This is a genomic window from Lentzea albida (genome assembly GCF_900111005.1).
Lineage (GTDB): Bacteria > Actinomycetota > Actinomycetes > Mycobacteriales > Pseudonocardiaceae > Lentzea > Lentzea albida.
Genome location: NZ_FOFV01000014.1, coordinates 167,149 through 221,216, shown reverse-complemented (window position 1 = coordinate 221,216; position 54,068 = coordinate 167,149). Strand labels below are relative to the sequence as shown.

Below are 54,068 nucleotides of genomic sequence, written 5' to 3'. Positions count from 1 at the left end.
CGATGTCCTCGCCGTGCACCAGCACTTCGACGCAGCCCATGCCGGCGAAGTGCGCGGGACCGGCCACGCCGGTGGGGTGGTAGGCGCGCGCGGACGGCTCCGTCGTCCGCACCACCGAGGCGAGGATCCTGCCGCCGGCCACCGCGAACTCGAGCACCTCGGCCGGGCTCGCCTTCTCGTCCGCGACGGCCAGGAACCGCACGTAGCGGCCGGCGGGCCGGGCGACGAGCTGGGCCGCGTAGGACAGCAGGCAGTCGCCGAGGTGTTCGGCGGTCTGGCGGGCGTTCCACTCCCCCGTGCCGGGCCGGGTCGTCCAGTCGCGGGTGGTCGCGGGGGCGAGCGCGTCGGCCAGGCAGGAGACGGCGACTTCGAGGTCGTCAGCGGTCACCGGCATCGCGGCAGGATAGTGCTCACCGGCACGGCCGCAGGACATCAGCCAGCCACACCACCACAAGCCGCGCTCGCGCAGGGGTACCCCCGAGCTGGGAACCCCTGCGTCACAACGTACTCGGGACCACCGACAAGATCGGCCGGCTCACGCCCAGAGGTGCCCGTCCAGCTTCGCCGCGGCCTCGTCCAGCGTCCCGGCGTACGCCCCGGTGGACAGGTACTTCCACCCGGCGTCGCAGACGATGAACACGATGTCCGCGGACTTCCCCGCCACCGACGCCTTCTGCGCCACGGCCAGCGCCGCGTGCAGGATCGCGCCCGTCGAGATGCCCGCGAAGATGCCCTCGGTCTCCAGCAGCTGCCGGGTGCGGCGCAACGCGTCGTACGAGCCGACCGAGTAGCGGCCGGTCAGCACCGACTCGTCGTACAGCTCCGGCACGAAGCCCTCGTCGAGGTTCCGCAGGCCGTAGACCAGCTCGCCGTAGCGGGGTTCGGCGGCGATGATCTGCACGTCCGGCTTCGCCTCGCGCAGGTACCGGCCGACGCCCACCAGCGTGCCCGTCGTGCCCAGACCGGCCACGAAGTGCGTGATCTCAGGCAGATCGGCGAGGATCTCCGGACCGGTGCCGCGGAAGTGCGCCTCGGCGTTCGCCGGGTTCCCGTACTGGTACAGCATGATCCAGTCCGGGTTCTGCTTGGCGAGCTCCTTGGCGGTGGCGACGGCCTGGTTCGACCCGCCGGCGGCAGGCGAGAACACGATCCGCGCGCCGTACGCCTGCAGCAGCTGCTTGCGTTCGGTCGAGGTGTTCTCGGGCATCACGCAGACCAGGCCGTAGCCCTTGAGCTTCGCGGCCATGGCGAGCGAGATGCCGGTGTTGCCGGACGTCGGCTCCAGGATCGTCGCGCCGGGACGCAGCACGCCGTCCCGCTCCGCCGCCTCGATCATGGCCAGCGCGGGCCGGTCCTTGATCGAGCCGGTCGGGTTGCGGTCCTCGAGCTTCGCCCAGATGCGCACGTCCTCGGACGGCGACAGGCGTGGCAGGCCGACCAGCGGCGTGCCGCCGAGCGCGTCCAGGAGCGAGTCGTAGCGGGCCATGGGGAGGATCAGCCTCCGGCGACGGCCGGGAGGATGGTGACGTTGTCGCCGTCCTTCACCTCGGCCGCGAGGCCGCCGGAGAAGCGCACGTCCTCGTCGTTGACGTAGACGTTGACGAAGCGGTGCAGCGAGCCCTCCTTGACCAGGCGGGCCTTGAGGCCGCCGTGGTTGTTCTCCAGGTCGTCGATGACCTCGGCGAGCGTCGTACCGCTGGCGGACACCGACTTCTCGCCCCCGGTGTGGGTGCGCAGGATGGTCGGGATCGACACGGTGACTGCCATGGTGGTTCTACCTCCGGGAAACAGGGGCAACTCAGGATTCGGTGATCTTGACCGGTTCCTCGGTCACGACACCGTCGACGATGCGGTACGACCGCAGCTCGTGCTCGATCGGGTCACGCGTGGAGACCAGCACGTAGTGCGCCTCCGGCTCGCCCGCGAACGAGATGTCGGTGCGGGACGGGTACGCCTCCGTCGCGGTGTGCGAGTGGTAGATGACCACCGGCACCTCGTCGTTCGCGTCCATCTCGCGCCACACCTTGAGCTGCTCGGCCGCGTCGAACCGGTAGAACGTCGGTGACCGCTCCGCGTTCTCCATCTCGATGAAGCGCTCGGGGCGGTCGGAGCCGTACGGCCCTGCGATCACCCCGCACGCCTCGTCGGGATGGTCGCGGCGCGCGTGGGCCACCATCGCGTCCACCAGGTCACGGCGAATCACCAGCACGCTCTCATCCTACGGGCTGGCCGGAGTTGTCTCGGAATGCGAGATACCTGTGTCACACGACCTGTTCGCGCAGGTCAGCGGCGTCGACTCAGGACCACCACGGCGTAGAGCGCGAGCAACGCCACCCCGCGCCGCCGCTGCGCCTGGTCGAGTCCCCGCCACGCGGCCAGCTCCGCCCAGGCGGCGAGCGGCGTGGCGGCGACGCCCAGCTTCATCAGCACCTTGCCCACTCCCGGCGGCACCAGGAACGCGAGCGCGAACAACCCGGCGGGCGCGACCACGGCCAGTTCCCTGCCGGGGATCTCGCGGGCCGCACCGGGCGGCGCGAGCTCGGTGACGACACCTGCTGCTTGATCGATGACATCGGCCATGCGAGGTGGTTACCCAGGCTCAGAGGTCGCGGAACGCCGTCACACCGTGGAGCGAGGTCGCCTCGCGCGCACCGGACACCACGGCCTCCGCGAACACCTCGGCGGCGGCGGTGCACAGCGCGTCCAACGCGAACGCACGCGGCTCTGCCAGCGGCACAGCACCCGTGGCCAGCGCGAACACCGTGTCGCCGTCGAACATCGAGTGCGCGGGCCGCACGGCGCGGGCCAGGCCGTCCTGCGCGGCCATCGCGAGCCGCTGGCACTCCGCCTTGGACAGGTCCGCGTCGACCGCGACGACCCCGATCGTGGTGTTCAGGCCCTCGGGCTTGCGTTCGGGCAACGCCACGGGGGACGTCCCGAGCGAGGGCAGCCACGGCAGTCCGGAAGCGCGGTCGACGACCTCGCCAGCAGCGTTGACCACGGCCAGCGCGCCGATCCGGTGGGCTCCGACCGTCGACGAGGCCGCGCCGACGCCGCCCTTCAGCGATCCGACCCGCGCACCGGCACCGGCGCCGACACAGCCCAGGTCGAACGACTCGGCGGCGTTCTCGCAGGCCGCGTGGCCGAACGAGGCGTCCGGCCGGTTGCCCCACTCCGACATCGGCAGGTCGAAGATCACCGCGCCGGGCACGATCGGCACGACGTGGTGCGGCTCGGCGCCCACGCGGAAGCCGATCGAGCGCGCGGAGAGCCAGCTCATGACGCCGTCCGCGGCCGCGAGCCCGTACGCGGACCCGCCGGACAGGCACACCGCGTGCACCTGCTGGACCAGGTTCGCCGGGGCCAGCAGGTCGGTCTCCCGCGTGCCGGGCGCGCCACCACGTCCGTCCACGGCGCCGACGGCACCGGAAGGCACGAGCACGACGGTCGTGCCCGTCGCCCAGCCGTCCTCGATGCGGTGGTGGTGACCGACGAGAACGCCGGGGATCACGGCATCATCGCTTCGACCAGGGTGTCCTGCACCCAGGTCAGCCAGTGGTAGACGCCGAGGTGCGGCGATCTCGGGTCCTCCGGCGGCAGCTCGTCCGGCATGTCCTCGGTGACGTCGAGAGCGGTCCCGAGGGCCAGCCGCACGTCGTTGAGCGACGCCATCCAGGCCTCGGCCTGCGCGATGGTCAGCCGCAGCTCACCGCCGTCGGGCGAGCACGTCTGCAGCACGGTCTCGGCCGCCGCCGTCTTGTGGTCCAGAAGTTCCGGCTCGTGCAGCGAGCGCAACGCCGCGGCCGAGTTGACCTCGTCCGGGTCGGGCGCGTCGTCGTCGAGGCGGTGGAAGTCGGGCAGGAGCCTGCCCAGGATCGGGTCGTCGGGAGCCTCCGACGGGCCCGTCCTGATGCCGGTCAGCTCCGCGAGCTCGTCCTGGGGCGCTTCCTCGGCGCGTGCCAGCAGCATGTCCTGGATCTGGCTGACCAGACCGCGCACGACCGCGGCCTCCTGCCTGTCCAGCCTGCCGACGACGACGTCACCGTCGCGCATCCACCTCTTCACGAGGCCCGCTGCATGGTCGCCCAGAGCCCTGCCGCGTGGAGCTTCGCCACGTCGGCCTCCACCTTGTCCTTCGTCCCCGATGTCACGATCGCCTTGCCCTTGTGGTGCACGTCGAGCATCAGCTTGGTCGCATGGTCCCTGCTGAAGCCGAACAGCTTCTGGAACACGTACGTCACGTAGGACATGAGGTTTACCGGGTCGTTCCAGACCACGGTCTGCCAGGGTCGGTCCTCGGCGGCGACTTCCTCACCGACGGCCTCCGGCTGCGTCCGTTCCTGTTCGACGGGCGTGGTCATACCGCCAATGGTGTCATGTTCGCCGCAGTGACGGAGACCGCGTGCGGGTAAACCGGATGCGACCTTAGGGTTGGTGACCATGAACTCGACGGCCTTGCTGACCGACCACTACGAGCTCACGATGCTCGCGGCCGCGCTCCGTGACGGCACCGGTGACCGTCCGTGCGTGTTCGAGGTCTTCGCGCGCCGGCTCCCGGACGGGCGCCGCTACGGCGTGGTCGGCGGCGTGAACCGGCTGCTGGACGCGATCGGCGACTTCCGCTTCGGCGAGGAGGAGATCGAGCAGCTGCGCCGGAACTCGGTGGTCGACGACTCCACTTTGGAATGGCTCGCGAACTACCGTTTCTCCGGCGAGATCGACGGCTACCCCGAGGGCGAGCTCTACTTCCCCGGATCGCCGGTGCTCACGGTCCGGGCGTCGTTCGCCGAGGGGGTCGTGCTGGAGACGCTCGCCCTCTCGATCCTCAACCACGACAGCGCGATCGCGTCCGCCGCCGCCCGCATGGTGACCGCCGCCAACGGCCGTCACATGATCGAGATGGGCTCGCGCCGCACGCACGAGGAGTCCGCTGTGGCGTGTGCCCGCGCGGCCTACCTGGCGGGCTTCCACGCGACGTCCAACCTGGAGGCCGGGCGCCGCCACGGCATCCCGACGGCCGGCACGTGCGCGCACGCGTTCACGTTGCTGCACGACACCGAGGAAGAGGCGTTCCGCAGCCAGGTCGAGGCCCTGGGCGTCGGCACGACGTTGCTGGTCGACACCTACGACATCACCGAGGGCATCAAGACCGCGGTCGCGGTCGCCGGTCCCGAACTGGGCGCGATCCGCATCGACTCGGGCGACCTGGGCGTGATGGCCCGGCAGGCCCGTGACCTGCTGGACTCGCTGGGCGCGAAGAACACCCGGATCGTCGTGTCGAGCGACCTCGACGAGTACGCCATCGCCGCCCTGCGCGCCGAGCCCGTGGACGCGTACGGCGTCGGCACCTCGGTCGTGACCGGTTCCGGCGCGCCGACCGCGGGCATGGTCTACAAGCTGGTCGAGGTCGACGGCAGGCACGTCGAGAAGCGCAGCACGTCGAAGCAGTCGCGCGGCGGCTGGAAGAAGGCGTTGCGGCGCCACAAGGACACGGGCACGGCCATCGAGGAGGTCGTGTTCCAGGCCCCGGCGGAACCCGACCTCGGCCCGCACGACAGGCTGGTGCAGATCCCGCTGGTGCGCGCAGGCGAGCTCACCGACGAGGTGCCCACGCTGGAGCAGAGCCGCGAACGCCTGCGCGCGGCGCTGGTGAGCGTGCCGTGGGAGGGCCTCAAGCTCTCGCGCGGCGAGCCCGCGATCCCGACGATCTACCTGGAGAGCTGACATGACGAAGGCACTGATCGTCGTCGACGTGCAGAACGACTTCTGCGAAGGCGGTTCACTGGCGGTGGCGGGCGGCGCGGCCGTCGCGGCGGCCATCTCGCAGCACATCGCGACCTCGGCGTACGACCACGTCGTGGCGACGCGGGACTACCACGTCGACCCCGGCCCGCACTTCTCGCTGACGCCGGACTTCATCGACTCGTGGCCGGTGCACTGCGTCGCGGGCTCGCCGGGGGCGTCGTTCCACCCGGAGCTCGACGTCTCGGGCATCGAGCAGGTCTTCTCGAAGGGCCGGTTCGCCGCCGCCTACTCGGGCTTCGAGGCGGAGAACGACCTCGCGGGCTGGCTGACGGACAAGGGCGTGACCGAGGTCGACGTGGTCGGCATCGCGATCGACCACTGCGTGCGCGCCACCGCTCTCGACGCGCACCGCAACGGCTTCCGCACGACGGTGCTCGTCGACCTGACCGCGGCCGTCGCCCAGACGACCCGCGACGCGGCAGTCGAAGAACTGCTCGCCGCGGGCGTCCGCGTGTCCTAGTGCGGCACTAAGGCGTCGGTGAACAGGCCACCGTGCCGACGGTGACGCTTCCCGTGTAGCCGGACGACGGTTCGAAGGTGATCTTCAGCAGCGTCAGCGCGATGCTGCCGTCGTTCGGCACCGGGAGCACCGAGTCGTTGAACTTGGCCCTGGCGAGCACGGTTCCGCTGCCCGACTTGATGTCGTGCACGTAGCCGGGCGTGAGGTCCTGCGGCAGCCCGGTCCACCCCGAGATCTTCTCGAGCGACCAGCCCGCGGTCGTCTTCTTGTCGTCGGCGTCGCAGGTGACCGTCCACTTGCCGATCTTCAGGCGCGGCCCGCCCGCCGCGACCAGCGCGGACAGCTCGAAGGCCGTGCCCGTGGCCACCGACTTCGTCTTCGTGAGCAGCTCGGCCGGGTTCACCACCTCGGTCGTGCAGGTCGAGCCGGTCTCGCCGATCTTGAGACCGGTCCTGCTCACGGCCGGGCTGGAGCCGGTGACCGTGCCCGCCTGGTCCGGGTTGACGTCGCACACCGCGAGCGGCGCGACCTTGTACGCCTGCCCCGCCTTCGCGAAGTCGGCGGACCCCGCCGACGCGGTGCCGGGCGGGTTGGCCGCGAGCGCGGGGCCCGCGGTCGCGAACGTCAACGCGACCACGGCGCCTGCGATCGCACTCTTGCGCATTTTTCGCATTGCCTCGATTCCCACCGTCCGATAATGGTTGGGGCACGAGTCGCTGATAACGCCCCAGGACCTCATGTCACCCATTCGTGTAGGCAATTACCTGGTTGAGTGACGATGATTCTTGGTCAGCGGGATCCCACGCCGACCAGCGTGGCGTACGGCTCCCGGCGCGGCAGGGCCGTGGGCAGACCCGCGAGCCTTTCCAGGGCGGAACACACCCTCACGGCGGCACGCCCGTCGCCGAACGGGTTGCGCCCCAGGGGAAGCCGCAGCCGGGAGCCGAGCACCCAGCCCGCCTCGGCGAGGATGCGGGTGGTGTCGGTGCCGACGAGCCAGGCGCACCCGGCGTCGACGGCGAGCATGCGTTCGGTCGTCTCGCGCAGCACCAGCACCGGCACGCCGAACGAGGGCGCCTCCTCCTGGATGCCGCCGGAGTCGGTCAGCACGAGGGCGGCGCGCTTGAGCACGCGCACGAGGTCCGGGTAGTCGAGCGGGTCGGTGATGACGACGCGCTCGTGGCCGCCGAGGTGCGACACGACCTGTTCGCGCACACCGGGGTTCGGGTGCGCGGGGATCAGCACGTGCAGGTCGGGGTGGCGGTCGGCGATGGCGCGCACGGCGTTGAGCACGCGCATGAGCGGGCGGCCCCACGACTCGCGCCGGTGCACGGTGACGAGCATCAGCCGGCCGCCGGTGACGTCCAGGCTGCGTTCCAGGGCCACGAGGTCGGGGCTGGACGCGGGCAGGCCGGCGGACGCGACGCGCTGCACGGCGTCCACGACGGTGTTGCCGGTGACGACGATGTGGCTGTCCGGCAGGCATTCCGAGTTGAGCGCGTTCGCGGCGTCGTCGGTCGGCGCGAGGTGCAGCGACGTGATGCGGGAGATCATCTGCCGGTTCCCCTCCTCGGGGAACGGGCCGTACAGGTCACCGGTGCGCAGACCGGCTTCCAGGTGTGCCACGGGGATTCCGCGCCAGTAGGAGGCGAGCGCCGCGGCCAGGGTCGTCGTGGTGTCACCCTGCACGAGGGTGACCGCGGGATCGCGCTCCTCCAGCACGGCGTCGAACTCGGGCAGCAGCCGGGAGACCAGTTCGGCCTGCGTACCGGTGCTGCGGGGCACGTCCAGCCGCACGTCCGGCACCAGGTCGAACGCGCCGAGCGCCTGCTCGACCATGCCGGAGTGCTGTCCGCTGTGGACGATCGTGGGGTGGAGGCCGGGGTGCCCCCGCAGTGCGATGGCGACCGGGGCGATCTTCAGTGCTTCCGGCCGCGTACCTGCGACCAGCAAAACCTCTTTGCTCACCGTTGTCCTCTCTCGGGGAGACCGGGAGGTCCGCCTGGGGCCGGGGGCAACCCCAGGCGGACCGGTTCAGCCGGCTCGATTCGGTCTGGTCTGGACGGGGACGGCCGCGCGGCGCTTCTGCCTCGTCAGGTGCAGGACCACCGCACCCGCGACGAGCAGGACGATTCCCGCGACGATCCACCACGTCACGTCCGCGCCGGTGACCGCGAGGGCACCCACTCCAGTGCCGACACCCACGCCGGTACCAGGGACCTTGTACATCCGCCGTTCTCCTAGGTCAGGCCGCGTTGAGCGACGCGCGGCGGCGCAGCGCCACGAAGGCGACCGGAGCGGCGACGACACCGAGCAGGCCGAGGCCGATCCACAGGCCCGCACCCGACGCCATCGGGATGGGCAGGCCGGCGGGACCGCACGTGGCCGACGAGATGATCACGTCGCCGGTGCCGATCGAGCCGAGCACGCCCTGCAGCAGCTTGATGTGAATCGCGTTCACCGTCAGGCTGCCGTCCTTGTTCTTCAGCTGCTCGTTGAAGATCACCTCGGCGATCTTGATCCCCGCGAGCTGCACGTCGAGCTTGGTGTTCGCAGCGGGATCGGCGTTGACCTGGCCGAGCTTGCCGAGGTTCACGCCCGCGAGCTTGGCCTTGCCCACCAGACCCTTCTGGGTCGCGGTGCACTCCGCCTCCACCAGCTCGGCGGAGATCTTCCCGGTGACCTTGGAGAGCAGGTCGAGCCGGACGTCCGCGGTGCTCGCCCGCGAGTACACACCGCCGGAGTTCTCGTCCCGCGACGCGGAGGCGTTGATGACACCGGTCTTCAGGATCCCGGTGAGGTCGACGCCTGCGAACGTGTTCTGCGTCGGGCCGTTCGCATCGGCCGCGGCGAAAGGCGCCGCGCTGACCGCGGGGCTGCCGAGCAGCGTCACGTCGAGCTTCGCACCGTAGGCCGAGGCGTCCCCCGGAGCGGCCGAAGCAGGGGCGGCACCGACCAGGAGTGCGGCAATCGCGACGACTCCAGCCAGTCCCGTCATTCGGACACGCATGAAACTCCTTCCCTTGATTCCTCCGGCCCCCAGGACGTGCCGATACCAATCTGGTTTCACGCTTTCCGGGGGCAATTACCGGCATCGGCTTTCTTTCGAGGGAACTGAGGGTTACTGCCCGTATCGGGCGACGCGACCACTCGTCTCGACCAATCGACGCCACTCATCGTGGGTTTTTTGATCAATTTCCGGTTACGGTGTCACCCGATCCGGGGGTGAGGGATGACGTTGCGTCTACCGATGGAACGTCAAGTAGCCCGTCTGGGCGCTCCCTCATCGGTGGAAAGGATCTTCGGGTGTCGCTTGCCCTGCGCCGCACCTCATTCCCGAGCCGGGTGACCGTGGTGGTCCTGCTGGCCGTCGCCGCGGGACTCGTCTTCGCACACCGCCTGTACCGCACGGCCGAGATCTCCCTGTCCGGCGCGGTCCTGACCGTGTTCAGCTCGTACGGCGTCGACGTCGTCGCCGAACGCCAGACCGTCTACTTCGGACTCGGCTCGGACACCCCGCTGGGCCTCCGCATGACGCCGGAGTGCACCTCGGCGTTCCTGGTGCTGCCGCTGATCGTGGTCGGCGCGGTGATGATCGCGCTGCGCCCGCGCATCCAGAACCGCGTGCTGGTCGCCCTGGCGGTCGCCGGGCTCGCCGTCGTGGTCGTCAACCAGTTCCGCGTGCTGACGCTGGTGGGCCTGGTGAACTGGCTGGGCGTCGACACCGGGTACTACTGGGGTCACACGCTGCTCGGCTCGATGGTGAGCGTGTTCGGTGGCGCGGCCGCGCTGGTCGCGTTCGTCTGGCTGGCCACGCGGAAGTGAGCCTCGACCTCGTCCTCGGGTTCACGCAGGCGCTCGCCCTGACGATGAGCGTGGCCTTCGTGACGTACGTGTTCGTGATCGTGGTCCCCTACCTGAAGCGCAAGCCCGCGCCCGTCGGGGAGCCCTCGTCGTTCGAATGGCACTTCTTCGTGCCGTGCCGCGACGAGGAGGCCGTCATCGGCGGCACGATCAGGTACCTGCGCGAGACGTTCCCCATCGCGCACGTGTGGGTCATCGACGACGACTCGGACGACCGCACCGCCGGCGTCGTGCGCACGTTGAAGCGCAACGGCGGCATCCGCGATCCGCAGATCCACCTCGTGCAGCGCCAACGGCCCTATGCCCGCACCGGCAAGGGCAACGCGCTGAACGACGCCTACCGCACGTTGAAGATGTGGATGGGCCGCCGGGCCGACGCCGACCGCGCCATCGTCGTCGTGGTCGACGCGGACGGCCGTCCCGCCGCGAACTGCCTGGAGGTCTGCGCGGCCACGCACCTCTTCGGCAACCCGCGGATCGGCGCCGTGCAGGTGGACGTGCGGATGATCAACGCCGGGGAGCGGCAGCCGGGCGTGACGCGGTGGCGGCGCGCGTTCGGTGCCGGCCTCGTGCGGATGCAGGACCTGGAGTTCCGCACGGCCATCGCGGCGATCCAGATGTCGCGCGGTGCGACGGGCACGATCTCCATGGGCGGCAACGGGCAGTTCACGCGTCTGTCCGCTTTGGACTCGATCGCGGGACCGACCGGATCGCCCTGGCGCGGCTCGTTGCTGGAGGACTTCGAGCTCGGCGTGCACCTGCTGACGGCGGGCTGGCACACGGGTTTCTCGTTGGACACGCACGTGAACCAGGAGGCGCTGTACTCGTTGCGCCGGTTCCTCGCGCAACGCACCCGTTGGGGGCAGGGAACCATGCAGTGCATGCGTTATCTGCGGCGCATCTGGGACTCCGACCACCTGACCACCCTCGGTGCGGCCGAGATGATGTACTACCTCGCCCAGCCGTGGATGCAGTTGCTCGGCACGCTCATCTACCCGATCCCGATGGCGATGATGGCCTACCGGTTCGTGGTGTCGCCTTCGGAAGTCGTCACGTGGTTCTTCGAGGGCGCGTGGATCCTCTTCACCGTGTACGGAGCGTTCGGGCTGTTGCCGTTCGTCCTGTGGGGGCCGGTGTACCGCGCGCGTTGCGTGGACGTCGGGTTCTGGAAGTCCATCGGGTACGGGTTCGGCTACGCGCTGTACATCTACACCTTCTACATCACGTCGTGGCGCGCGCTGATCCGTTTGGTGCGCGGGCACAACGGCTGGACGAAGACACGTCGCAACGAGGACCGGGTGGCGGGCAAGGTGGCTCTCGACGTGTGACGAGCGCGTGTGTGACCGGTCACTTTGTAGAGATCGAACAAAGACGTTCTCGAGTCTCCCTGGTTAACCTCGGTTCACTCGATTCCGCCTGGGAGGGAACGTGACTCTCGCACTCGCGCCTCGTCGCACCGTGCTCGCCGACTTCGTGCCGGGCGCACTGGCCCGCGACCTGACCCTGGTCGTCGCCGGTGCCGCCTTCACCGGCCTCGCCGCCCAGGTGGCGCTGCCGATCCCCGGCAGCCCGGTACCGCTGACCGGCCAGACGTTCGCCGCGCTGCTGGTCGGCGCGTCCCTGGGCTGGCAGCGCGGGGCGACCTCGATGCTGCTGTACCTGATCGCGGGCGTCGCGGGCGTGCCGTGGTTCCAGGGCGGGTCGTCGGGCGTCCCGGTGTCGCTCGGCTACGTCGTGGGCTTCGTGTTCGCCGGTGCCCTGGTCGGCTACCTGGCCGGACGCGGTGGCGACCGGACGCCGTTGCGGACGATCGGCACGATGGCGCTGGGCAACCTGGCCATCTACTCGGTCGGCGTGCCGTGGCTGATGGCCGCGGCGGGCCTGTCGTTCGGCAAGGCCCTGGCCGTCGGCGTGCTGCCGTTCCTGATCGGGGACGCGCTGAAGATCGCGCTGGCCGCGGGCCTGCTGCCGGGGGCCTGGGCGCTCGTCCGCCGCCGGTAGCTTGGACCAGGTGATCACGCCTGGGGAGTACTTGTCGTTCTTGGATGCGCGCCTGCCGGGCCTTGTGGCAGGCGCGCACGTTTATGGCTCCCGTGTTCTGGACGACGTGGTGCCCGACTCGGACCTCGACGTCGTGATCGAGCTGTCGTCCGCCGCCGAGGTGCCCGCGTTCGAGGGCGCCGACGTCGCCGTGGTCCTGGTGGGCTCGCTGGAGAAGCCGGTCTTCGACGTGACGCCGCTGGCCGGGGAGATCACCCCCGTGCTGTGGCAACAGCTGCGGACCGTCGGCCAGACCGTGCGCGGCGCACGGCCCACATGCCCCGGAACGGCCGCGGACGTCGAGGACTACTGCCGCACGAACCTCGTCAGCTACTGGAAGCTGGACTTCGACCGCTTGCGCGAGGTGCTCCCGTCCCTGGACCCGGCGGCGCCGATCCCGCGCGAGTCGCTGCTGTGGGTGGGCCTCGGCCCGGCGAGGCTGTGGCACACGATCCGCACGGGCGAGATCGTCAGCAAGTCCCGCGCCGGCGAACTGGCGGCGGCGAGGTGGCCCGACCTGCCGGTCCTGGACCTGGTCGCCTCCCGCCGGGGCGCGGACGTGCCGCTGACCGTCGCGCACGCCCAGGCCTCGCTCGAGCTGTTCGACCGGATCATGGCCGACGTAACGGCGTGAGGTCCGCGGCCGAGAAATCCGCGTGACGACGCATACCCACGAAGAGCTGGGCTGCCTCGCGGGCGGCCCGGCCCGCGCGGCGGAGGTCGCCCTGGCCCGCCTGATCCAGGCGGGCCTGGTGCGGGTCTCGCGCGAGGGCGTGCTGAGCGCCGTCCACGTGCCGGGCCAGGGCCCCGCCACCCCGTTGGAGGCGCAGATCCTGCGGGCCGTGCGCCACGGAAGGCTCCTGAACGACGTCGTCTACGGCGCGTACCGCTCACCCGAAGCGGAAGGCCTGCGCACCCACCTGGTGAACCGCCGCCTGCTGCGCCGCCGCCGCTCGTGGCGCCCGCGCCTGTACCCGTGGCTGTTCCTGGCAGCGCCGGTGCTGTTCGTCGCCGGAGTGCTGAGCGCCGTGGCACCACAGCTCCTGGTGGACTTCCTCGACTTCGGCCCGCCCTTCACCGAGTTCCCGTTCTGGTACTTCTTCGCGGGGGCGGTGGTGGCGATCGTCTGGGCCTCCGTGCTGCGCGCCCGCGACCCGGGCCGACTGCGCACGCGGGCCGGGTACCTGCTGGTGAAGCGTGCCCAGCGGCGGGTGACCTCGAAGGACCCGGTGGGTGCCGTCGCGGCACGGGGACTGCGCGGGCGGGCCGGCGGACTCGCGATCGCGGGGATGTTCGGGTTGTCCGCGCTCGCGCTCGGGATGCTGCCGGGGCGCGAGGCGACGTCCAGCAGCAGTTGCGGGGGCGGGTGCTCGTCGGACAGCGGCTGCGGGTCGAGCGACAGCGGTGGCAGCGGATGCGGCGGAGGAGGGTGCGGCGGTGGTTGCGGTGGAGGCGGCGACTGAGCCGCGGCCTCGCCGCCTCGGTCCGGTCGTCGCCGCCCGAGGCCCGAAACCCCGCAGCCCCGGGCCCCGCGGACCTCTCACGCGCCGCCCACCTGCCGCACCCACGAGCCCTCCGCCGCCTTCCTCCCGCCGCACCTGACCCGCGGCCGCCAACCCAGCCCCCGCAGCACCCCAACCACCACGACCCCAGCGGGTCTGACGGGACTGTCGGACCTGGCGGGTACGGTCTGTCCCGTGCCTGAAGTTCCCCCCACCCTGAGCCTGCTCGAAACCGCCGTCCACGCCGTCGGCGGCGCGGAGCGCCCTGGTCAGGTGGAGATGGCCGAGGCCGTCGACCACTCGATCCGCACGGGCGAGCACCTCGCGGTGCAGGCGGGCACCGGCACCGGCAAGTCGCTGGCGTACCTGGTGCCGTCCATCCGGCACGCGGTGGCCGAGGACGAGACGGTGGTGGTGAGCACGGCCACGATCGCGCTGCAGCGGCAGCTGGTCGACCGGGACCTGCCGCGGCTGTCGAAGGCCCTGAAGAAGGAGCTCGGGCGGGAGCCCACGTTCGCGATCCTCAAGGGCCGCAGGAACTACCTGTGCATGCACCGCGTGCACAACGGCGCGCCCGACGAGCCCGAGGACGACGCGCTGTTCGACCCGTTCGCCGTGTCCAAGCTCGGGCGCGAGGTGAAGCGGCTGCACGAGTGGTCGTCGGACACCGAGACCGGTGACCGTGACGAGCTGGTGCCGGGTGTGAGCGAGCAGGCGTGGCGGCAGGTCAGCGTCACGGCCCGCGAGTGCCTCGGCGTGAGCAAGTGCCCGATCGGGTCCGACTGCTTCGCGGAACGGGCTCGGGCCGAGGCCGGCAAGGCCGATGTGGTGGTCACGAACCACGCGATGCTCGCCATCGACGCGTTGGAGGGCTACCAGGTCCTGCCCGACCACGACGTGGTGGTGATCGACGAGGCGCACGACCTCGTCGACCGCGTCACGTCGGTGGCGACGGAGGAGCTGAGCGGCGCGAGCGTCTCCATGGCGGCGCGCCGGTGCGGCAGGCTGATCGACCAGGACATCGCCGACCGGCTGGCCGAGGCGAGCGACGGGCTCGCGATGATCCTCGAGGACATGCCGCCGGGCCGTCTCGACGCACTGCCGCGCGCTCTCGCGGGTGCGCTGGCCGCCACGCGCGACGCGGCGCACAACTGCGTGTCCGCGATGGGGCCCGAACGCAAGGAGGACCCGGACGGGGCGACGGCGCGCAAGCTCGCTCTCGCCCTGCTCGAAGAGGTCCACGACTGCGCGGTGCGGGTGCTGGAGGCGTTCGACGAGGAACACGACGTCGTGTGGATCTCCGGCGACTTCAACCAGAAGGCCCCGTCCATCCGGGTCGCGCCGCTCGGGGTGGGCGGGCTGCTCCGGGAACGGCTGTTCGCCAAGCGCACCACCGTGCTCACGTCCGCGACGCTCACGCTCGGCGGCGCCTTCGACGCGATGGCGCGCCAGTGGGGCCTGCCGCCGTCGGAGAAGGTCCGCAAGATCGAGGGCGCGGCGACCGAGAAGGACCTCGACGGTCCGAAGTGGACGGGCCTCGACGTCGGCTCGCCGTTCCAGCACGGCACGAGCGGAATCCTCTACGTGGCAAGACATCTGCCGCAGCCGGGGCGTGACGGCCTGCCCCAGGAGTACCTCGACGAGATCGAGGGTCTGGTGAACGCGGCGGGTGGTCGCGCGCTCGGGCTCTTCTCCTCGATGCGCGCAGCGAAGCAGGCCACGGAAGCGTTGCGGGACAAGCTCGACCACCCGATCCTGTGCCAGGGCGACGACGCGACGGGCCTGCTGGTCAAGAAGTTCGCCGAGGACGAGCGCTCGTGCCTGTTCGGCACCCTGTCGCTGTGGCAGGGCGTCGACGTGCCCGGCCCCAGCCTCCAGCTCGTGATCATGGACAGGATCCCGTTCCCCCGCCCGGACGACCCGCTGGCGTCGGCCCGGCAGAAGGCGGTGAGTTCCCGCGGCGGCAACGGTTTCCTCACCGTCGCCGCCACGCACGCCGCCCTGCTGATGGCCCAGGGCGCCGGCCGCCTGCTGCGGTCGATGTCGGACAAGGGCGTGGTGGCCGTCCTCGACCCGCGCATCGCCACCGCCCGTTACGGCGGTTTCATCAGGGCCTCGCTGCCCCCGTTCTGGACGACCTACGACCCCGAGGTCGTCCGCGCCGCCCTCAAGCGCCTGGACGCGGCCCAGACGAAGTGATCCGCTCGACCAGTTCGTCGCGGTAGGCCTGGACGTCCGGCAGCTCGGGCTCGTCACCGGACGCCTTCTTCAGCGCGCCTTCGAGGATCTTCAACGCCTGCCGCTCGTCCCCGCGCGCGTCGGCCTGCCGGGCGGCGTTCTCCATCGCGCGGGCCAGCGGGGTGCGCGCTTCGGGTTCCTGGGCCGCTTTGTTGATCCGGATCCAGTTGCCGGCCGGATCCACGACGGCGAACCCGGTGTACCGGTCGTTGCGCACCCGCGGCCGGGTCATCCGCGGGATGCCGGAGATCAGCACCTTCCCGTGCACCGCGCGCATCCCCGCCGCGAACGCCTCGAACAACGGCCCGGTGTCCTCGACGATGACGACGCACGTGCTGTGCGACTGCTCCGGGACGTGTCCCTCCATCCCGTAGAAGTGCAGGTTCAGGTCCTCACGCCGCAACGCGACGTACGGGTTCGGCTTCATCTGCCGGTAGGTGACCGAGAAGCCGAGCATCTCGTAGAAGGACGCCATTTCATCGATGTCGGCACACGGCAGAAGCGGGATAGTCAGTTCGTTGGCCATTGGCCGAAGCTAAGCCCGGTCCCGCCGAAACGACACCGAGCTATTTGCTCAAGCGAACAGCAGCACGACTCCACCCAGCAGCATCAACGCGGACACGACGGCGATCGCCACCACCCGCCCGCGCGACGTCCCGGCGTGCTTCAACGCGATTCCCAACGGTCCGACCACGACAGCTCCTCTCGACGGCATGACAACAGCGGCACGCACAGCCCCGAACGCCACCCGCAACGGCGACAGGCCGAGCTCACGCGCCCCGACCACATCCGCTTCCCACTGCTCGCGCCAACGCTCGTCCGGCGCCATGAGCCGCACCAACAACAACGCCGCTCTCACGTCGCCGTCCGAGGAACGAACCGAGGCGCCGGAGCAACCCGCGCCACGACCTTGCGCGCCTCTGCCGCCCCTTCGGCGGTCAGCCGGTACATCCGCCGGCGCGGCCCGCGCCGCTGCGCGTCGTCGTCCCACTCGGACGTCACCCACCCGGCCCGTTCCAGCCGGTCGAGCAACGGGTAGACGCTGCCCGACGGCCTGCCGGTGAGCTTGATGATCTCCAGACCCCAGCGCGGCTCGTCCGCGCCGAGCAGGACGGAGAGCACGTCGACGGTGGCCTTGCCGATGCGCTGCAGTGGCTCCACACCGCTAAGACTACCTATGTAGATTAAGCCGTTCAAGCAGCTCTTCGCGGAACTCCAGAGCCGACGCCCGCTCCTCCTCCGAGGCGTGCACCTCGCGCACCAACGCGCCTTCGAGGATCTTCAACGCCTGCCGCTCGGCCCCGTGCGACCCGGCCAGCGTCACCGCGCTGGTCAACGCCCTGGACAGCCCGTTCGTCCGCACGGACTCCCGCACCGCCGGCACCACCCGGATCCAGTTGCCGCCGGGGTCGACGAACAGGAACCCGTCGCGGCGCGGCCTGGTCATCCGCGGAATCCCCGTGAGCAGCACCTGCCCGTAGACGGCGCGCATGCCGGCGGCGAACGCCTCGTACAGCTCACGCGGGTCCTCGACCTGGATCAGGCACGAGCTGTACGACTGGTCCGCCTGGTAACCGGGGATGCCGAAGAAGTGGAGGTTGACCTCCTCCCGCCGCACCGACAGGTACGCGTTCGGCCGGTACTGCCGGTACGTGACCGTGAACCCGAGCATCACGTAGAACTCGGCCACCTCGTCGATGGAGGCGCACGGCAGCAGCGGGATCGTCACCTCGTTGGCCACCCGGCCACGCTAGCGCCGCAGGTCAGCCGTCGACCAGCAATCCGCGTAACGGTCCTTGCAATCTTCCGGCACGGCGGGACACACCGGGCAGCGACGTCACGCGGGCCGGGCGTTCCAGGGCCGGGCGCCACAGGGTGTCCACGACCTCGTGCACGGGACCGGAGACGTCACCACCGAGACCCTCCAGGTGCTCCGCCCAGAGCTTCAGCCGCGTCTCGCGCACGACCGAGGCGTCGTCGGTGACCACGTTGACCTCGGTGTCGTTGAACAGCGAGTGCTCGTTCAGGTTCGCCGAGCCGACCGACATCCACTTGTCGTCCACAATGGACAACTTGGCGTGGATGTAGACCGGGGCGTCCCCGTGCGAGACCAGGGTCGCGGCCAGAACGCGCTTGTCCGGGTCGGCGTCGAGCAGGCGGCCCAGCTGCCCGCGCGTGGTGTCGGCGCCGTTGCTGGGCTTCTGCGGCAACAACAGCACCATCCGGAAGTCCGGCGACGGCGGGTTGTGCAGCTTCTCCAAGAGCACCTCGGTGATCTCCGGCGACCACAGGAACTGGTTCTCCACGTACACGAACGACTCCGCCGCCCGCAGCGCCCGCAGGTACGAGTCGAGCAGGCTGAAGTCGCCGTGCGGTGCGAAGTCGTAGGTCTTCTCCGGGATCGTGCGGACCAGCTGCACCGACGAGGACCCGGCCTCCGGCGGCACCTCGGGTGAGGGCAGGGTCTCGCCCGCGATCTCGAGCCAGCGCGCCGCGAAGTGCGCGGCCACCTCCGCGACGACGGGCCCGCCGAGACGGGCGATGTGGTCGTGCCACCCGAGGTCGCGCGGCGGGTGCTCCGGCGAGTCGTGGCGGTCGCCCTCCACGGCGGTCATGTCGAGCCCGCCGACGAACGCCACGTCGTCGACGATCACGATCTTCTCGTGGTGGCAGTGCAGGGTCCGTTCCCGCGCGTCGAGCTCACAGCGGATCGCGCCGCTCTCCTGGAACTCCTTCTGCGCGGCGAGGGCCCGCTTCCGCGTCGGTTCGAAGAACGGCACGGGCGGACCGGCCCACAGCAGCACGCGCACCGGAATCCGCTCGGCCGCGGCCGACAGCAGCTCGCGCAACTGCGGCGCGCCCGGTTCGCGGGTCAGCCGGAAGTCGGGCGAGGCGTGCCAGTTGGCGATGTGCACGTACTTCTGCGCGCCCTCGATCGCCTTGGCGATGACGGGGAACGCGTTGGCGCCGTCGACCAGCACCTCGATGGAGTTGCCGTGCTGCACCGGCCGGCGCGGGGTGAACCACCCCGCGCCGTCGCCTTCGAGCACGTCGCCCCACCCCAGCCGCCGCAACCTGCGCGTGTGATGGGAGCACAGCATGTTCTCCAGCCCGTCGCCGAGCCGGGCGTCGAGAACGTCGAGTAAGCCCACGAGACGCGGATTTACCCGGTTCGCGCGCTTCTAAACCGCGAGCACCGTCGTCGTGCCCGGCTCGACCTCCGTGAAACCGGCGTCCCGCACCGCCACGACGTCCGCGCTGTGGACGAGCGAGTCCCATTCGGCGGCGGACGGGGTCCGCACGGCACAGCGGTAGTCGAGCGCCGCCCACGCCTTCAGCTCCGTTTCGGAGAGCCTGGGCGCGAGCAGCATCGACGCGTGCCCCACCTGGGCCGCGAGCTTGCCGGCCGACATCTCCACCCGCGGGTTCACGTACAGCAGCCGTGCGCCCTCGGGCACCTCGCCCGGTTCGTCGACGGGCAGGTCGGAGCCGGAGATCTGCAGCTTGGCGACCTCCCGCGGTGTCTCGGTGACCAGCACCGGCAGCAGCGAGCGGACCGACGCACCGTTCACGGTGATCGTCACGCCCGGCAGGGCCTGCACGGCCTCCCACTGCGCGCCGCGGGCGCGCCGCGCCACCTTGCGGATCCGCCCGGCCACCCAGGCCCGCACGGGTTCGTGCCACTCGCCCCCGACGTCGGCGCGCGGGTCGAGGCACACCGCGACCGCCGAAGCGGCCGCGGCCTCCAGCAGCGCCGTCCGCGACGGCGGGTCGACGCGTTCGATGCGCAGCACCATCGGCATCGCGCGGACTTCGGTCTCCTCGGCGTAGTTCCGGGAGGCGATCAGGTCGAGGATCATCACAGCCGGGTCAGCTCCAGGCCGTCGGCCGCGTCGGCGGCCTCCACCTCCGCGCGCGTGACGCCGAGGATGAACAGCACCGCGTCGAGGAACGGGTGCGACAGCGCCGTGTCGGCCACCTCGCGCAGCGCGGGCTTGGCGTTGAACGCGATGCCGAGGCCCGCCGCGTTGAGCATGTCGATGTCGTTCGCGCCGTCACCGACCGCCACGCACTGCGCCAGCGAGACGCCGACCTCGTCGGCGAACCGGCGCAGAGCCACCGCCTTGCCCGGCCGGTCGACGATGTCGCCGACGACCTTGCCGGTCAGCTTGCCGTCCACGACCTCCAGCGTGTTCGCGGCGCAGAAGTCGAGGTGGAGCTCGTCGGCGAGGCCCGTGATGACCTTCGTGAACCCGCCGGACACCACGCCGCAGAAGAAGCCGAGCCGCTTGAGCGTGCGGATGGTCGTGCGCGCGCCGGGCGTGAGCTCGAGCGACGCCCCGACCTCGTCCAGCACCTTCTCGTCGAGGCCCTCCAGCAGCGCGACCCGGCGCCGCAGCGACTCGGCGAAGTCGAGCTCCCCGCGCATCGCGGCCTCGGTGATCTCGCGCACCTGCTCCTCACACCCGACGTGCGCGGCGAGCATCTCGATCACCTCGCCCTGGATCAGCGTGGAGTCGACGTCGAACACGACCAGGCGCTTGGCGCGACGGGTCAGCCCGGCCCGTTCCACGGCGATGTCGAGCCCCACCCGCACCGACACCTCGGCGAGCGCGGACCGCAGCGCGCCGTCGTTCTCCATCGTGTCGTCCGCGACCGAAACGCGCAGCTCGAGACCCGTGACGGGGTAGTCGGCGACACCGCGGATGGCGTCGATGTTCACGCCCAGGGACGCGAGCCGGCGCGCGACCTCGGTGAACGCCTTGGCCGTCACCGGGCGGCCGAGCACGATCAGCACGTGCGACGACTCCAGGCGGGCCGTCCGCTTCGAGTCGGCGCCGATCTCGATCTCCACCTGCATGGAGACGGTCGCCATGGCCTGCTCGACCGCTTCCTGCAGACCCTCGGGGTCGTGTTCGGTCGACACCAGCGCGCCGAGCACCAGCCGGCCCCGGATCACGACCTGCTCCACGTCCAGCACCTCGACGCCGTGCCTGGTCAGCACCGCGAAGAGCACGGAGGAGACACCGGGCTTGTCGGGGCCGGTCACGGTGATGAGCACGGGCGTTTTCACGTCGTCGTCTCCTCGTAAGACGCGGCGAGCCCCGGCCGCGAGAAGCAGCCGGGGCTCGTCGTTGAACCTGTGAAGAGCAGGTTACTTGTCGTGCTCGGAATCGTCCTTCTCGGACGCCGTACCCGACTTGATCGCCGATGCAGCCATCTCCGACAGGGCCGGAGCCGCCTTCTCGTGCGGGATCGTCTTGCCGGTGAAGGTCACGTGGCCCTCGTTGCGGATCCGCTCGATCATGTGCGGGTAGTGCAGCTCGAACGCCGGGCGCTCCGAACGGATCCGGGGCAGCTCGGTGAAGTTGTGCCGCGGCGGCGGGGAGGACGTCGCCCACTCGAGCGAGTTGCCGTAGCCCCACGGGTCGTCCACCGTCACGACCTCACCGAAGCGGTAGCTCCGGAAGACGTTCCAGATGAACGGCAGCGTCGACGCGCCGAGGACGTAGGCGCCGATCGTCGAGATCATGTTGAGCGTGGTGAAGCCGTCGGACGCGAGGTAGTCGGCGTACCGGCGCGGCATGCCCTCGTTGCCCAGCCAGTGCTGGACGAGGAAGGTCGCGTGGAAACCGATGAACGTCGTCCAGAAGTGCAGCTTGCCGAGCGGCTCGTCCATGAAGCGACCGGTGATCTTCGGGAACCAGAAGTAGATACCCGCGAAGGTCGCGAACACGATCGTGCCGTACAGCACGTAGTGGAAGTGCGCGACGACGAAGTACGTGTCGGACACGTGGAAGTCGATCGCCGGGGCGGCCAGCAGGATGCCGGACAGACCACCGAAGAGGAACGTGACGATGAAGCCGATGCTGAACAGCATGGGCGTCTCGAACGTCAGCTGGCCCTTCCACATCGTGCCGATCCAGTTGAAGAACTTCACACCGGTCGGGACCGCGATGAGGAACGTCATGAAGGCGAAGAACGGCAGCAGCACGGCGCCGGTCGCGTACATGTGGTGCGCCCACACGGCGACGGACAGGGCCGCGATGCCGAGCGTCGCGTACACGAGGCCGTTGTAACCGAAGATCGGCTTGCGGCTGAACACCGGGAAGATCTCCGACACGATGCCGAAGAACGGCAAGGCGACGATGTAGACCTCCGGGTGGCCGAAGAACCAGAAGAGGTGCTGCCACAGGATCACGCCGCCGTTGGCGGGGTCGAACACGTGGGCGCCGAGGTGCCGGTCCGCCAGCAGGCCCAGCAGGGCCGCGGTCAGGATCGGGAACGCGAGCAGCACCAGCACCGACGTCACCAGGATGTTCCAGGTGAAGATCGGCATCCGGAACATCGTCATGCCGGGCGCGCGCAGGCAGACCACGGTGGTGATCATGTTGACCGCGCCGAGGATGGTGCCGAGACCACCGACCACCAGGCCGGAGATCCACAGGTCGGCACCCGCGCCGGGCGAGTGGATCGCGCTGCTCAGCGGCGTGTACGCGAACCAGCCGAAGTCCGCCGCACCACCGGGGGTGATGAAGCCCGCCATCACGATCAGGCCACCGAAGAGGTAGAGCCAGTACGAGAAGGCGTTCAGCCGCGGGAACGCGACGTCGGGCGAGCCGATCTGCAGCGGCAGGATGAAGTTCGCGAAACCGAAGACGATCGGGGTCGCGTACAGCAGCAGCATCACGGTGCCGTGCATCGTGAAGAGCTGGTTGTACTGCTCCTGGCTCAGGAACTGCATGCCAGGCCGGGCAAGCTCGGTTCGGATCAACATGGCCATCGCGCCGCCGACCATGAAGAAGGCGAACGAGGTGACCAGGTACATGATGCCGATTTGCTTGTGGTCCGTGGTGCGGAACATCCGCAGCAGGAAGGACCCCTTGACCGCAGTGCGCGTCGGATAAGGACGCGTTGCGATCGGCTGCGGGGCTACGGCCGTCACGGTGCCTCCAGGCCTTGGTGGGACCAGTTCGTTCGGGAAACTCCACGGATATTAGACGGAGCCGATCAGCTCCGTTCGGGTGGCCCATGGCCGGTGGCCAGCGGCGTAGCGCACGTCACACGTATCCTGCCGCCGTGCTCCGATTGCTCGCTGTCGCTTCTGTCCTGGTGCTGGCCGCCTGTGGCACCCCCGCCACGCACAACTCCGCGGACGTCGCGTTCGCCCAGGGGATGGTGCCGCACCACGAGCAGGCGCTGGAGATGTCCGGCCTGGTCGCGTCCCGCACGGAGAACCCGCGCGTGATCGACCTGGCCAAGCGCATCGCCGACGCCCAGAAGCCCGAGATCGACCGCATGAACGGCTGGCTCCGCACGTGGAACGCCCCGGTCCAGGCGTCCTCGCACACCTCGCACGGCCACACCGAGTCGCACGGCATGGTCGACCTCGGCAACCTCGCCGACCTGGACGACGCCGAGTTCGACCGCCAGTGGCTCTCGCTGATGATCCAGCACCACCGCGGCGCCGTGGAGATGGCGCAGAAGCACCTCTCGGCCGGTACCGACCCCGAGACCCGCAAGCTGGCGCAGGACGTCGTCGCGCACCAGGAGAAGGAGATCGCCGAAATGCAGTCGCTCCTCCCCCAGGGCTGATGCCAGCCTTCATGGCGTGAGTGCATCTGCTGCTGTAAGCGCTGCCGTCTCGTTGGCCGCGTCGCACGGCGTGAGGTGTGACGATCCCGACGTGCTCAAGCACGGCAGCAACCTGCTCGTGCACCTGCGCCCGGCCGCGGTGGTGGCGCGCATCGCCGCCCGCACGGCCCTGATCAGGCCTTCCGTGGCTTCGCACTTCGCCCGCGACCTGTCCGTGTCGGCGTTCCTGGACTCCCGCGGCGTGCCGGTCGTGACACCTTCTGCGGAGCTGCCCGCCGGGCCTCATGTACGCGATGGCTTCGTGATGTCGTTCAGCACGTACGTCCCGCACGAGCGCGGCGTACGGCTGCCCCACGACGACGTTCTGAAGCTCCTGCCGGATCTGCACGCCGAACTTCGGCACTACGAGGGGCCGCTACCCACGCGGGGACCGCTGGACGACGTCGACAACGTCCTGACCTACCTCGACGGCCGAGGCGCGCCGGACCTGGACAGGTTCCGCGCGTGGCGCGACACGCTGCTCGCCCGCTGGCCCGAGCACCACAACGACGTCCAGCCCCTGCACGGCGACGCGCACCCCGGGAACCTGCTGCTCACGCCCTCAGGACCGGTCTGGAACGACTTCGAGGACGCCTGGCTGGGCCCGGTCGCCTGGGACCTGGCATGCCTGTCGAAAGACGAAGGAGCCGCCCGGCACGCCGTGGAGGTCTACGGCGGCGGAGCGGCTCCTTCGGACGTGGCGTTCCACGCGGAGACACGAACCATGTTCGGCGCGCTGTGGGCCGTGTTCGTGGAGTGGTCCTAGGCGCGACGCCTGCGCAGCACGAGCACGACAGCGGCACCGGCGGCCACGAGCGCGGCACCGAGACCGAGCAGCCACGCGGACCCGAACCCGGTCGACGCCAGGCCGCCCTCGTCGGCGACGGGCACGAATGCCTGGGTCGTGGTCGTGGTGGACGCGCCCTCACCAGAGGTGGTGGTCGTGGTCGTCGCGGTGGTGCTCGTGGTGGAGCTGGGGGACGACGAGTGCGTCACGGTCGACGTCGAGGTCGACGTCGCGGTGGTCGTGGTGGTCGTCGTGGTCGTGGTGTCCTTGATGCCGCAGCCGTACCAGTGGCTGATCTGCGGGACCTTCCCGCCGTTGTTGAGCGGTGACCGCAGGTCCAGCCACGGCAGTGCCCCACCGAGCTTGCCGGCGAGGTAGACGTTGTACGCGTTCCCGCCCTTCACGACGATGCCCGTGACCTTGACGCCGGCGGGCACACCCGTGATGTCCAGGTACTGGCCGTCACCGCCCGTGGACGTGAACTGGCCGGGAGCGATCGGGGTGCCCGTCAGTCCGCCGACCGTGCAGGCGTCCTTGTGGTTGATGTCGACGTTGCCGCTGTAGGCCGTCGCGCGCGAGTCGTCAGTGGTCGGCTGCGCGACCGCGGTGGCGGTCAGGGCCAGCATGGCCACGGCGAAGGCGGCGGAAGCCAGGCAGGCTCGTCTCAGGGGCGTCTGACGCATCGGGTTGCTCCATGAGGTCGGCGGAATGCGGCGATCTAAGTCCATCGACGACACCCGTTCGGCTCAGTTACGGCGGGCACTCCCCCTTGTGGCCCAGTCGTTACCACTCCGTGAGGTCCTACTCCCGAACCCCCACATGCCGAAGGGGGCCTGCAAAAGGCCCCCTTCAACGCACGAAGCTCAGCCCTGCTGGCCCTCGGCGGGCTTCACGTAGACCGTTCCCCCGGTCGGCATACGCCTGAACCACTGAACGGGGGTGACCGGCTGGCCGATCACCGGACCCACCACCGGCGCGGGGTGGGCAACAGGCATGCCGGCGTTCTGCGGGAACTGCGGCAGGCGTGGAAGCTGGTTCGGGGAGGTCATTGTTCCTTCTCGGGAGGCGTATTTAATGTGCTTCGGGCGACCCGACGATCGAACTGTCAACAAGAGAACCGAGAGCCGATCTCAGCCGCTCAGCCGCAGCGGAGTAGTCGACCTGCCAATCCTCGGCAGCCCGGGCGAGCATCCACCCGAACGATTTTGTTGCTTTATCGATACGCCATTGGTCCAGAGCCCAGCTCGCGTCGTCGTCGAGCCAGAACAGCTGAGGCGGTTGTGCTGCCCTGCCCACCACCACTCGTCCTGACGCAGCGCGCTTGTAACGCACGTCCGGGAGCAGGTGAAAGTGGAGGTCTTCTGAATCCTCAGTGGACAGTGTGACACCGCCCGCCGATGACTGCGCGGCAACCCCGGTGCCGGCCTCCGCCGTGTCGCCCGCGAGGGCACGCAGGAGCCAGCGCGCGTCCGCACGCAGGTCGCTCTCGTGGTCGAGCAACCACTCGACGATCTCGTCGGCCCGTTCTCGTGCTTTTTCCAGCAAGGAATCCGAACCAGCTTGTTCGGACCCAATTGACTGGTTGAACTGCGCAAGGCAGCTGTAGGCGTGCCACGCCGCGAACGTCTGTTCCAGTGGCCATCGAGCGTGCGACCACGAATTCTCGAAATAATCCGCGTCCTCGGCGTGCAAGTCAAGAAAATCTCTTGCGATCGCGAGGTCGAAGAACTTTTCGTGCGCACCTTCGTGCACCAGCGCTTCGGCGACTTCCATCGGCAGCACGGGTTCGTCGATCAGCACGATGCCGGGCACGTACCGCGACGACGCCGACACCAGCCCGCCAGAGGTCTCGCGCTTCAGCACCGCGAGCATCGAGACGTGGGCGAGCAGGTCCTCCGCCATGTCCGGCGCGAACTTCCACAGCAGCCGGACACCTTCTTCCACCACGTGCAGAGCGCTCTCGAACCGTTCGCCGTCGGCTTCGGTCAACGGCTCCGGCCGCACACCGGGCGGAGCGACGATGCGCAGCGGCGCCTCGATCACCTCAACTGCGGCCGGGTCTGACACGACGGGCACGCCGGCATCGCGCACGCTCATCGACGCGACTCGGGTCAGCACCGCGGGGTCGAGATCGCCGTGACCGGCGAGCGCCCTGCCGATCTCGTATCGGACGATCGGGTGATCCGCGAGGTTGTCGGACAACCCGGTTCCCGGCGCGAACATCTCCGCCGCGAGGCGGTAGAGCGTGCGTCTCTCATCCACCAGAGCGGGCGCAGGAACCAGCGCCGCATGCAGCGCATGCGTGCTCGTGGTGGGCGAACCCGTCATCGAACGACCCCGTATTCACGTCCCCCGACGCCAACGAGTCATGGCCGCACCTCCGTGCGGCCATGATGGCGCGCAGCGTAGAGCACACAGCGGAATCCGCAACCCATAGGTGTCCCCCACTAACAGTGGTGCCCCGGACACGTCCTGTGGGAGACGCGTCCGGGGCACGTTTTTCAGGTTGGTCTGCTCATCAGCCGAACATGATGCTGGTGACGTTCACGAAGCCGACGACGGCCAGCGCGATGACCGAGACGGCGATCATGGTGAGCACGGTGCGCCAGCCGATCGCGGTGACGGCGACGGCGACGACTCCTGCGATTCCGAGTGCACTCCCTGCGGACATCTCGTTCCCCTCCCGACTAGGCGAGCACGTGCTCCTGGGTGTGGGCGGCCCCAGGCGTGTCGCCATGGTCTTAGGGTCCCTCGTTGTAGGTTGTCTGTCAACGGTCGACTGGTTGCCAGACAAGTTGCAACCAGGAGGCAACAGGCCTAAGCTGGACCAATGCCCGCCGACGACGTCCATCTCGGCGAGAGCTGGTCGCTCTCGCCCGATTCGCGACGGCCTCTTCCGGAACTCATCGAGCACAAGCTCCGCGAGCTGATCATCGGCGGCACCTTCAAGGCAGGTGATCGCCTGCCCACCGAGCCCGTCCTGGCGGACAAGCTGAACGTCGCGCGGTCCTCCCTGCGCACCGCCCTGCAGAGGCTGCAGCTGCAGGGCATCGTCGAGGTCCGCCGCGGTCTGGGCTGGTACGTCCGCCGCACCGACCTCGCCGACGTCGACCAGAACCTCGAGGGCAGGCTCGCCGCGAAGCAGTTCTCCCACACCGACCTCCTGGAAGTGCGGATCGCACTGGAGACCACGGCGGCGAGTCTCGCCGCCGTGCGCGCGGACGCCGGTGAGCTCGACGAACTCGCCAAGCTGAACCTCCGCTACCAGCGCGCTTCCGTCGACGACGTGCAGGAGGTGATCGAGTCGGACGAGGAGTTCCACTCGACGCTGATCCGCGCGAGCCACAACGAGCTGCTGGAGAACATGTACCAGGCGCTCGTGCCGGGTCTGCAGGACTGCAAGCGGCACGCACACCCGTCGCGCGAGGTGCACAGCCGTTCCGCAGGTGAGCACGAGCAGGTCGTCTGGTTCCTCCGCCGGCACGACGAGGTCGGCGCGAAGAGCGCGATGACGAGGCATCTGCTCGGTCTCTACAACGACATCGTCGAGGAGGACGGGACGCCGAAGGCCACGCACAGCACCTATGTAGGGGTGTCAGACAACCCCATCTGGGGCACCTCGCGCTGACGCGTCGCTGATACGGCACGGGCCGAAAGGGTCTGGCGCTGATCGCCCTCCACTCCCACCATGTATGGACAACCGGGTGGAGTGAGGGGGCGGCGACCAGGTGACGGCGGCGCGCAGGGAAAGACGAGCGCTGGCCGTCGCGTTCCTCCTGGTGCTCGTGGCTGCCGCCGACCTGACCGCGGTGCTGTTGTGGCAACCGACCTCGCGAAGCCTGCTGCACGACGTGCTGGTGGTGGTGTGGCCGTTGCCTGCGCTGGCGGGTTTCCTGCTCGGTTCCTACGAACTCTTCCTGCACAAGCGCCTCGTCAGCGAGATCGGCCGCATCTCCGGCCCCGGCATCGTCGAGCACCTGTTGCCGAGCGAGGTGCTCAGGACGTTCCTGTCGAGGATCTACGGCACCGGCCAGCAGAACGACGACGTGGTGTCCGGGGTGCTGGGCGGCAGTGGCATGCGCCCCAAGGGTGACGACCTGACGATCAGCACCCGCACCACGGTCCGCTTGACGCTGCAGGGCGTCGACACCAAGACCTACCACCTGACCACGACGCAGAGGCACCAGTTCCGGCACAGCGTGCCCGTCGACCGGTTCGTCATCTTCGCCACCAGCAACGCCACCCTGCGCGACACGATCAGCGCCGCGTGCCGCTTCCCCCTCTTCGAGCTCTACTTCATGCCGGACGCCTCGCTGTTCCTCGACTCGGTCGACGACATCCGCGAGTCGACCAAGATCACCATCGACTACCTCGACCACGACGGCCAGAGCCGCTCGGCCGAGCCCAGCCAGATCCCGCCGGTGGAGGTCCGCTTCGACCAGTGGTCGAACTACCTGACGTTCTTCCGCGAGGCGATGGCACCACTGCCGAAACTCAGCCCCGTCGACCACATGAGCGACCTGCGCATCCTGGAATGCGACCTGAGCGGCATCGCCGACGACCACGTGGTGCGCGCGATCCTCGGCCTGACCGTGTCGTCACGTTCGCTGCAGCGCACCAACGACGGCTTCGCGTACTGGCAGTCACCCTATCCGTCCTATGTGGACACGATCAGTTTCGACGCGACCGAGCTCGCGGTCGACCACTCCCCCGGTCACGAGTTCCGGATCATGCCGTTCACGTTCCGGTCCGGGACGGAGGCCGCGCAGTGGTTGCGAGCCGACCAGCTCGGAGACCTGGACGTGCGGTCGTGGATGCTGCCGGGGCACGGGGTCGCGCTGCTGTGGCGGGAACAGCGCCGCTGACTCACCAGATCGCGATCGCTCCCTGCCCCTGCACGACCCAGCGGTCGAGTCTCAGCGAGAGGTAGCCGTCCTCGGCGTCGAGCACCAGCGAGTCGACGCTTCCGAGGAACACCTGGACGTAAGCCTTCCCTCGCTGGTCCCGGACGATCTCCCGCACGTCCATGGTGAGCGTCCTGACGAACATGGGGCGGTCGGCGTACCACCACAGGCAGTACTCGTCGACGTCGCCGGACCAGCGCAACTGGCATCGGACGCGCACGAACTCCTCTTCCAGCGAACCGCGTTGGCCGGCGGTCCAGCGCGGTCCTGACCAGCTCTTCGGGCGGCGTGGTGTCGAGCACGAGCTTCCGGACGGCAGGCGCCGTCACGACGCCCGTCGCGTCCAGCTCGCGGTCGATCCCGCGCAACAGCTCGGCTTGGGGCGCACGGCGGACACGACGATCCGCGGTACCGGTGTGTTGACCACTGCGATCGTCGCGAGCAGCCCACCGAAGTAGACCAGCGCGCGGGACCGCATGGAACTCAGTCGGCAGGCCGCACGTAGACGGTGCCGCCGCCCGTCGGCATGCGCAGGAACCAGTCGACGCCTCGCACCGGCTTGTCCTTCGCCGGCGACTTGAGCGGCCAGCACGAGGCCGGGGCGTCCTTGGGGACCGGGGTCGGTACGGGCTTGAGCGGGTCGGTGGCCATCGTGGTCTCCCCTCGCGGATGGCGGAAAAGCCTACCGGCGGCGTGGCTGACGAGCGCCTGCCGAGCGGGTGAGGCTCGTTTGCAAACGGACGCAAGAAATTGCGTACACTTGCGCCATGACGCAACGGAGGCTGGCCGAGGTCGCGGCCAAGGTCGGGGTCAGCGAGGCCACTGTCAGCCGGGTGCTGAACGGCAAGCCCGGTGTCTCGGACGCCACGCGCAGTGCCGTGCTCACGGCACTTGACGTGCTCGGATACGAGCGGCCGACCCAACTGAGGGGGGAACGCGCCAGGCTTGTCGGCCTCGTGCTGCCCGAGCTGCAGAACCCCATCTTCCCCGCCTTCGCGGACGTGGTCGGGAACGCGCTGGCGCAAAGGGGTTTCACGCCTGTCCTCTGCACCAGGACGGCCGGCGGGGTCACCGAAGCCGAGTACCTGGAGCTGCTGCTGGAGCAGCACGTGAGCGGGATCGTGTTCGCCGGCGGGCACTACGCACAGAAGGACGCGAGCCACGGGCACTACCAGCAGATGATGTCCCGGAAGTTGCCTGCGGTGCTGGTCAATGCCGCGATAGACGACCTTGCGTTCCCTCGGGTGTCGTGTGACGACGCGGTGGCGGTGGAGCAGGCGTACGGGCACCTGACTTCCCTTGGCCACAAGCGGATCGGGGCTGTGCTGGGGCCGACCGACCACGTGCCGAGCCTGCGAAAGCTCGAGGCCATCAACCGGTGTGGCGGGGCCGATGTCGAGCACGCCATGTTCAGCCTCGAAGGCGGGCAGGCTGCCGCGACGAAGCTCGTGCAGCGCGGGGTCACGGCCATCATCTGCGCCAGCGACCCCCTTGCGCTGGGCGCGATCAGGGCAGTCAGGAGGGCCGGGCTGGACGTGCCCAAGGACGTGTCGATCATCGGGTACGACGATTCCGCCTTCATGACCTGCACTGATCCGCCGCTGACGACGGTGCGGCAGCCGATCGAGGCGATGGGGCGGGCCGCGGTGGAGTTGCTGGCGAACCAGATTTCCGGCAACGCCGTGGCGCCGGACGAGTTGCTGTTCGAGCCCGAGTTGGTGGTGAGGGCCAGCAGCGCGCCCGCGAGGTAACGAACGCAGTCAGCTTCTTGCGAGTTTTCGTCTGGATATTGCGTTCAGATGTAACGGGGACTTATGGTCGCCGTCACATCGACGCGCTCGCGAGAAGGGCGGCTCCACCATGAAGAAGTCCGCTGCCGTGCTGATTGGCGGTGTCCTGGCCCTAAGCTCGGTCGGCTGTGGGAGCGGTTCCACGACCGAGCCGGGCGGCAAGGTCCAGGTCAACATCAACGGCCAGCCGCCGCAGACCCAGGCGTTCGACCGCAAGGTGTTCGACGAGGACGTCGCGGAGTTCGAGGCGGCGAACCCGGACATCGACCTCGTGCCGCACGAGGGGTTCATGGACCCGAAGACGTTCAGCGCCAAGCTCGCCGGCGGGCAGTTGGAGGACGTCTTCTACGTCTACTTCACGGATCCCGCGGCGCTGATCGCCCGCAGGCAGGCCGCCGACCTCACGGACTACGTGAAGGACGTGCCGCACTACGGCGACATCAAGCAGGAGCTCAAGGACGTCTTCACGGCCGACGGCAAGGTCTACGGGCTGCCGACGGCCAACTACACGATGGGCCTGCTCTACAGCCGCACCAACTTCACCAAGGCGGGACTCGACCCCGACAACCCGCCGAAGACGTGGGACGAGGTGCGCGCGGCGGCCAAGAAGCTCAAGGACGCCGGTGTCACCGGGTTCGCCGAGTACAGCAAGAGCAACCAGGGCGGCTGGCACTTCACCACGTGGATGAAGTCCGTCGGTGGTGACATCGCCAGGAAGAACGGTGACAAGTACGTCGCCGACTTCAACAACGACAAGGGCAAGGAAGTCCTGCGCAGGCTCAAGGAGATGCGCTGGGACGACAACTCCATGGGCGAGAAGCAGCTCCTGGAGATCGGCGACGTGCAGAACATGATGGGCGCCGGGCAGCTCGGCATGTACCTGGCCGCGCCCGACAACGTCGCCGCGATCGTCAACCAGTTCAAGGGCAAGTACGACGACTACGGCCTGGCCGCGATCCCGGAGCAGAAGGGCACCCTGCTCGGCGGCGAGGGTTACATGATCAACCCGAAGGCCACGCCCGAGAAGATCAAGGCCGGCCTCAAGTGGGTCCAGTGGAAGTACCTGAACCCGGACCGCCTCGAGACCAACCTGCAGAAGTACAAGGATCGCGGTCAGCCCGTGGGTCTGCCGATCCCGCCGATCGCCGACGTCTGGACCGGTGAGCCGCGCAGCAAGCAGGAAGAGCTCAAGGCCAAGTACGCCACCATGCCGGTGAAGAACTTCCAGGCCTACGTGGACGGTTCGGAGAAGACCAAGGGCTCGCTCGAACCGCCGCAGGCGCAGCAGGTCTACGCGATCCTCGACTCCGTGGTGCAGGCCGTGCTGACCAACTCCGGCGCGGACCACGCGGCGTTGCTCGCCGACGCCGAGACCAAGGTCAACGCCGTCCTGGCGCAGGTGAAGTAGGTGCGGCGCCACGTCACCGCGTACGGCTTCCTGAGTGCCGCGCTGGTCGTCTTCGCGGTGTTCTCCTGGTACCCCATCGTGCGCGGGGTGGTCCTGAGCTTCCAGCAGGTCAACTTCGTCACGAGTCCCGACTGGGTGGGCTGGGAGAACTTCGAGAGGCTCTTCGCGGACCCGCTGTTCGGGGTGGCGTGGCGCAACACGCTGTACTTCACGCTTCTCGCACTGCTCCTCGGCTTCGGCGTCCCGTTCCTGACGGCCGTCGTGCTCAACGAGCTGCGGCACGCCAAGGGGTACTTCCGCCTGCTGGTCTACCTGCCGGTGATGTTGCCACCGGTCGTCACGGCCCTGCTGTGGAAGTGGTTCTACGACCCGGGACCCGGCCTGTTCAACTCCGTCCTCAGAGGACTGGGCCTGCCCGCGCTGCAGTGGCTGGACTCCGCGGACACCAGCATGATCAGCCTCGTCCTGGTGATCACCTGGGCGAACATGGGCTCGGCGACGCTGATCTACCTGGCGGCACTGCAGACCATTCCCGGTGAGCTGTACGAGGCTGCGGACCTCGACGGCGCGGGCATCGTCAAGAAGGTCTGGCACATCACGATCCCGCAGACCAAGTTCGTGATCCTCATGCTGCTGCTCCTGCAGGTCGTCGCGACCATGCAGATCTTCACCGAGCCGTTCATCATGACCGGCGGCGGGCCGGAGGAGTCCACGGTCACCGTGCTGCTCCTGCTGTACCGGTACGCCTTCTACTACAACGACTTCGGCACCGCGAGCGCGCTGAGCCTGATCCTGTTCGCGGTGCTGGGCGTCTTCTCCTTCCTCTACCTCAAGATCACGAAGAAGGCCGACGCATGAGGACGCTCACGAAGAACACCGGCCCGCTCTACTGGGTCGTCCTCACGATCACGCTGGTCCTGTTCACCGCCGCGTTCCTGCTCCCGCTCGTCTGGGTGCTGCTCGGCGCGTTCAAGCCGCCGGCGGAACTGGCCCAGCAACCACCGACGATCCTGCCGCGGACGTGGGAACCGGGCGCGTACGTCGAGGCCTGGAACTACATGGAACTCGGCAAGTTCTTCGTCAACACGCTCGTCGTCGCGATCGGCGCGTGGGCGGTGCAGATGGCCGTGATCGTCCCCGCGGCCTACGCGCTGAGCAAACTGCGCCCGATCTTCGGCGGCGCGATCATGGGCCTGATGCTGGCGACGCTGATGTTGCCCTCGACGGCCGTGCTCGTACCGGTCTACCTGACGCTCACCGACCTCGACCTGCTGAACAACCCGGCGGGCATCTGGTTGCCGGCCGCGGCGAACGCGCTGAACGTCTACCTGCTCAAACGCTTCTTCGACCAGATCCCGGAAGAGCTCCTCGAAGCGGCCAGGATCGACGGCGCGGGCACCTGGACCACCCTCGTGCGCATCGTGCTGCCGATCTCGCGGCCCATCCTCGCCGTCGTCTCGATCTTCGCGGTCGTGGCGGCGTGGAAGGACTTCATCTGGCCGCTGCTCGTGTTCCCCGATCCGGCGAAGCAGACGCTCAGCGTTGCGCTTCAACGCTTCGCGCCGGACACCCCGATCAACCTCCTGCTCGCGGGCCTCGTGCTGGCGAGCCTGCCGATGGTGGCGCTGTTCCTGGCGTTCCAGCGGCACATCCTCGCGGGGCTCACCGCGGGCGGCGTAAAAGGCTGAAAGGACACCAGATGAGTTGGTGGCGCAACGCATCCATCTACCAGGTCTACCTGCGCAGCTTCGCGGACGGGAACGGGGACGGCATCGGTGACATCGCCGGCCTCCGCGCCAAGCTCCAGCACATCGCGAGCCTCGGTTTCGACGCGATCTGGCTGAACCCCTGGTACCCGAGCCCGCTCGCGGACGGCGGCTACGACGTGGCGGACTACCGCGACATCGAGCCGGTGTTCGGGTCGCTCGCCGACGCCGAGAAGCTGATCGCGGACGCGCACGGCCTCGGCATCCGGATCATCATCGACCTCGTCCCGAACCACTGCAGCGACCAGCACCCGTGGTTCAAGGACGGCCTGTGGGACCGCTTCCACGTCCGCGACACCGAGGACCTGCCGAACGACTGGCAGTCGCGGTTCGGCGGCCCCGCGTGGAGCAGGCTCAACGACGGCCGCTGGTACCTGCACCTCTACGCCGCCGAACAGCCGGACTTCAACTGGGAGAACCCCGTCGTCCACGACGAGTTCGAGGACATCCTCCGGTTCTGGCTCGACCGCGGCGTCGACGGCTTCCGCATCGACGTGGCCGACGGCCTGGTGAAGGACTTCTCCAGGCCCAACGCCGATCTCCCCTACTCCGACCAGGACGGCGTGCACGACATCTACCGCCGCTGGCGCCAGATCGTCGACGAGTACGACGGCGACCGCATCCTCGTCGGCGAGATGTGGCTGCCGGACCCGGTGCGGTTCGCCCGCTACCTGCGCCAGGACGAGATGCACAGCGCGTTCAACTTCGACTTCCTGTGCTGCCCGTGGGACGCCGGCGAGCTGCGCAAGGTCGTCGACAGCACGCTCGCCGCGCACGAACCCGTTGGCGCGCCGCCGACCTGGGTGCTCTCCAACCACGACGTCACGAGGCACGTGACCCGCTACGGCCGCGAGAAGACCGGCTTCTCCTTCGCGGACCGGCAGCACGGCGCCCCGACCGACTTCGAACTGGGCACGCGCAGGGCCCGCGCGGCGATCATGCTCACCGCCGCGCTGCCCGGTGGCGTGTACGTCTACCAGGGCGAGGAGCTGGGGCTCTGGGAGGTCGAGGACCTGCCGGACGAGCTGCGCGAGGACCCGGTGTGGCACCGCTCCGGCTTCACCGACCGGGGTCGCGACGGCTGCCGCGTGCCGCTGCCCTGGTCCACTGAGGACGGACCGAGCTGGTTGCCGCAGCCGGAGAACTGGCAGGACTTCTCGGTCGCGGCCCAGCAGGACGACCCCGCCTCGATGCTCGCCCTGTACCGCGAGGTGTTCGCGCAGCGCCGCGGCATCGACGGCGACCTGGAGTGGCTCGACCTCGGCGACGACGTGCTGGCGTTCCGGCGCGGCGACCACACCTGCGTGGTCAACCTGTCGGACGCGCCGATCGCGCTGCCGGGCATGCCAACGTTGTCCAGCGTTCCGCTGGAGGACGGCAAGCTGCCCGCGGACGCGGCGGCCTGGCTGTAGGGGGAAGGTGGGGGTGGCCTGGACAGGCCACCCCCGCGTTCTCACCTGGTCGCGTAGGGCGAGTCGTCGACCTTCGCGGCCTCGGTGGGCAGGTTCTTCGCGATGCCGATCGCGGTGGTGTCCACGATGGCGTCGGCCGCGCCCTTCGGCATGATCGCCGCCAGGCCCGTCTTGCACTTCTCCAGGATCTCGAAGATCTTGCTGACGACCTTCGACAGGTTCTTGATCGTCGTGATCACCTTCTCGAGCCAGTCCGAGACCTTCTTGGCCCACTTCATGACCAGCCGGATGCCGTCGGCGACGATGCCCGGCGTGGCGAGGCCGACGGTGATCAGCGCGGCCGCGGCCCAGCGGATCAGCGCCTGCACCAGTTCGCTCATCGCCATCGAGATCAGGTCTCGCACGATCGTCCGCACGGTCGCGACGGCGACGCCCGCACCGGTCAGCGCGGCACCGACGCCCTCGGCGGCGAGACCCGCGGCCTTCACCCCGGTCGCCTCCGCCTTGGCCACGGCGGCGTAGGCCGAGACCGCGGCGCCCTGCCACGCGCTGGTGTCGGCGTCGACCACGCGGGCCATGTCCTCGCCGGCCCTCTTGAGGTGATCGGCGACGTTGCCCCAGGTCGCGGCGTTCTGGTTGATCACGCCGGGGTTGCCCGCGAGGGAGTTGAGCATCGACGTCAACGGCTCGACGTGCTCGATGAACCACGCGAACGCCGACGACAGCAGCGTGCCGAACGGGTCGGTCAGGAAGCCCAGCGCGTCGACGCCCGCGCCGAGGACGTTGATGCCCGCCTCCGCCCAGTCACCGCGCTGGACCGCCGAGACCGCGTCCGCCGCCGGCTCGACCAGGTTGAGGCCGGCGAGCGCGCCCGGTGCCTGCGGAGCGGGAGCCACCAACGGGTTCGGCGCGGTCATGACGTCAGCTCCCCGAGCTTCTCGACGATCTTCTTGAAGTTGCCGCTCAGCGCCTGGTCGACGTTGTCGTACGCGTCGGCCATCCCGTTGACACCGTCCACAGTGGCGTTGACGACGCCGTGCGCGGTGGTGACGGCACCCGTGCCGGCCGCCTCGATGGTGCCCATGAGCGGCTCCAGCAACGGGCTGCAGAGGATCCCGTACGCGTTGGCGCCGTTGATCTGGGCCTGCCCGATGGCCTGCTGGGCCGTCTCGATCTGCTTCACGATGCCGTCGATCCGCCGGGCGTGATCGCGCATGGCCTGCGTGTGGACGTTGAACCCGGGAGAGGTCATGGTGATCACCAGCCCTTGTCGTCGCGGGCGAAGTTGTGCCCGCCGAAGTCGTCGTCATCAACGGGACCGGTGGGACGCGGAGGCGTCGGGTCCACGGGCGGAGGCTCCGGGAAGCGTTCCTCGTAGCCGCCCATCAGCGCGTCCATGGTCGCGGAGTCCTCACCGATGATCGGCGCCATGACCTCGTGCATCTTGGCGGCGATCTGCGCCTGGGCGGTCCGCATCGCGCCCAGGATGTCGGCCGACAGCTGCGCGGGCTGCTTGCGCAGCGCCGCGTCGGTCAGGTCCAGCGCCGAGACGATGCCGTTCTGGTCGACCGTGACGGACACCGAGCCGTCAGAGGAGCGCTGGGTCACCGAGACCGCGTTCGCGACCTGCTTCATCTCGTCGGCCTGCCGGAGCTTCGCCTGGATCTGCTCGTTCCACTGGCGCATCATCGCGTCGGGATCAGCTGCTGCCGGGTTCATCTAGTAGTCCCTCTCCTGTGCTTTCCTGCGACGGGACGCCAGCGAGCCGATGACGGCCAGCGCCCCGATCCCACCGATCGCGAGGCCCCCGAGCACCGAACCGATGCCCAGGAAGACGCTCGGCTCGAAGTCCGCGCGGTACACCGGCGCGTTGCCGGAGCCGTTGCGCACCGCGCCCTCGCCCCGCTGCACGACGGCCACACCGGTGCCCTTGTCCGACGGTGTGAGCTGACCGGGTTCGGCCGTCACTCGTGTCGTCGTCCCGCTCTCCCACTCGACGTCGGCCTGGCAGATCCACCAGGTGCCGAAGCCGTACCTGCCGACCGGTCCCCTGCTCGTGCAGTCGGTCACCCGCGCAACGCCCGAGTCCGCAACCGCTTTCGTGCCCGCGGCCGGGTCGAACCTCGTGAAGCCCGTCAGGCCCAGCAGGACGCCGGCACCCAAGATCACCAGGGCGAACAACCCAGCGGCCCACTTCATGCGTCTCGTCCCCTCGTCGGTCCTGGTTGGACTTCGTGCCGTCCCGCCCGGTTCCACCGAATTCAGCAGTCGCCTGGAGGCCATCCGGGCACACGAGGAGGGCGAATCGGGCGTGCCCAGTCTGGTCGACCTGCGTGAACGAGGCGTCACACAGGGCGAACCGGGCGAAAATCGGGCAGGATGTCACCCAGTTGTGGTGCCGACCACAATGTTTCAAGGGTGTTTCATCTATGCACGGCCCGAACGGGCAACCAGATAGCCGAGTGGGCAGGTGACATGCGAGCCGAGGAACGCAAACGGCGCATCCTGGCCAGGGCCCGCGCCGACGGCCGGGTCGACGTGGTGGAGATGGCGCAGGAACTGCGCGTCGCTCCCGAAACGGTCAGGCGCGACCTGCGCGTGCTCGACGAGCACGGCCTGGTCCGCCGCACGCACGGTGGCGGCGTCCCGGTCGAGAGCGCCGGCTTCGAGACGGGGCTCCGGTTCCGCGCCGGGTCCCACGTGCCGGAGAAGCGGCGGATCGCGAAGGCCGCCGCCGAACGGCTCGACGACGCCGAGACGGTCTTCATCGACGAGGGGTACACGCCGCAACTCGTCGCGGAGGCGTTGCCCACCACCAACCCGCTCACGATCATCACCGCGTCGCTGCCGACCGCGGCGGCGATGTCCGAGCACCCGTCGTGCACCGTCCTGCTGCTGGGCGGTCGCGTCAGGGGCCACACACTGGCCACTGTGGACCACTGGACCACCAGGATGCTCGGCGAGATGGTCATCGACCTCGCCTACATCGGCGCCAACGGCATCTCCCGAGAGCACGGCCTGACCACGCCCGACCCGGCGGTCGGCGCGGTGAAGGCCAAGGCGCTCGGCGCGTCCCGCAGGAAGATCTTCGTCGGGACGCACACGAAGTTCGGCGTGTCCAGCTTCCACCGGTTCGCCGAGGTCTCCGATCTGGAGGCGGTCGTCACCGACAGCGGTCTCAGCGCGCACGAGGCCCACCGGTACACGTTGCTAGGCCCCAAGGTCGTCAGAGCCTGACTTGCCCTCACCCTTCGGGCGTACATCCCCCGTTGTGTTCGACGCGCCCGAAAACCCTTGAAAGGAACCGACGATGTCGTCGATTCGCACACTCGGAGCCGCCACCGCGGTGTTGCTGCTCGCGTCCGCCTGCTCGGGAGCCGGTGGTGGGGGCGGCGGTGAGAACTCGGTGAACGTCCTGATGGTGAACAACCCGCAGATGCAGGACCTGCAGAAGCTCACCGCGGACAACTTCACCAAGGAGACGGGCATCAAGGTGAACTTCACCGTGCTGCCCGAGAACGACGTCCGCGACAAGATCAGCCAGGACTTCTCCAGCCAGGCCGGGCAGTACGACGTCGCGACGATCTCCAACTACGAGACGCCGATGTACGCCAAGAACGGCTGGCTCGCGCCGATGGACGACTTCGTGTCCAAGGACAGCGGGTTCGACCAGGCCGACATCCTCGAGCCGATCAAGCAGTCGCTGACCGCCGCCGACGGCAAGGTCTACGCGCAGCCGTTCTACGGCGAGTCGTCGTTCCTCATGTACCGCAAGGACATCTTCGCCGAGAAGGGCGTCACGCTGCCCGACAAGCCGACCTGGCAGCAGGTCGCCGAGGCCGCCGCGAAGGTCTCCACCCCCGAGGTCCGCGGCATCTGCCTGCGCGGCCAGCCGGGCTGGGGCCAGGTCATGGCGCCGCTGACGACGGTCGTGAACACCTTCGGCGGCACGTGGTTCACCAAGGACTGGCAGGCGCAGGTCAACGCGCCGGAGTTCAAGGAGGCCACCAAGTTCTACGTCGACCTCGTCCGCACCCACGGTGAGAACGGCGCCCCGCAGGCCGGCTTCGCCGAGTGCCTCAACAACATGACGCAGGGCAAGGTCGCGATGTGGTACGACGCCACGGTCGCCGCGGGCCTGCTCGAAGCGGCCGACTCCCCCGTCAAGGGCAAGCTCGGCTTCACCCAGGCCCCGGTCGTGAAGACCGACAGCTCCGGCTGGCTCTACACCTGGGCGTTCGGCATCCAGAAGGCGTCGAAGAAGCAGGACAACGCCTGGAAGTTCATCTCCTGGGCGTCCGGCAAGGGCTACGAGGAGCTCGCGGGCAAGACGCTCGGCTGGTCGAAGGTCCCGGACGGCAAGCGCTCGTCGACCTACCAGCGCGCCGAGTACAAGCAGTCGTCGGGCACGTTCTCCGCGATGGCCGAGGCCGCGATCAAGAGCGCGAAGCCGCTCAACCCCGGTGTGCAGGAGCGTCCGGCCCCCGGCATCCAGTTCGTCGGCATCCCCGAGTTCACCGACCTCGGCACCCAGGTGTCGCAGCAGATCAGCTCCGCGATCGCGGGTGCGACGTCCGTGGACGACGCGCTGAACAACGGTCAGGGTCTCGCCGAGAAGGTCGCCGCGAAGTACAAGGGACAGTGACATGGCTGTCATGACGCGGGAGCGGTCGGTCGTCGACCGGCCGCCTCCCGTCCCCCGCAAGGGGTACTCGAAGTGGGCGCGGCGGGCGCCGCTGCTGCCCGCCCTGATCTTCCTCATCATCGTGACGCAGCTGCCGTTCGTGGCGACGCTCGTCATCTCGTTCATGAAGTGGAACTCCCTCGACCCCACCAACCGCGGGTTCGCCGGGTTCGACAACTACGTCAACGTCTTCACCGACCCCGACCTGCGCTCCTCCGTCGTCAACACGATCGTCCTGACGGCGTCGGTGGTCCTGATCAGCCTGGTGCTCGGCCTCGGCCTCGCGCTGTTGCTGGACAAGAAGTTCGCGGGCCGCGGATTCGTGCGCACCATGCTCATCGCGCCGTTCCTCGTCGTCCCGGTGGCGGCGGCGCTGATCTGGAAGCACGTGCTCTACAACCCGGAGTACGGCCTGTTCAACGGCATCCTGAACTGGCTGGGCTTCGACGCCCAGCCGGACTGGATCTCGAACATGCCGATGAGCGCCGTGGTGCTGTCGCTGGTGTGGCAGTGGACGCCGTTCATGATGCTGATCCTGCTGGCGGGCCTGCAGTCCAAGCCGATCGAACCGGTCGAGGCCGCGACGATCGACGGCGCGTCGTCGTTCCAGATCTTCCGCTATCTGACGTTCCCGCACCTGCGCCAGTACCTGGAGCTCGGCGGACTGCTCGGGTCGATCTACATCGTGCAGAACTTCGACGCGGTCTTCACGATCACGTCCGGTGGTCTGGGCACGGCGAACCTGCCGTACATGATCTACCAGACCTTCTACCAGGCCCACGAGTACGGCGAGGCCTCCGCGGCCGGTGTCATCGTGGTGGCGGGGTCGATCATCATCGCGACCTTCGCGTTGCGCACGGTGTCCTCGCTGTTCAAGGAGGAGAAGCGATGAGCCGCGTTTGGGGTGTGCTCGCCTGGTTCGCGGGCATCGTCTTCTTCGCACCGGTGGCGTGGATGTTCCTGACGTCGCTGCACAGCGAGACGGACGCGGCCACGAACCCGCCGTCGGTGCTGGCGCCACTGACGTTCGACGGCTACGCGGAGTTCTTCGACTCCGGCGCGTGGCCGCCGCTGATCAACTCGTTCAGCGCCTCGATCGGGTCGACGATCATCGTGCTGCTGCTGGCGATCCCGGCCGCGTACGCGTTGTCGATCAAGCCGGTGGAGAAGTGGACGGACGTCCTGTTCTTCTTCCTCTCCACCAAGATGATGCCGGTCGTCGCGGCGCTGCTGCCGATCTACCTGATCGCGCAGTTCTCCGGGATGCTCGACAACATCTCGTTCCTCACGCTGTTGTACTGCTCGATGAACCTGCCGATCGCGGTGTGGCTCATGCGCTCGTTCCTGTCCGAGGTCCCCAAGGAGATCCTCGAGGCGGCCTCGATCGACGGCGCCGGGCTGGTCACGATCCTGCGCAGGGTGGTCGCGCCCATCGCGATGCCCGGCATCGCGGCGACGGCGCTGATCTGCTTCATCTTCAGCTGGAACGAACTGCTCTTCGCACGGGTGCTCACCGGTGTCGTCGCCGGCACCGCCCCCGTGTACCTCACCGGGTTCGTCACCTCCCAGGGCCTGTTCCTGGCCAAGGTGTGCGCGGCCGCGGTCGTGGTGTCTCTGCCGGTGCTCATCGCCGGGTTCGCCGCCCAGGACAAGCTCGTCCAGGGCCTTTCGTTGGGAGCGGTCAAGTGAAAGCAGCAGTGATCACCGGCGTCGGGTCCGTCGAAGTGACCACTGTGGACGATCCCACGTGCGGTCCCCGCGAGGTCGTCGTCCAGGTCGCCGCCTGCGGCCTGTGCGGCACGGACCTGCACATCCTGCAGGGCGAGTTCGCGCCCACCCTGCCGGTCGTGCCGGGCCACGAGTTCGCCGGCACGGTGGTCGAGATCGGTTCGCAGGTCAACGAGGTCGCCGTGGGCGACCGGGTCGCCGTCGACCCGTCGCTCTACTGCTACGAGTGCCGCATGTGCCGTTCCGGCAAGAACAACCTGTGCGAGCGCTGGGCGGCCATCGGCGTCACGACGTCCGGTGGCGCGGCGGAGTTCGCGAAGGCGCCGGTGGCGAACTGCGTGAAGCTGCCGGACCACGTGCGGACCGAGGACGCGGCCCTGATCGAGCCGCTGTCGTGCGCCGTGCGCGGCTACGACGTGCTGCGGTCGCAGATGGCGTCGCGGGTGCTGATCTACGGCTCGGGCACGATGGGCCTGATGATGCTGCAGCTCGGCAAGCTGACCGGCGCGTCGTCGATCGAGGTCGTGGACCTCAACCCGGACCGGCTGGCGACGGCGAAGCAGCTCGGCGTCACGGCCGTGGCGGCGACGCCGGACGAGCTCGACCGGCCGCAGGGCTGGGACGTCGTCATCGACGCCACCGGCAACGAGAAGGCCATCCAGGACGGCCTCAACCGGGTCGCCAAGGGTGGCACGTTCCTCCAGTTCGGCGTCTCGGACTACTCCGCCCGCGTCACCATCGAGCCGTACAAGATCTACAACCAGGAGATCACCATCACCGGCTCGATGGCGGTGCTGCACTCGTTCGAACGGGCGGCGGACCTCTTCGCGACCGGAGTACTCGACCCCGAGATCTTCATCAGTGACAGGGTGCCGCTGGACGACTACGCGGGGGCGTTGGACCAGTTCAAGGCCGGTAAGGGCCGCAAGATCCAGGTCCTGCCGTAGGTCGTTCTCAGAAAGTTCTCGAAGTTCGTGGGCACTCGTGTATCCAGACGAGTGCCCACGACTCCTTCCAGACATGTCGAAGTCCGGGCAGAAAGTGGTACCGCCGTACTTTTCGCACATGTCCGACGAAGAGCTCCTCGCCTGGTACGCGGAGCTTCAGGCGCGCGCGGTCAACCCGCCGCCTGGGGACGTCGATTTCGACCACGTCCACAAGGCAGCCGAACCGGTGACGGTCGAGCAGTTGCGTCACCGGATCATGACGTTCCAGGGCTGGCCGGGAGGTCTGAGCACCTTGGACGCCGGTTCTCCGTTCCACAACCTGTGGCACTGGCTCAGCGACTGACGCGACGCGAGGTCCTCCTCGCTCGCGTCATTGGTGCGTTGGTGGCCGCCTGTGTGCTCTTCGCCGTCGTGCACACAGCGGTCACCGGCGCCGTCTCGCATCCGCGGAACTGGCTGGTCGCGTTCGCCTGCACCCTGCTCGGGGTGCGGGTGATCGGCCACGTCCGCAGGTCGGCCGTCGGGTGGCTGCTGCTCGCCATGGGCCTGTTCGGCGCCGTCGCCGTCGCGGTCGCGGGTCAGCCCGACGACCACCCCGCCCGGTGGGTCGAGGCGTGGGTCTGGTGGCCCACGTACGCGTTGCTGCCCGCGGTGGCCCTCGTGTTCCCGAACGGCAAGCCGCTCAGCGGCCGCTGGTGGATCGCCATCGGCGCGTCGCTGTTCAGCGCTGTCGTCGGCACCGTGGGGATCGCCTGGGCTTCCTGGGGCGATCCCGCCTCGTTCTGGCAGTCGGGCGGGGGCGGGCTCGCGAAGACGATCACGCTGGTCGCCGTGCTGGCGGCCGGGGTCTCGGTGATCGCGGCGGTGGTGTCCTTGGCTCTGCGGTGGCGGAGGGCTGAAGGGGACGAACGCCGGCTGCTCGTGTGGGCGTTCGCGTTGCTGACGCTGGCGGGCGTGGCGACCGTCGTGGAGACGACGGACGGGCACGTCGCGTGGGTCGTCGGTGTGCTCGCGTTTCCGGCTGCTGCTGTCATCGCCATCGTGCGTTACGGCCTGTACGACATCAGCCTGCTGATCCACCGGTCGTTGCTCTACGGCTCGTTGACCGTGGTCTTGCTGTTGCTCTACCTCGGCGTGATGGTCGGGGCCGGCGAGTTGTTCGCCCAGGACGCCGAGGTCATCGGGGTCGTGGCCGCCGGGCTGGCGTTCGCGCCTCTTCGAACGTGGGTGCAGCGCAGGCTCGATCTGTGGCTCTATGGTCAGCGCTCGGATCCTTATGCCGCCCTGTCGACGTTGAGCGAGAAGCTCGAACGGTCGCAGGACGTGCTTCCGACCGTGGCCGCCACCGTCGCGGAGTCGCTGAAACTGCCGTACGTGGCCATTCGCGGTGGATCGGTGCTGGCCGAGCACGGCCGTAGTCGTGGGTGGCCGCAGCTGCGATTTCCCATGACGTACCGGGGATCTGCCGTCGGTGACCTCGTCGTCGAGCCGCGCGCTCCCGACGAACGGCTGAGCGACCGCGAGCTGAGCCTGCTCGTCGAGCTCGCGCGGTCGACCGCCCCCGCCGCCCAGTCGATCAAGCTGACCGCCGATCTGCAGCTCGCGCGGGAGCGGTTGGTTCGTGCGCGCGAAGAAGAACGGCTGCGGTTGCGGCGCGACCTGCACGACGGCGTCGGACCGGCGTTGGTCGGCATCCGGTTGCAGCTCAAGGCGTTGCGGCGGTCTCTCGGTGACGTGCTCGACCCGGTGCTGGCCGACGTCGACACGACCGCGCTGGAGGTGCGCAGCCTGGTGGACGGGCTGCGGCCGCCGATCCTCGACCAGGGCCTGGCGCTGGCCGTGCGGGACGAGGCCGCGCGGTTCAACGGCGAACTGCGCGTGGAGGTCGACGCCGAGCCGATCGAGGGCCTGTCCGCGGCCGTCGAGGTCGCCGCCTACCGGATCGTGGCCGAGGCGCTGACCAACACCGCCCGCCACTCGGGCGCCTCGTCGTGCGTGATCACCGTGCGCGCCGACGGCGACCTGGTGGTGGAGGTCGTGGACGACGGACGTGGCGTCGCGGCCGATTCCAAGCCGGGTGTGGGCCTGGATTCGATGCGAGAACGCTGCGCCGAACTGGGTGGATCGTGCACAGTGGGACCCGCGGAACCACACGGCACCAAGGTGGTGGCACGGATCCCGTTGGAGGCCCAGTGACGCGCGTTGTGATCGCGGACGACCACCCGGTGTTCCGGCGCGGCCTGAAGGCGTTGCTGGACGGCGAGGACGGTGTCGACGTCGTCGGCGACGCCGCGGACGGGCAGGAGGCCGTCCGGGTGGCCCTGGAGCTGGAGCCGGACGTCGTCGTGATGGACCTGCACATGCCCGTGCTCGGCGGCGTCGAGGCGGCGAAGCAGATCCTGGACGTGCTGCCGTCCGTCGGTGTCCTCGTGCTGACGATGCACGAGGACGACGAACTCGTCTTCGCGGCGATGAAGGCCGGCGCGCGCGGCTACCTGGTCAAGACGACCGACGACGACGAGATCGTGCGGGCCGTGCAGGCCATCGGCGCCGGCGAGGCGATCTTCAGCGCCACCATCGCGCAGCGGATGATGGGCTACTTCACCGCGATCTCGTCGTCCAAGGCGGTGCTGTTCCCGCAGCTCACCGACCGGGAGCGGGATGTGCTGGAGCTGATGGCGTCCGGGCTCGACAACCCGTCGATCGCGCACCGGCTGAGCCTGTCGGGCAAGACCGTGCGCAACCGGGTGTCCGCGATCTTCACCAAGTTGCAGGTGGCCGACCGCGCGCAGGCGATCGTGCGGGCGCGGGAGGCGGGCCTCGGAAGTCCCACGTAGATCGGGACACCGGTCACCTGCGGGCGGGACAGGTCCCCCGATTGGATCGGCGTATCCGCCGAAGGGGGCCCGCATGGACATCACCTGGGACGTCGCTCACGCGCGACTCAGCCACGACCGAATGCTGCACGTCGCCCAAGCGCTCATCTCGATGCGCCCGGAGACCGTCACGCTGGGCGGCGGTGAACCGCTCGGAGTGCCCGGCCTGTTCGAGATCGTCGAACTCTTCCGCGAGGCCGGCATCGACGTCGTCCTGCGCACGTCCGGCAAGTCGCTGCACCCGTCGATGGTGCGCACCCTGCTGGAGTCGTGCTCGCGCATCGAGGTGTGCGCGATGGCTTTCACGCACGCCATGCACGCGTTGCACCTGCTCGACATCGGCGCGGCGAAGCTGTCGTCGCACGCCGTGTTCGGGCTCGACGCGACCGGGATCCGGCGCGGGTTCGACCGGCTGGAGGACTTCTGCGCCACCACGGCGTTCGAGATGCCCCGGCTGGCGTTCATCGCGTTCAGCGACACGATCGGGTCGGACCACGCGCAGTACCTGCAGTCGCTGGCGCCTCAGACCGTGCGGGTGACCGTGGAGACCGCGAACACCTCGGTGGTCAGAGCGATTTGAGCAGGGCGCGCCAGGCAGGGGTGGAGAACGCGAGAACGTCGCCGCTCGCGTTCTTCGTGTCGCGGACGAGCGCGTCCTGAGCCAGCGACACCTCCACACAGCTCTGCGCGGTACCACCATTGCTGTAGCTGCTCTTACGCCAGGCCCGTTCCGCCGACATGGGGATCCTCTCGAAGACCGCTGACGTACTCCGCCAGCTTGCGCTTCGATTGTTCCGCATCCAGCGCGACGGCATCCAGCCGCTGAAAGAGCCTCCTGGCCTGAGCGACGGCCACCGTGTCCTGTGACCACACCTGCGCCGTGTCGGACTCGGTGTAAGCGACCGGCGCCGCCTTGCCGAACTCGTAAAGCGTGACCGCAGAACGGAAGGCACAGTTGCTGGCAGGCACGACCCTGAGGATGTGGGTGTTGAAGAGAAGACGCAGGTACTGGTCTTCGCGAATGCGCGCATCACCCAACTGCATCCGCAAGGCGAGCTCGTGCACGAAGAACACGCATTCGGGCCGGTTCGGCCGCCTAAGGATCGTCTGCCGATCCATGCGCGCCTGGACGAGCCTCGCGATGTCCTCGGGCGCTTCGATGTGGGAGTCGATGAACAGCTGTCGCGCGTACTCTTCCGTCTGCATCAGACCGTGCACGATCAGCACGTCGTAGGAAAAGATCCTCGTCGCCATCGCCTCTGTCAGCGCGAGCGTGCCCACGTTGTCCGACGCCTGGGCGAAGTAAAGGTCGAACGCGTTGTAGTAGCGACGGCGGAACGCATCGATGAAGTCGATGTCCTTGCCGCACGTCGCCAGGTACTGCACCACATCGACGTCGCTCGCCCGCACCTTGCCGAGTTCGATGTCGGACACCTTGCTCGGATCCCAGCCCAGGTGGATGGCCATCCCGCGGCCGTGGAACTGGGTGGACGACTCCCGGACTCGGCGTAGCTCGTCGCCGAGCTCTCGGCTGCAAGGGGTGGAAATGGTCGCGGTCATGCCCAGTCACGTTATGGATTGGATTCGGTCCATGCCACGGGCTCGTTCGGGTGAAAACGTGGTGGCCTATGAGTGCGTGTGGCGCGCACGGCGCCATAGGCTCTGACCTGCACGTTCACCTCATCGTGGGATGGTATTCGAACACCTGTTCATGCCACGATCAATGCATGCCGACCTTCGCACTCTCCTCCCCGCTTGAGCTCCTCGACGAGCTCAAGCGGAAGGTCCGTGCGCTGCAACGGCTTCAGTTCCAGGTGCTGGAGATCATCGGCGCGCTCGACCAGCAGGGCGCGGCGGAGGCGTTGGGGTACAAGGACCTCGTCGAGGTCTTCAAGCACACGTTGCGCTGGGATCCGAGGGTGTCGCGCCGCAGGATCAAGCAGGCGCAGGTGGTGTGCCCTTCGGTGACGCCCACCGGTTCTCCGATCGGCCCGGCGCTGCCCGGTGTCGCGGCCGCGATGGCCGAGGGCGAGCTGTCCGAGGACCACGTCGAGGTGCTGGCCGAGGCGATGGCGGGCCTTCCCGCCGTGGCGGAGGAGCACGTCGTCGGGTACGCGCTGGAGCACGAACCGCGGTCGGCGAAGGCGTTCTGCAAGGAGCTGGCCTACCGGCTCGACCAGGACGGTCCGGAGCCGAAGGAGCCGAAGCCCTCTCAGGTCAAGAACTCGCTGCGGCGCCAGTGGAGGGACGGCCGGTACCTGCTGTCCGCCGACCTCGACACCGAGACGGGCGCGAAGCTCGACGCGCTGATCGACCCGCTGGCCAAGCCGGAACCGAACGACGCGAGGCTCGCCCCCGAACGGGACGGCGACGCGCTGTGCGAGGTCGTCGACCTGGCCCTGCGCGGCGCCGGCACCAGGATCCACGGCGGCGAGCGCGTCCAGCTGACGGTCACCGTCGACTACGACAAGCTGCGAGCAGGCCTCGGCACCGCGCTCCTCGACAACGGCGAGCACCTCCCGATGAACCAGGTCCGCAAGATCGCCTGCGACTCGGGCATCATCCCCACCCTGCTCGGCAGCCGGTCACAGGTCCACGACGTGGGCCGCAGGACCAGGTCCGTCAACGCAGGCCTCCGGCGAGTGCTGGTGGCCCGCGACAAGGGCTGCGCCTTCCCCGGCTGCACCCGTCCGCCGAAGCACTGCCAGGCCCACCACATCAGGTTCTGGTCCGACGGCGGCGCAACCACCATCGACAACCTGGTCCTGCTCTGCCGCCGCCACCACGACCTGGTCCACCACTCGGACTGGCAGGTGCGGATGGCGGCCGGCCTGCCGGTGTTCCACCCACCCGCGTTCGTGGACCCGCGCCGAAGACCGAGAACCAACCCGATCCACGTCGCCTAGGTGTGGTGCCCAGGACTGCCCGCTCCCGGACACCACACCTGGGCCACCCACACCACCCGCAGACGGTGCCCCCGCAACCACCCGAACCCCGCCCCACCGGTCCCGGCCGCACCAAACCCCACAGCACCACCCGACCCCACCCACGGGGCCGGCGCGGTCAGAAGATCGCGCCGCGGGCCGCGAACACGTCTTCGACGTGGCTGTCCGAACCGAGAGCGAGCCTGAGGAGGACGCGTGCCTTGCGCGGACACAACCACCCGGCCATCACCGCCCCGCGCCCGATCAGGTCCGACTCCGACCCGACGAACCCGTAGGTGTCGCGGAACGTCGTCCCGGCTCCGGTCCGCGACGCCACCACCACGGGGAACCGGGCACGCGAGATCGCCTCCGCCATCCCGGCGGACACGTGCCCGACGCCGGACGCCGCGACCACCACGCCCTTGACGTCGAGCCAGTCGAGCAGCGAGCCGTCATCGTCCACAGTGGCCTCCAGCAACGGCACCGCGGGCACGTCGAGGGGGCGCGGCAACGCAGCCAGCCGGTGGGCCGGGTGGAAGTACTGCGGTGCGCCCTCGACGACGAGTCCGAGCGGGCCCGGGACAGAAGCGAAGGCGTTCATGAGGCTGCTGTGGGTCTTGCGGACCCAGCGGGCGGCGTGGACCTCGTCGTTCAAGACCAGCAGCGCGCCGCGGCCGCGGGAGTTCGCAGCAGCGGCGACGGAGACGGCGGCGGTCAGGTTGGCCGGGCCGTCGGCTCCGGGGAGGCCGGGGTGGCGCATGGCGCCGGTGACGACGATCGGTTCGTCGTGGGGCCAGAGGCAGTCGAAGAAGTACGCGGTCTCTTCGAGGGTGTCGGTGCCCTGGATGACGACGACACCCGCGGCGCCGTCGAAGACCTGCTTCAGGGCCCAGTCGAAGGTCTCCAGTAACGTGGTGGAGGTGAGGGAGGCGCCGGGGATCGTCGCCAGGGTGGCGATCTCGCCGACCTCCAGGCCCTGCACGAGGTCCTGGGCGCCCAGGGTCGGTGACACCGCACCGGAGCCCGTCATCGTGATCGTGCCGCCGAGCGATGCCACCGCCACCTTTGAGCTCATGCCAGCCACTCTAGGGTCAATGTCATGACCGGACCTGCGGCCTGGCCGCCCGCCCCGATCAAGACCGAACGGCTCGTGCTGCGCGCGTCCGAGGCACGCGACCGGGACGCGTTCGTCGAGCTGTTCTCGTCGCCGGAGGTGGGCACCTACATCGGCGGCTCCCAGTCGCGAGAGGAGGTCGACCGCACGGCGCCGGAGGTGCCGGGCCGGCGTCACGGCGTGTTCGTCGTCGAGTTGGACGGCGAGATGATCGGCATGATCTCGTTCGACGTGGTGGACGAAGGCCGCGAGCTGGGCTACCTGTTCCTGCCTTCGTCGTGGGGCAAGGGTTTCGCGTACGAGGCGTGTGTGGCGGCGCTCGACTGGTACGCCGCCACACACCCCGATGAGCTGCTCACGAGCTGCACGCAGGTCGCCAACACCGCCTCAATGCGTCTCCTGGCGAAGCTGGGCTTCACCGAAGGCGAGCACTTCGAGGCTTATGGCGCCGAGCAGTGTCACTGGCGCCAGTAGGTGATGTTGCGGAAACGGGCCTCCGCGCGACCGCTGCCGTGGTGGTAGACGCCGTTCTTGAAGTAACGGGTGGCGGGGCCTTCGTCCTGGTGCGTCAATTTCAGGGCGCCGTTGTAGTAGGTCTTCACGGTGCCCCGGCCGCCTGCGACGGCGGTGTGTTCGACGCGGATCTTGAACCATTTGTTGTAGATGCCGGTGGCGATGACCTGGTTGCTGTCCTTGCGGAGGGTGCCGCCGTTGATGTTGGCGACGTTGAGCATCACGTCGGTGGCGCGAGTGCCGTCGGGGCGGCTGCCGCGCAGGATCTGCACGACGGTCGGGCCGCTGACGCCGGACGGGATGTAGATCTCGCCCTCCCAGGCGCGTGAGCCGCTCGAGTACTCCTGGTTGAAGCGGAGCTCGGTGCGCGGATCCGTTGGGCTGCCTTGGGTGTGCGGCTGGTCGTAGTCGTACACCCACATCGTGTGGACGCCGCCTTCGAACTTGTAGCGCGCGCTCGTGGCGAGGTTGTACGGCTTCTGGACGGTGTAGGTGTACGGCGCTGACACCCACTGCGCTGAAACGTCCTGGGCGAGGGCCGCTCCAGCCGGGGCCACGAGCAGGGGTGCGGTCAACGCGAGGGCGAGCACGGAGCGTCGCGTGTGGAGTGCAGGGGTTTCCACGGTGAATCCCTCCGACTTCCATAAGTGGTCTGTACCACTGTGGGTATGGAAGGCGGAGGGAGCAATACTTCCTTCAATTTCCGGAACAATGTTCAGATGGGCGAACTTTTCACATTCATGAATTCGCCGAGAAACGGTCCGTGGCTGTGCGGATCGCGTCGAACATGCTGCCGCCGCCGTGGCCGGTGTCGTCGAGGACCACGAGCTCGCTGCCCGGCCATGCGCGGTGCAGTGCCCAGGCCGTGCCGAGCGGACCGCTGACGTCGAAGCGACCGTGGATCAGCACGCCGGGGATGCCGTGGAGCCGCTCCATGTTCCGCAGGAGTTGGTTCTCCTCCAAGAAGCAGCCGTGGGACCAGTAGTGCGTCACCAGGCGGGCGAACGCCAGCTGGAAGCCGGGGTCGGCGACCGAGAGGAACGGCTCGGCGTCGGGAGCCAGCGACATGTGCGTGTCCTCCCACAGACACCACTCGTGCGCTGCCCGTGCGCGCACCTCGGCGTCCGGGTCGTGCAGCAGGCGGCTGTACGCGGCCGCCAGGTCGCCATCCCGTTCGGCGGGAGGTACGACGTCGCGGAAGCGTTCCCACTCGCGCGGGAAGACGCGGCCCATGTCGCGGGTGATCCAGTCGGTCTCGCCGCGGCCCCCCGCCGTCACGGCCGCGAGCACCAGCTCGGTCACCCGTTCCGGATGTGCCTGGGCGTAGGCCAGACCGAGCGTGACGCCCCACGAGCCGCCCTCGACGAGCCAGCGCTCGATGCCGAGGTGGACGCGCAGGGCCTCGATGTCGGCGATGAGGTGCTGGGTGGTGTTCGCCGAGAGGTCGACGACCGGGTCGGCGGCGGAAGGCGTGCTGCGGCCCGCGTTGCGCTGGTCGAACTGGACCACGCGGTAGCGGTCCGGGTCGAACAGGTTCCGCGTGCGCGGTGAGCTGCCCGACCCCGGACCGCCGTGCAGCACGACAGCGGGTTTGCCGTCCGGGTTGCCGGACGTCTCCCAGTACAGCGAGTGGCCGTCGCCGACCTCGAGCGTGCCGGACTCGATCACAGCCCGGCGCGCAGCTCGTCGAACGTCGGGAACCTCGTGGCGATGTCGCTGCCGGTGAAGTTGCCGATCCAGCCGTCGTCGTCGTGGAAGAACCGGATCGACACGTAGTCGGGTTCGGTGCCCATGTCGAACCAGTGCGTCGTGTTGGCCGGGACGCTCAGCAGGTCGCCCGCCGTGCAGTACACCGCGTAGACCTTGTCACCGATGTGCAGGTAGAAAACGCCTGCGCCACGGGCGAAGTAGCGGTCTTCGTCGTCGTCGTGCGTGTGCTCGGCGAGGAACTTGTTGCGGAACTCGACGGCCTTCGCGCGGTACTCGTCCGTGTCGGCCGGGGTCATCTCCATCGCGTCGACGTAGCCGTAGCCCTCGGTCTCGCTGACGCGCGCGATGTCGGCTTCGAAGACCTGCAAGGCGTTCTCGGCGGTGACACCGTCCACAACGGACCACCGGCTGAAGCGCACGCCGTGCTCCTTGAGCGCGGTGGCGATCTCCTCGGCGTCGGTGGTGCGCAGCACGGTCTCCTCGGGGCCGGTCTCCGGCCACACGGTCAGCAGCGTCATGCGTTCCTCCCCGTAAAGATGTCTCGCGTCTCCACCTTGAAGCGCAGCAACCACTCCAGGCATTCCAGGCGGTGCCGGGCCTGCACCAGGTCGTCGCCCCACACGTACACGCCGTGCCGGGCGACGAGCAGCGCGGGGACTCCCGGGTCGTAGCCCTTCTCGAAGGCGTCGCCCAGTTCGAGCATGTCCTGGGAGTTGCGGACGACCGGGATCACGACCTCCTCGTGGTCGTACCGGCCGAACCCCTTGAGCATCTCGAGGTCCTTGAGCACCACGCCGTTCGGCCAGTGCTCGGCCGCCACGACCGGCGCCAGCGCGTGGACGTGCACCACGGCGCCGGCTCCCGCCACGTGGGCGATCCGCGCGTGCAGACCGGCTTCGGCGGACGGGACCTTGTCGCTGTCCACGGCGTTGCCGTCGACGTCGATGACGACGCTGTCCTCGGCCGTGATCTCACCCTTGTCGACGCCACTGACGGTGACGGCGAGCCGGAGCGGATCACGTTGCAGGACAACGGAGAGGTTGCCGCTGGTGCCGCGCATCCAGCCCATCTGGGCGTAGCGGACGCACTCGCGGGCGAGCTCCGCCGTCACGAGAGCTCCCAGACCGTCGGGTGGGGCGTGAAGTCGGCGTTGCCGTACGGCTCACCGGCGCGCGCGACGCCGACCGTCTTCCAGCCCGCCTCCTGCGCGGCGTGCAGCTCCGCGGGAACGTCGCTGTAGAACGTGATGTCGTCGGACCGCAGCGTCTCGGCGATCTTGTGGTACGACGCCGCCTCGCGCTTCGGGCCGGCGTTGACCGTGTCGAAGTGGTGCTCCAGCAACGGGGTCAGGTCGCCGTCCGTGGTGTGCTGGAAGAACGCGATCTGGCCCGCGACCGAGCCGCTCGAGAAGATCGCGAGCTTGATGCCGTCGTCGTGCCACTTGCGCATCGCGGGGACGACGTCCGGGAAGAACTCCGCGACCAGGTCGCCCTGCGCGTAGCCCTGCTGCCAGATGAGGCCCTGCAACGTCTTGAGGGGCGTGACCTTCTGGTCGGCGTCCATCCAGTCGTGCAGCGCCTTGACGACGTCGTCGTGTCCGCTGAGCTCCTTGATCTGCTTCACGGCTTCGGCGACCACCGGGTCGTCACCGTGCTGCTCGATCCACGGCCCGAGGCGCGGGCGCGCGTAGTCGTACAGGACGACCAGCACCTGGTCCGTCGCGCTCAGCGTGCCCTCGATGTCGAGCACGACCCACTTGCTCACCGCTGTTCTCCCTCGTAGTACTTGTCGAGCTCACCGGCGCGGTAGACGCCCCGGTCCGTCACCACGTCGGTGACGAAGCGCGGCGGCGTCACGTCGAACGCCGGGTAGTGGCCTTTCACCCTGGGCGTGGCGCTCGGCCTGCCCAGGACCTGCAACACCTCGGCGCCGTCGCGGTACTCGATCTCCACCTGGGCCGT

68 protein-coding genes (2 of these 68 only partly in view) are annotated in these 54,068 nt (G+C 69.0%); 28 read left to right on the top strand and 40 right to left on the bottom strand.

The genetic code is table 11. The features are described from left to right. From BMY74_RS30715 to clpS, 8 genes are all read right to left on the bottom strand, one after another. On the bottom strand, positions 1–394 hold the 5' portion of the coding sequence (locus BMY74_RS30715) for a maleylpyruvate isomerase N-terminal domain-containing protein (protein WP_089921974.1). 185 nt of this gene lie to the left of the window's left edge; the window shows 394 of its 579 coding nt (coding positions 1–394); it begins with the start codon at positions 392–394; the stop codon falls past the left edge of the window. A gap of 141 nt (positions 395–535) precedes the next feature. Then, a complete protein-coding gene (locus BMY74_RS30710) occupies positions 536–1,486 on the bottom strand; it encodes a PLP-dependent cysteine synthase family protein (protein WP_089921973.1) in 951 nt (316 codons plus the stop codon). An 8-nt stretch (positions 1,487–1,494) separates the two neighbouring features. Continuing rightward, the gene (locus BMY74_RS30705; RefSeq protein ID WP_089921972.1) at positions 1,495–1,767 is read right to left on the bottom strand and encodes a MoaD/ThiS family protein; all 273 of its coding nucleotides are present in this window, start codon (positions 1,765–1,767) and stop codon (positions 1,495–1,497) included. 31 nt (positions 1,768–1,798) lie between these two features. Continuing rightward, a complete protein-coding gene (locus BMY74_RS30700) occupies positions 1,799–2,209 on the bottom strand; it encodes a M67 family metallopeptidase (RefSeq protein WP_089921971.1) in 411 nt (136 codons plus the stop codon). A gap of 74 nt (positions 2,210–2,283) precedes the next feature. Next, on the bottom strand, positions 2,284–2,580 hold the full coding sequence (locus tag BMY74_RS30695; protein WP_089921970.1) for a hypothetical protein: 297 nt from the start codon (positions 2,578–2,580) through the stop codon (positions 2,284–2,286). 19 nt (positions 2,581–2,599) lie between these two features. Further along, complete coding sequence (locus tag BMY74_RS30690) at positions 2,600–3,511, bottom strand: P1 family peptidase (RefSeq protein ID WP_089921969.1); 912 nt, start codon at positions 3,509–3,511, stop codon at positions 2,600–2,602. Then, on the bottom strand, positions 3,508–4,065 hold the full coding sequence (locus BMY74_RS30685; protein WP_371927412.1) for a DUF2017 domain-containing protein: 558 nt from the start codon (positions 4,063–4,065) through the stop codon (positions 3,508–3,510). Before BMY74_RS30685 ends, BMY74_RS30690 begins: the two co-directional genes overlap by 4 nt. Further along, positions 4,062–4,361 carry an ATP-dependent Clp protease adapter ClpS gene (gene clpS, locus BMY74_RS30680; RefSeq protein WP_030479230.1) on the bottom strand — a complete coding sequence of 100 codons (300 nt, stop codon included), beginning with the start codon at positions 4,359–4,361 and terminating at the stop codon, positions 4,062–4,064. The genes BMY74_RS30685 and clpS overlap by 4 nt, the downstream gene beginning before the upstream one ends. Before the next feature lie 79 nt (positions 4,362–4,440). Here clpS and BMY74_RS30675 point away from each other — a divergent pair, with 79 nt between their 5' ends. Both BMY74_RS30675 and BMY74_RS30670 read left to right on the top strand, forming a co-directional pair. Then, positions 4,441–5,724 carry a nicotinate phosphoribosyltransferase gene (locus tag BMY74_RS30675; protein WP_089921968.1) on the top strand — a complete coding sequence of 428 codons (1,284 nt, stop codon included), beginning with the start codon at positions 4,441–4,443 and terminating at the stop codon, positions 5,722–5,724. Position 5,725: 1 nt separating this feature from the next. After that, on the top strand, positions 5,726–6,265 hold the full coding sequence (locus BMY74_RS30670; RefSeq protein WP_089921967.1) for an isochorismatase family protein: 540 nt from the start codon (positions 5,726–5,728) through the stop codon (positions 6,263–6,265). A 7-nt stretch (positions 6,266–6,272) separates the two neighbouring features. Here the strand turns inward: BMY74_RS30670 and BMY74_RS46355 are convergent, their stop codons facing one another. The 4 genes from BMY74_RS46355 to BMY74_RS30650 form a co-directional block, all read right to left on the bottom strand. Then, positions 6,273–6,929, bottom strand: a complete 657-nt coding sequence (locus tag BMY74_RS46355) for a hypothetical protein (RefSeq protein WP_245786444.1) — start codon at positions 6,927–6,929, stop codon at positions 6,273–6,275. Between the two features lie 125 nt (positions 6,930–7,054). Continuing rightward, a complete protein-coding gene (gene wecB / locus BMY74_RS30660) occupies positions 7,055–8,233 on the bottom strand; it encodes a non-hydrolyzing UDP-N-acetylglucosamine 2-epimerase (protein WP_089921966.1) in 1,179 nt (392 codons plus the stop codon). Positions 8,234–8,299: 66 nt separating this feature from the next. Next, positions 8,300–8,494, bottom strand: a complete 195-nt coding sequence (locus tag BMY74_RS30655; RefSeq protein WP_089921965.1) for an LPXTG cell wall anchor domain-containing protein — start codon at positions 8,492–8,494, stop codon at positions 8,300–8,302. Positions 8,495–8,510: 16 nt separating this feature from the next. Then, on the bottom strand, positions 8,511–9,275 hold the full coding sequence (locus tag BMY74_RS30650; RefSeq protein ID WP_089921964.1) for a choice-of-anchor protein CoaP: 765 nt from the start codon (positions 9,273–9,275) through the stop codon (positions 8,511–8,513). Positions 9,276–9,571: 296 nt separating this feature from the next. Between BMY74_RS30650 and xrtP the strand changes: the two genes are divergently transcribed. From xrtP to BMY74_RS30620, 6 genes are all read left to right on the top strand, one after another. After that, on the top strand, positions 9,572–10,090 hold the full coding sequence (gene xrtP / locus BMY74_RS30645; protein WP_245786443.1) for an exosortase P: 519 nt from the start codon (positions 9,572–9,574) through the stop codon (positions 10,088–10,090). Next, positions 10,087–11,457, top strand: coding sequence for a glycosyltransferase family protein (locus BMY74_RS30640; RefSeq protein ID WP_483868412.1), 1,371 nt, complete (start codon positions 10,087–10,089; stop codon positions 11,455–11,457). The genes xrtP and BMY74_RS30640 overlap by 4 nt, the downstream gene beginning before the upstream one ends. Before the next feature lie 100 nt (positions 11,458–11,557). Beyond that, positions 11,558–12,130, top strand: a complete 573-nt coding sequence (locus tag BMY74_RS30635; RefSeq protein WP_245786442.1) for a biotin transporter BioY — start codon at positions 11,558–11,560, stop codon at positions 12,128–12,130. A 10-nt stretch (positions 12,131–12,140) separates the two neighbouring features. Continuing rightward, positions 12,141–12,803 carry a nucleotidyltransferase domain-containing protein gene (locus tag BMY74_RS30630; RefSeq protein WP_143091762.1) on the top strand — a complete coding sequence of 221 codons (663 nt, stop codon included), beginning with the start codon at positions 12,141–12,143 and terminating at the stop codon, positions 12,801–12,803. Between the two features lie 22 nt (positions 12,804–12,825). Further along, positions 12,826–13,632: a TIGR04222 domain-containing membrane protein gene (locus tag BMY74_RS30625; RefSeq protein ID WP_177229998.1), complete on the top strand. Its 807-nt coding sequence runs from the start codon at positions 12,826–12,828 to the stop codon at positions 13,630–13,632. A 234-nt stretch (positions 13,633–13,866) separates the two neighbouring features. Beyond that, positions 13,867–15,870 (top strand): ATP-dependent DNA helicase, encoded by a 2,004-nt coding sequence (locus BMY74_RS30620; RefSeq protein WP_483868411.1) that lies wholly within the window; start codon positions 13,867–13,869, stop codon positions 15,868–15,870. On the opposite strand, the gene BMY74_RS30615 is transcribed toward BMY74_RS30620, so the two are convergent. The 8 genes from BMY74_RS30615 to ctaD all read right to left on the bottom strand — a co-directional run bounded on the left by BMY74_RS30615 (position 15,839) and on the right by ctaD (position 22,855). Next, positions 15,839–16,435, bottom strand: a complete 597-nt coding sequence (locus tag BMY74_RS30615; RefSeq protein ID WP_089921959.1) for a VOC family protein — start codon at positions 16,433–16,435, stop codon at positions 15,839–15,841. The two genes, BMY74_RS30620 and BMY74_RS30615, sit on opposite strands and share 32 nt — an antisense overlap. A 48-nt stretch (positions 16,436–16,483) precedes the next feature. Then, entirely contained in the window at positions 16,484–16,768 is a 285-nt protein-coding gene (locus BMY74_RS30610; RefSeq protein ID WP_089921958.1) for a hypothetical protein, read from the bottom strand. Continuing rightward, positions 16,765–17,070 carry a PadR family transcriptional regulator gene (locus tag BMY74_RS30605; RefSeq protein WP_089921957.1) on the bottom strand — a complete coding sequence of 102 codons (306 nt, stop codon included), beginning with the start codon at positions 17,068–17,070 and terminating at the stop codon, positions 16,765–16,767. Before BMY74_RS30605 ends, BMY74_RS30610 begins: the two co-directional genes overlap by 4 nt. Positions 17,071–17,080: 10 nt before the next feature. After that, entirely contained in the window at positions 17,081–17,650 is a 570-nt protein-coding gene (locus BMY74_RS30600; protein ID WP_089921956.1) for a VOC family protein, read from the bottom strand. A gap of 22 nt (positions 17,651–17,672) precedes the next feature. Beyond that, the gene (locus BMY74_RS30595) at positions 17,673–19,061 is read right to left on the bottom strand and encodes a phospholipase D-like domain-containing protein (protein WP_245786441.1); all 1,389 of its coding nucleotides are present in this window, start codon (positions 19,059–19,061) and stop codon (positions 17,673–17,675) included. 30 nt (positions 19,062–19,091) lie between these two features. Next, positions 19,092–19,769 (bottom strand): peptidyl-tRNA hydrolase, encoded by a 678-nt coding sequence (locus BMY74_RS30590; RefSeq protein ID WP_089922031.1) that lies wholly within the window; start codon positions 19,767–19,769, stop codon positions 19,092–19,094. After that, positions 19,769–20,983, bottom strand: coding sequence for a phosphoserine phosphatase SerB (serB, locus tag BMY74_RS30585; protein ID WP_089921955.1), 1,215 nt, complete (start codon positions 20,981–20,983; stop codon positions 19,769–19,771). Before serB ends, BMY74_RS30590 begins: the two co-directional genes overlap by 1 nt. Before the next feature lie 81 nt (positions 20,984–21,064). Then, positions 21,065–22,855: an aa3-type cytochrome oxidase subunit I gene (gene ctaD / locus BMY74_RS30580; protein WP_089921954.1), complete on the bottom strand. Its 1,791-nt coding sequence runs from the start codon at positions 22,853–22,855 to the stop codon at positions 21,065–21,067. Positions 22,856–22,989: 134 nt separating this feature from the next. Here ctaD and BMY74_RS30575 point away from each other — a divergent pair, with 134 nt between their 5' ends. Together BMY74_RS30575 and BMY74_RS30570 are read left to right on the top strand one after the other, a co-directional pair. Next, the gene (locus BMY74_RS30575) at positions 22,990–23,505 is read left to right on the top strand and encodes a DUF305 domain-containing protein (RefSeq protein WP_218159791.1); all 516 of its coding nucleotides are present in this window, start codon (positions 22,990–22,992) and stop codon (positions 23,503–23,505) included. A 91-nt stretch (positions 23,506–23,596) separates the two neighbouring features. Continuing rightward, positions 23,597–24,310, top strand: a complete 714-nt coding sequence (locus BMY74_RS30570) for a phosphotransferase family protein (protein WP_177229997.1) — start codon at positions 23,597–23,599, stop codon at positions 24,308–24,310. Here the strand turns inward: BMY74_RS30570 and BMY74_RS30565 are convergent. The 4 genes from BMY74_RS30565 to BMY74_RS45315 form a co-directional block, all read right to left on the bottom strand. Next, a complete protein-coding gene (locus BMY74_RS30565; protein WP_177229996.1) occupies positions 24,307–25,014 on the bottom strand; it encodes an LPXTG cell wall anchor domain-containing protein in 708 nt (235 codons plus the stop codon). The two genes, BMY74_RS30570 and BMY74_RS30565, sit on opposite strands and share 4 nt — an antisense overlap. 180 nt (positions 25,015–25,194) lie before the next feature. Then, complete coding sequence (locus tag BMY74_RS30560; RefSeq protein ID WP_089921950.1) at positions 25,195–25,380, bottom strand: hypothetical protein; 186 nt, start codon at positions 25,378–25,380, stop codon at positions 25,195–25,197. Between the two features lie 22 nt (positions 25,381–25,402). Beyond that, complete coding sequence (locus BMY74_RS30555) at positions 25,403–26,659, bottom strand: aKG-HExxH-type peptide beta-hydroxylase (protein WP_089921949.1); 1,257 nt, start codon at positions 26,657–26,659, stop codon at positions 25,403–25,405. 190 nt (positions 26,660–26,849) lie between these two features. Further along, positions 26,850–27,002, bottom strand: coding sequence for a hypothetical protein (locus BMY74_RS45315; protein ID WP_177229995.1), 153 nt, complete (start codon positions 27,000–27,002; stop codon positions 26,850–26,852). A 159-nt stretch (positions 27,003–27,161) separates the two neighbouring features. Between BMY74_RS45315 and BMY74_RS30550 the strand changes: the two genes are divergently transcribed. Both BMY74_RS30550 and BMY74_RS30545 read left to right on the top strand, forming a co-directional pair. Continuing rightward, positions 27,162–27,959: a FadR/GntR family transcriptional regulator gene (locus BMY74_RS30550; protein WP_089921948.1), complete on the top strand. Its 798-nt coding sequence runs from the start codon at positions 27,162–27,164 to the stop codon at positions 27,957–27,959. 100 nt (positions 27,960–28,059) lie between these two features. After that, positions 28,060–29,196: a hypothetical protein gene (locus BMY74_RS30545; RefSeq protein ID WP_245786440.1), complete on the top strand. Its 1,137-nt coding sequence runs from the start codon at positions 28,060–28,062 to the stop codon at positions 29,194–29,196. Position 29,197: 1 nt separating this feature from the next. On the opposite strand, the gene BMY74_RS30540 is transcribed toward BMY74_RS30545, so the two are convergent. From BMY74_RS30540 to BMY74_RS45305, 3 genes are all read right to left on the bottom strand, one after another. Further along, positions 29,198–29,455 carry a hypothetical protein gene (locus tag BMY74_RS30540; protein WP_143091760.1) on the bottom strand — a complete coding sequence of 86 codons (258 nt, stop codon included), beginning with the start codon at positions 29,453–29,455 and terminating at the stop codon, positions 29,198–29,200. A gap of 105 nt (positions 29,456–29,560) precedes the next feature. Then, a complete protein-coding gene (locus tag BMY74_RS45310) occupies positions 29,561–29,713 on the bottom strand; it encodes a hypothetical protein (RefSeq protein ID WP_177229994.1) in 153 nt (50 codons plus the stop codon). A 5-nt stretch (positions 29,714–29,718) separates the two neighbouring features. Next, on the bottom strand, positions 29,719–29,886 hold the full coding sequence (locus BMY74_RS45305) for a hypothetical protein (RefSeq protein ID WP_177229993.1): 168 nt from the start codon (positions 29,884–29,886) through the stop codon (positions 29,719–29,721). 116 nt (positions 29,887–30,002) lie between these two features. On the opposite strand from BMY74_RS45305, the gene BMY74_RS30530 reads away from it, so the two are divergent. The 5 genes from BMY74_RS30530 to BMY74_RS30515 all read left to right on the top strand — a co-directional run bounded on the left by BMY74_RS30530 (position 30,003) and on the right by BMY74_RS30515 (position 35,611). Beyond that, the gene (locus BMY74_RS30530) at positions 30,003–30,986 is read left to right on the top strand and encodes a LacI family DNA-binding transcriptional regulator (protein WP_089921945.1); all 984 of its coding nucleotides are present in this window, start codon (positions 30,003–30,005) and stop codon (positions 30,984–30,986) included. Positions 30,987–31,095: 109 nt separating this feature from the next. Next, a complete protein-coding gene (locus BMY74_RS45300; protein WP_177229992.1) occupies positions 31,096–32,433 on the top strand; it encodes an ABC transporter substrate-binding protein in 1,338 nt (445 codons plus the stop codon). Next, positions 32,434–33,291 carry a carbohydrate ABC transporter permease gene (locus BMY74_RS45295; RefSeq protein WP_177229991.1) on the top strand — a complete coding sequence of 286 codons (858 nt, stop codon included), beginning with the start codon at positions 32,434–32,436 and terminating at the stop codon, positions 33,289–33,291. After that, the gene (locus tag BMY74_RS30520; RefSeq protein WP_089921944.1) at positions 33,288–34,121 is read left to right on the top strand and encodes a carbohydrate ABC transporter permease; all 834 of its coding nucleotides are present in this window, start codon (positions 33,288–33,290) and stop codon (positions 34,119–34,121) included. Before BMY74_RS45295 ends, BMY74_RS30520 begins: the two co-directional genes overlap by 4 nt. A gap of 11 nt (positions 34,122–34,132) precedes the next feature. Next, positions 34,133–35,611 (top strand): glycoside hydrolase family 13 protein, encoded by a 1,479-nt coding sequence (locus BMY74_RS30515; protein WP_089921943.1) that lies wholly within the window; start codon positions 34,133–34,135, stop codon positions 35,609–35,611. Positions 35,612–35,652: 41 nt separating this feature from the next. Here the strand turns inward: BMY74_RS30515 and BMY74_RS30510 are convergent, their stop codons facing one another. The 4 genes from BMY74_RS30510 to BMY74_RS30495 are packed head-to-tail and all read right to left on the bottom strand — an operon-like array spanning position 35,653 to position 37,810. Continuing rightward, complete coding sequence (locus BMY74_RS30510) at positions 35,653–36,528, bottom strand: hypothetical protein (protein WP_089921942.1); 876 nt, start codon at positions 36,526–36,528, stop codon at positions 35,653–35,655. Beyond that, positions 36,525–36,863: a type VII secretion target gene (locus tag BMY74_RS30505; RefSeq protein WP_089922029.1), complete on the bottom strand. Its 339-nt coding sequence runs from the start codon at positions 36,861–36,863 to the stop codon at positions 36,525–36,527. Before BMY74_RS30505 ends, BMY74_RS30510 begins: the two co-directional genes overlap by 4 nt. 5 nt (positions 36,864–36,868) lie before the next feature. After that, complete coding sequence (locus BMY74_RS30500) at positions 36,869–37,330, bottom strand: YbaB/EbfC family nucleoid-associated protein (RefSeq protein WP_089921941.1); 462 nt, start codon at positions 37,328–37,330, stop codon at positions 36,869–36,871. Beyond that, entirely contained in the window at positions 37,331–37,810 is a 480-nt protein-coding gene (locus tag BMY74_RS30495) for a DUF6346 domain-containing protein (protein ID WP_089921940.1), read from the bottom strand. Between the two features lie 276 nt (positions 37,811–38,086). Here BMY74_RS30495 and BMY74_RS30490 point away from each other — a divergent pair, with 276 nt between their 5' ends. From BMY74_RS30490 to BMY74_RS30450, 9 genes are all read left to right on the top strand, one after another. Beyond that, entirely contained in the window at positions 38,087–38,848 is a 762-nt protein-coding gene (locus BMY74_RS30490) for a DeoR/GlpR family DNA-binding transcription regulator (RefSeq protein ID WP_089921939.1), read from the top strand. Positions 38,849–38,921: 73 nt separating this feature from the next. After that, a complete protein-coding gene (locus tag BMY74_RS30485; RefSeq protein ID WP_089921938.1) occupies positions 38,922–40,256 on the top strand; it encodes an ABC transporter substrate-binding protein in 1,335 nt (444 codons plus the stop codon). A gap of 1 nt (position 40,257) precedes the next feature. Next, positions 40,258–41,187, top strand: coding sequence for a carbohydrate ABC transporter permease (locus BMY74_RS30480; protein WP_089921937.1), 930 nt, complete (start codon positions 40,258–40,260; stop codon positions 41,185–41,187). Then, a complete protein-coding gene (locus BMY74_RS30475) occupies positions 41,184–41,984 on the top strand; it encodes a carbohydrate ABC transporter permease (RefSeq protein WP_089921936.1) in 801 nt (266 codons plus the stop codon). The genes BMY74_RS30480 and BMY74_RS30475 overlap by 4 nt, the downstream gene beginning before the upstream one ends. Further along, positions 41,981–42,970 (top strand): zinc-dependent alcohol dehydrogenase family protein, encoded by a 990-nt coding sequence (locus BMY74_RS30470; RefSeq protein ID WP_089921935.1) that lies wholly within the window; start codon positions 41,981–41,983, stop codon positions 42,968–42,970. Before BMY74_RS30475 ends, BMY74_RS30470 begins: the two co-directional genes overlap by 4 nt. 118 nt (positions 42,971–43,088) lie before the next feature. Continuing rightward, positions 43,089–43,313, top strand: a complete 225-nt coding sequence (locus tag BMY74_RS30465) for a hypothetical protein (RefSeq protein WP_089921934.1) — start codon at positions 43,089–43,091, stop codon at positions 43,311–43,313. 41 nt (positions 43,314–43,354) lie between these two features. Beyond that, positions 43,355–45,166 (top strand): sensor histidine kinase, encoded by a 1,812-nt coding sequence (locus BMY74_RS46350; protein WP_143091759.1) that lies wholly within the window; start codon positions 43,355–43,357, stop codon positions 45,164–45,166. After that, positions 45,163–45,807: a response regulator transcription factor gene (locus BMY74_RS30455; RefSeq protein ID WP_089921932.1), complete on the top strand. Its 645-nt coding sequence runs from the start codon at positions 45,163–45,165 to the stop codon at positions 45,805–45,807. Before BMY74_RS46350 ends, BMY74_RS30455 begins: the two co-directional genes overlap by 4 nt. Before the next feature lie 73 nt (positions 45,808–45,880). Beyond that, a complete protein-coding gene (locus tag BMY74_RS30450) occupies positions 45,881–46,426 on the top strand; it encodes a radical SAM family protein (protein ID WP_089921931.1) in 546 nt (181 codons plus the stop codon). Here BMY74_RS30450 and BMY74_RS30445 read toward each other — a convergent pair. Both BMY74_RS30445 and BMY74_RS30440 read right to left on the bottom strand, forming a co-directional pair. Further along, positions 46,413–46,586 (bottom strand): DUF397 domain-containing protein, encoded by a 174-nt coding sequence (locus BMY74_RS30445; RefSeq protein ID WP_089921930.1) that lies wholly within the window; start codon positions 46,584–46,586, stop codon positions 46,413–46,415. The genes BMY74_RS30450 and BMY74_RS30445 overlap by 14 nt on opposite strands. Further along, positions 46,561–47,406, bottom strand: coding sequence for a helix-turn-helix domain-containing protein (locus BMY74_RS30440; protein WP_089921929.1), 846 nt, complete (start codon positions 47,404–47,406; stop codon positions 46,561–46,563). Before BMY74_RS30440 ends, BMY74_RS30445 begins: the two co-directional genes overlap by 26 nt. Positions 47,407–47,573: 167 nt before the next feature. Between BMY74_RS30440 and BMY74_RS30435 the strand changes: the two genes are divergently transcribed. Continuing rightward, positions 47,574–48,752, top strand: a complete 1,179-nt coding sequence (locus BMY74_RS30435; protein WP_177229990.1) for an HNH endonuclease signature motif containing protein — start codon at positions 47,574–47,576, stop codon at positions 48,750–48,752. 157 nt (positions 48,753–48,909) lie between these two features. Here BMY74_RS30435 and BMY74_RS30430 read toward each other — a convergent pair whose 3' ends face one another. After that, positions 48,910–49,845, bottom strand: coding sequence for an asparaginase (locus tag BMY74_RS30430; protein WP_089921927.1), 936 nt, complete (start codon positions 49,843–49,845; stop codon positions 48,910–48,912). 24 nt (positions 49,846–49,869) lie between these two features. Between BMY74_RS30430 and BMY74_RS30425 the strand changes: the two genes are divergently transcribed. Then, the gene (locus BMY74_RS30425; protein WP_089921926.1) at positions 49,870–50,358 is read left to right on the top strand and encodes a GNAT family N-acetyltransferase; all 489 of its coding nucleotides are present in this window, start codon (positions 49,870–49,872) and stop codon (positions 50,356–50,358) included. Here the strand turns inward: BMY74_RS30425 and BMY74_RS30420 are convergent. The 6 genes from BMY74_RS30420 to BMY74_RS30395 form a co-directional block, all read right to left on the bottom strand. After that, on the bottom strand, positions 50,343–51,020 hold the full coding sequence (locus tag BMY74_RS30420; RefSeq protein WP_218159790.1) for a polysaccharide lyase family 7 protein: 678 nt from the start codon (positions 51,018–51,020) through the stop codon (positions 50,343–50,345). The genes BMY74_RS30425 and BMY74_RS30420 overlap by 16 nt on opposite strands. A 115-nt stretch (positions 51,021–51,135) precedes the next feature. Next, on the bottom strand, positions 51,136–52,065 hold the full coding sequence (gene pip / locus BMY74_RS30415; protein ID WP_089921924.1) for a prolyl aminopeptidase: 930 nt from the start codon (positions 52,063–52,065) through the stop codon (positions 51,136–51,138). After that, complete coding sequence (locus BMY74_RS30410) at positions 52,062–52,625, bottom strand: 1,2-dihydroxy-3-keto-5-methylthiopentene dioxygenase (protein WP_089921923.1); 564 nt, start codon at positions 52,623–52,625, stop codon at positions 52,062–52,064. The genes pip and BMY74_RS30410 overlap by 4 nt, the downstream gene beginning before the upstream one ends. Next, positions 52,622–53,218, bottom strand: a complete 597-nt coding sequence (mtnB, locus tag BMY74_RS30405; protein ID WP_281245008.1) for a methylthioribulose 1-phosphate dehydratase — start codon at positions 53,216–53,218, stop codon at positions 52,622–52,624. Before mtnB ends, BMY74_RS30410 begins: the two co-directional genes overlap by 4 nt. Next, positions 53,215–53,871, bottom strand: coding sequence for an acireductone synthase (gene mtnC, locus BMY74_RS30400; protein ID WP_089921921.1), 657 nt, complete (start codon positions 53,869–53,871; stop codon positions 53,215–53,217). The genes mtnB and mtnC overlap by 4 nt, the downstream gene beginning before the upstream one ends. After that, positions 53,868–54,068 carry the end of a s-methyl-5-thioribose-1-phosphate isomerase gene (locus BMY74_RS30395; RefSeq protein WP_177229989.1) on the bottom strand. The gene runs 801 nt beyond the window's last position, so only the last 201 of its 1,002 coding nucleotides appear in the window; its start codon lies beyond the right edge, outside the window; its stop codon occupies positions 53,868–53,870. The genes mtnC and BMY74_RS30395 overlap by 4 nt, the downstream gene beginning before the upstream one ends.

Coding starts and splice junctions, on each gene's coding strand:
- BMY74_RS30555 (WP_089921949.1), bottom strand. CDS start 26,659: ATGACGGGTTCGCCCACCACGAGCACGCATGCGCTGCATGCGGCGCTG.
- BMY74_RS30565 (WP_177229996.1), bottom strand. CDS start 25,014: ATGCGTCAGACGCCCCTGAGACGAGCCTGCCTGGCTTCCGCCGCCTTC.
- BMY74_RS45310 (WP_177229994.1), bottom strand. CDS start 29,713: ATGCGGTCCCGCGCGCTGGTCTACTTCGGTGGGCTGCTCGCGACGATC.
- BMY74_RS30705 (WP_089921972.1), bottom strand. CDS start 1,767: ATGGCAGTCACCGTGTCGATCCCGACCATCCTGCGCACCCACACCGGG.
- BMY74_RS30655 (WP_089921965.1), bottom strand. CDS start 8,494: ATGTACAAGGTCCCTGGTACCGGCGTGGGTGTCGGCACTGGAGTGGGT.
- BMY74_RS30425 (WP_089921926.1), top strand. CDS start 49,870: ATGACCGGACCTGCGGCCTGGCCGCCCGCCCCGATCAAGACCGAACGG.
- BMY74_RS30480 (WP_089921937.1), top strand. CDS start 40,258: ATGGCTGTCATGACGCGGGAGCGGTCGGTCGTCGACCGGCCGCCTCCC.
- BMY74_RS30530 (WP_089921945.1), top strand. CDS start 30,003: ATGACGCAACGGAGGCTGGCCGAGGTCGCGGCCAAGGTCGGGGTCAGC.
- BMY74_RS30410 (WP_089921923.1), bottom strand. CDS start 52,625: ATGACGCTGCTGACCGTGTGGCCGGAGACCGGCCCCGAGGAGACCGTG.
- BMY74_RS30520 (WP_089921944.1), top strand. CDS start 33,288: ATGAGGACGCTCACGAAGAACACCGGCCCGCTCTACTGGGTCGTCCTC.
- BMY74_RS30615 (WP_089921959.1), bottom strand. CDS start 16,435: ATGGCCAACGAACTGACTATCCCGCTTCTGCCGTGTGCCGACATCGAT.
- BMY74_RS30590 (WP_089922031.1), bottom strand. CDS start 19,769: ATGATCCTCGACCTGATCGCCTCCCGGAACTACGCCGAGGAGACCGAA.
- BMY74_RS30650 (WP_089921964.1), bottom strand. CDS start 9,275: ATGCGTGTCCGAATGACGGGACTGGCTGGAGTCGTCGCGATTGCCGCA.
- BMY74_RS30465 (WP_089921934.1), top strand. CDS start 43,089: ATGTCCGACGAAGAGCTCCTCGCCTGGTACGCGGAGCTTCAGGCGCGC.
- BMY74_RS30490 (WP_089921939.1), top strand. CDS start 38,087: ATGCGAGCCGAGGAACGCAAACGGCGCATCCTGGCCAGGGCCCGCGCC.
- BMY74_RS30435 (WP_177229990.1), top strand. CDS start 47,574: ATGCCGACCTTCGCACTCTCCTCCCCGCTTGAGCTCCTCGACGAGCTC.
- BMY74_RS45315 (WP_177229995.1), bottom strand. CDS start 27,002: ATGTCCGCAGGGAGTGCACTCGGAATCGCAGGAGTCGTCGCCGTCGCC.
- BMY74_RS30670 (WP_089921967.1), top strand. CDS start 5,726: ATGACGAAGGCACTGATCGTCGTCGACGTGCAGAACGACTTCTGCGAA.
- BMY74_RS30695 (WP_089921970.1), bottom strand. CDS start 2,580: ATGGCCGATGTCATCGATCAAGCAGCAGGTGTCGTCACCGAGCTCGCG.
- BMY74_RS46355 (WP_245786444.1), bottom strand. CDS start 6,929: ATGCGCAAGAGTGCGATCGCAGGCGCCGTGGTCGCGTTGACGTTCGCG.
- BMY74_RS45305 (WP_177229993.1), bottom strand. CDS start 29,886: ATGGCCACCGACCCGCTCAAGCCCGTACCGACCCCGGTCCCCAAGGAC.
- BMY74_RS30495 (WP_089921940.1), bottom strand. CDS start 37,810: ATGAAGTGGGCCGCTGGGTTGTTCGCCCTGGTGATCTTGGGTGCCGGC.
- BMY74_RS30450 (WP_089921931.1), top strand. CDS start 45,881: ATGGACATCACCTGGGACGTCGCTCACGCGCGACTCAGCCACGACCGA.
- BMY74_RS30510 (WP_089921942.1), bottom strand. CDS start 36,528: ATGACCGCGCCGAACCCGTTGGTGGCTCCCGCTCCGCAGGCACCGGGC.
- BMY74_RS30550 (WP_089921948.1), top strand. CDS start 27,162: ATGCCCGCCGACGACGTCCATCTCGGCGAGAGCTGGTCGCTCTCGCCC.
- clpS (WP_030479230.1), bottom strand. CDS start 4,361: ATGACCACGCCCGTCGAACAGGAACGGACGCAGCCGGAGGCCGTCGGT.
- BMY74_RS30430 (WP_089921927.1), bottom strand. CDS start 49,845: ATGAGCTCAAAGGTGGCGGTGGCATCGCTCGGCGGCACGATCACGATG.
- BMY74_RS30500 (WP_089921941.1), bottom strand. CDS start 37,330: ATGAACCCGGCAGCAGCTGATCCCGACGCGATGATGCGCCAGTGGAAC.
- BMY74_RS30560 (WP_089921950.1), bottom strand. CDS start 25,380: ATGACCTCCCCGAACCAGCTTCCACGCCTGCCGCAGTTCCCGCAGAAC.
- BMY74_RS30505 (WP_089922029.1), bottom strand. CDS start 36,863: ATGACCTCTCCCGGGTTCAACGTCCACACGCAGGCCATGCGCGATCAC.
- BMY74_RS30675 (WP_089921968.1), top strand. CDS start 4,441: ATGAACTCGACGGCCTTGCTGACCGACCACTACGAGCTCACGATGCTC.
- BMY74_RS30440 (WP_089921929.1), bottom strand. CDS start 47,406: ATGACCGCGACCATTTCCACCCCTTGCAGCCGAGAGCTCGGCGACGAG.
- BMY74_RS45300 (WP_177229992.1), top strand. CDS start 31,096: ATGAAGAAGTCCGCTGCCGTGCTGATTGGCGGTGTCCTGGCCCTAAGC.
- BMY74_RS30485 (WP_089921938.1), top strand. CDS start 38,922: ATGTCGTCGATTCGCACACTCGGAGCCGCCACCGCGGTGTTGCTGCTC.
- BMY74_RS30710 (WP_089921973.1), bottom strand. CDS start 1,486: ATGGCCCGCTACGACTCGCTCCTGGACGCGCTCGGCGGCACGCCGCTG.
- BMY74_RS30445 (WP_089921930.1), bottom strand. CDS start 46,586: ATGTCGGCGGAACGGGCCTGGCGTAAGAGCAGCTACAGCAATGGTGGT.
- BMY74_RS30475 (WP_089921936.1), top strand. CDS start 41,184: ATGAGCCGCGTTTGGGGTGTGCTCGCCTGGTTCGCGGGCATCGTCTTC.
- BMY74_RS30515 (WP_089921943.1), top strand. CDS start 34,133: ATGAGTTGGTGGCGCAACGCATCCATCTACCAGGTCTACCTGCGCAGC.